Raw genomic sequence first — 57,671 nt, 5'->3', positions numbered from 1 at the left:
TACACGATCCTCTGTACAAATGCGTTTTAAGCTTAAAGGGACTTGCAATCCTTTCTCCGAAGTACCAGATGTTATCGGTACAACTACTGAAGATGGTGTTTCCGCCTTATTATAGTGTTTAAGCAAACCTTCAGAAACATCCTGGTGTTCACTGTTAGAATAGTATCTCATTTATTCACCTCCTTTGCATCGTTAACTCTAAATGAAACTGGGTACTACTCTTGTTCGACTACTTGCAATGGAAATTAAATCATCCATAATTTTAAGAACTTCAATAATGGAATAAAGGCAAAAGGAGAGCCGCAAAAATCTCTACGGAATCTCACTGGGGGAGCATTGAAAAAAGTAAAACTGTTTAAGGAGTATCTCGGCTCCACCCCTATAATGAAAACTCCTAAGGGTGGGCTTCAGAATTTAAAGAAGGAGCAATTTAGTAATTAACTTTGTGCTTCTTTACGTTCTGCTATTTATAGGGAAAATCGAACCTTACTCTTATGCAAATTCATCTCTACAATGACCTTCACATCCATCAATTACTTTTCCAGAAAAAGTAGCGGAAGTCACAGCAGCAAGTGATGATGTAGAAATACCTGAAGCTGTAATTATTGGAATTAACGGAATTTCTGTGGACGTTGTACTTAGAACAGTTGTAGATGAAGTAAGTGAAAATAGACTAATTTGAGCAGTAATAGTATATACATGATCTCCTTTTGGAACATTTGAATCGATGCATTGAAAGGTTGTTGTAGCTGCAGGCGAGGCTCCTGTTGTGGAAGATAAAGGACGTAGAGCTATGTTGTAAAGTCTGGTAACGCTGGTAGTAGAGGTTACAGTACTTGGAATAGAGGCCGAGTATAGAAATGATTTAACATCCGTTGAAGTGCAAATTAATTCCCCATCGCGATATACGTTAAATGTAATGGGTACTTCCAGTACATAATTTATTGTCGCTTCGTTGGTAGTAACTACTTCCTCAGTGATTGGAATAATTGCCTCAATAACAGAAATTCCTCCTAAAGAAGTTATCCATTTGATGGTTGAAATTAATTCTACACGGTCCTCTGAACCTATACCTTTTAAATTTAAAGGAATTTGTAATCCTGTTTCCGAAGTTCCCCGGGGGATCGATATGACTACGGAAGATGGTGTTTCTGCCGTATTATAATATTTAAGCAAACCTTCACATTCCCTTTGGTAATGATTGTTAGAATGATGTCTCATTTATTCACCTCCTTTTCCATTGTGAACGATGTAAAGTGAACTACCTATTTTCCGTGTTTAATAGCTCAGGATCTAAATCATCTAAGATAGTCGTAATATCGATTAATGGTATAAATGCTACTGCCGCAAATATCCCCTGTCCCTGAACCCTCGTAATTGAAGCAGCTAATGCAAGAATATCTTCTTTAACGCTGGCTACATAGCCGCTGGTGAAGGTTCCTCCTGTTTTTAGAATGCCTATTGGATCCCCAATTTTTGATTCTAGTATTTCTTTTAATTTCAAAACACTTCTATATTCTGAACTTGAATGCAATTTTATTCACCCTTTGTATTAGTGTTTGCCCTGTATTCCTGTGAGAAGACACGTTCCGTTTCATTGAGAAGCGTAACCACTTCTCGCAGTGGAATGAAGGCTAATGGCAAAACAATAGTATACTCCTCAAATATAGAAACGGTCCTCGTCAATGTGAGAATATCATCATCTATTCCCGCTACTACACCACTAGTCGCACTTGCGCCTGTGGTAACTACCATCACTCTTGATCCTATTTGAGTTTTAAGAATATCCTCTAATTCCTTCACAGCTTTATGCCTTTCATTCACAACATCCACCTACCTTGTTTTTAAATTTGTAATTGTTCTATCCCTGTTTTATGCAGGGGGGAAACGATTAGGTTTCATCTGGCGCTGCCTCTACAGATTGTTTAAGGTGCCGGCATGGCCGGCACCTTAAGAGAAGTTGAGACTAGATAAGTTCCACATAGTCAATGTTTAAAATGTTGTAAATCTTTAGCGAGCCAGTGTTGACTCCTTTAACGTTAATTGCCTTAACGAAACTCTCATCAGCATCTAAAATAGTAACCGTTTCTACTGAACCATTGGCAAAGATTCTTACTGTTTTGTCTCTCAGAGCATCCAACTGATCTGAAAAACTAACTCCAACGCTACCATAAGCACCCATAAAAACACCTCCTTAATAGTATTTGTTACTATTCTATTAAAATGTAGGATTAATGAGTCGGCTATTGACTATTTTTGGTAATATTTCAATAAGTTAGAAATATATTTATTGATGAGCTGGTATATATGACCCGAATTATGTGTTATAAAATACATCCTATCAGTTTATATGTGCCGCTAGGATATTAAGTAGTAGACACTTAGACTCGCTAAACCGAAAACGTAATTGAAATACATTTCTAATTAAGGATATTAGACCTCTACTACACGAATAGTTACATATTTTTTATTTTGTAGATGAGTCACTCAATGAGCTGTTTCTATTTTGAAAACGGATTTATATAGTAGGGTGAAGTGCAAGGAAGATTGAGGTATTTCTGCTAGGTAATGACGTGAGAGAGATACATGAGGAGCAGGTTTTCACAGCTACTTACACTTTCAGTAGTAATAATATCTCCGAAAGGTGCCCAAAAAGCACGGCAAATAATAGTTATCACCATGCGCATTTCTCATGTATAGTGAAAGTATAAAGCAGGAATAGTGAACGCGGTCTAAATATATCAAGGGGGAGATAGAATGCGAAGGATCATCTTATCGACCGAAAGCGGAGCCGACTTACCAGGTGATTTAGAGGAACAATACGAGGTGCAAGTCGTTCCCATGCACATTGTTATGGATGGAAAGGATTATTTGGATGGTTCTTTGCCGGTCCAGGATATCTATGATTATTACAAACGTACGAAGAAAATACCCTCTACGACCTCCACGAATGCTCATGAGTATCAGGAATTCTTTGCAGCGATAAGAGAGAATTTCCCGGATTGCATCATTATCCATATTGGTTATACATCAAAAGCGTCTTCTTCTTTTCAAAATGCGGTCATTGCTGCGGAAGAATTTGAAGACATTTTTCTCATTGATGCTCTAAACGTTACTGGAGGATTAGCTGCGATTGTACTCTATGCTGCTGATTTATTAGAAAAAGAACCCGATATTGAACCGGAACGCTTAGTAGAAAAAATAGAGGGGATTGTTCCTAAATCAAGACTTGCTTTTATCCCAGGCAGCCTGGAATTCCTTAAAGCGGGTGGACGGGTAAGCAATACGGCTTCTCTGATTGGAACTCTGTTGAAAGTAAAGCCTTGCATCGAGTTGAAGGATGGAAAGCTGATGTCTACAAAGAAGTACCGCGGGAAAATGAGCAGGGCTACTGAAAAACTCTTGAGGGATCACTTCAATGAATTCAACCTCGATAAAGAACAGCTTTATTTTATCTACTCCATCGGGCTCGATGAAAGAATTAAGCAGCGGATGGAGGAGGTTGCCAAAGAAAACGGTTTTCAAAATATAAGATGGATCCAGGCGGGCGGAATGATATCGACGCATTCTGGACCCGGAGGCTTCGGGGTAGCAGGATTAGAACAATAGCACCGGCAGGGCCAATAGTGGATTCAGAAAAATTTGAAGCAGCTTGTAACGACATTACTCAGGGCTTCCCACCTTAGTTAAGAAAGTAGATAACTATTAAACTCTTCGTAATTCACCTCTTGTAAAGGTGGAACTTCTAAACACAGTTACCTCTTCCTTCAGTCATTATTCTGACTCCAAAGAATACACATGAGGGGAGAAGGAGTGACTGTTATGATTCTTAAAATGATAGACTTAAGTTTAATGGCTGGACACCTGCCTGTCCATAAAGCGGAAATGGATAAATTAGCATCGTATATTTGCAGCATTCAACACTCAGACATCAAGCAGGTAGCTACAGAGCAATACATGATCATGAAAAACCATGTGAAAGTTATGGTTGCGCTAATGAATCCTGAACAAAATGAAACCATTGGAATCAATGACTTACATAAATGGGAGCCTGTCCAGATAAACTGTCAAAAAAGATCCATTGGCATGAGTCAGGAGAATATCCTTAGAGAACTTGCTACGTCTGCCGAAACGATGGCTAATAAAAATTTCAATTCTGGATTAAGAATGAAAGCTGAAAATGTCAGGAATATTCATGTTCATATGGCTCTGCAGCAAATAATGATCCTCAATCGTTACATCGCCTTGATGGATAAATTCATGAAAGATACTGCCCCGGTGAGTTCACGAAAAGAGCAGGAAGAAACATACCAGACATTTAAAAACATGTTTAACCTGTGACAAGTAAGAACTTTCTTGTTTCAACTTAGTTTGGGATGACTGGATCTAGCAAAAAAAATTTACATAATAAAAAAGTCTCCATTACGAATTTTCGATATTAATGGAAGACTTTTTTGTTTGTTATTTTTAGTCTAACGGTTCTTAAATACATAGAACTTTATTTAGCTGTAAAGAAATAACGTGCTACAGCTCATGGTCGAAGCGCATTATTTATATTATCTCAGTTATCATTATAGGGCTTCAAACTTTTAATTCTTCCTTCAAATCACCTATCCTCATCTAGTTAAATGGATTTATTTTCCTCAAAGTGAAAGGAATTCCATTGACCAAAATTAAATTGGTTTAGACAACAAAATTTGGAGGAGGATGATGAATGATGAAGAAAAAAGTCTTAACGGTGGTGAGTACTCTAGCCCTTTGTACAAGTATAGCGTTGCCTACATACGCGGCAGGGAACCATCCAGGGACGCCCGAGCAGCAAACTTACAACAGCTCTGGTTTTACGGACTATGAACAGCTTGGAAAAAAACTAGAGAAGATTGAACATTCAAGCCAAGGTCGTGTAGAAGTAGAAGTAGTAGGACAATCCAACCAAGGTCGAGATATTTACCAAGCACGTGTCGGTAACGGTGATCGTGTCATTTTAATCGAAAGTGAAATTCACGGAAATGAGAAAACCGGCACGGAAGCGATTTTAAATCTACTTAAGCATTTAGGGTCCAGCAACTCCCCTGATGTGAAAGCCTTGCTCGAAGAGGTTACACTCGTCACGCTTCCTAAAATGAACCCAGATGCTTCAGAACTCGATCGCCGTGGGAATGTCATGTCGTGGGAGGAAGTATTACAGGACTTCCCTCAACTAGAGGAAGCTGATGGTCCGACGTGGAACCACTACTATTCGGAAAATAGAGCCACTATCCAAGGTGATGACTATGCATCTCAACCTGGATTTGATGTGAATCGCGATTTCAATCCAGATTTAGACTACACTCCTGAACCAGAAGATGTGCCAGGTTCTTCTTCAGAGCCTGGATGGTATATCACACCTGAAGCTCAAACGGTTCGTGATGTATATAAAGGATTAGAAGATGAATTTGGTAAAGTCGATGTGTTTGTAGACTTACATCACCAGGGACTTTACTACGTGGAAGGAACGTCGGACCCCGTCACACTGTCGCTGTCTGGACAATTTGTTCCTGACCCATCAAGCGAAGCAGGTGCTGAATATGCAGAGTACGAAGACACCTATAACTACGACTTCTCTCGTCAGCTGAATTTGGCTGCTTATGATGCGCTGCAATCTATGGGAAATTCTCCATTTGACAACATTACTCTGTACAGTCAAGGTCTGGACTTGCCGGGTACGGCACTTGGTTCTTTTGCTTTAAACGGAAGTGGAACCGTTCTTTTTGAAGTTACGGGACAAACACAAAGCATGGGACAAAAGAAAAAAGGAATGCTTGTTAAGGCCGTAGAAACAGGGTTACAAGCCATTATTGAGGGCGTAGCAGACGGCTCAGTAAATGAGCTTGATCCAGAACGCTACGAAGATATTCCAGAAACATCTTATCAACCAGGAATTTAATAGTAAAAAAGGGGCTGGGATAAACCCCCAGTAAAATAAACTGAAAGTGGTCCGCATTGAAATGATGCGGACCACTTTTTATTATGCTATTATATTTTGCCTCTCTTTAGGTTTATTAATGATTCCTTTCTGAAATTGAAGTTTGCCAGGTAGAAGAATGGTATTTAATTTAAAAACGTGTCAAAGCGTAAGCCCTGACACGTTAATTTATGTGTATCCATATTCTCTTTTGATCTAAGTCGAATAATCACTCATTAATTTGTGTTAAACGAGTGTGGTTTTCACCGCATTTTGTGCATTGAGTCCATAAGGTGTTTACCACTTTTTCAGAAAACTCTTTGGGAGATACCTTAATGATTACTTGTTCATGATTATAGCAATTCTTGCAATAATTTTTTATTAAGGATCCCACTTCATATAGTTTCAATTTATTCCTCCTCTCTAAGGTTAAAGAAGCAACAATAGGAATTTAATGGTAATATATTAGAATAATAATATCAAGTTCTAACGTGTAGCACAAGTCATTTAGCCATTCATTTAAGAGGAACCTGGGGAAGAAAGATGTTTTTCTATACGAAAAGGGAAAATATTTTATGTAAGAGGGAGCAACCAAGGATGACTTGAATGCTGGGGAGGACAGGTTGAAACTTACAGACGATCAGTTGTTTTGCTCTTTTAGATGGTCTCTAAGCTAGGGGAGCTTGCGAGTAGTTTAATACGTATACTTTGCTTTTCTTCGATGAAGACTAAACTAGGTTCAGCATCGTAGGGGAAATATTGGGCTAATTCAGGTTTTATATGAAGAGCACTAAAGAGATCAGACTCACTTTTAAACTTAGTTAAAGGGTGAGTAGTAATTTCTCCTTTGTCATTTAAAAAAGTAATAGCTTGATACTTATTATTTTTCAGGAAAACTATTAAATCCATTTTCACCATCCTAAATTGATTATTATATTACCCTAACATAATAATCGGAGCAGGTATCGTGTTTATAAGGATTGGGATTAATTACTAGCTAAACATCGTGATAAGTACACAATTAATCTAAAAAGCCTTTCAAAGGTTCAATGAACTTTTGAGAAGCTTTTTCTTCATCTTTTTAGGATTTGCATGTAAACATTATAGTTGTATCTATGCTTCTAATAGCCATTGAATTTCATCTACTCTTACACCAGGTGCAGTTAGGAAAGAGATGTAAGGTGTCGTTCTCCTGCAAGGTTGTGAAAAGAATTGACAGAGCCAGCCCCTTATCGTACGATACTTCCAAAGAGAAAACGTTTACTTATAAATAGGGGGCAAAAGGTTATGAATCCAACTATAAAGGATGTAGCCAAACATGCGAATGTATCCATTGCAACGGTTTCCAGAATATTAAATAGCACATCTGCCGGGTATTCGGAAAAGACAAAAAAGCTGGTAATAGAAGCGGTTGAGGAGCTTGGGTACAAACCCAATGCTATAGCTAGAGGATTGAAAAATACAAAAACACAAACCATTGGGGTGTTGTTCCCTGATATATCTGGAATGGTGTCTTCCGAATTATTACATGGAATTGAGAAAGTTACTCATAGCCTGGGGCACAGTGTGATCGTGTGTAATACCGCCTCTCAGGGAGAGAAAACGCTCGATTATTTAAAACTGTTAAGTGAAAAAAGGGTGGAAGGAATCGTATTTGCCAGTGAAGAAATTAAGGAAGAGTATTATGAAGCTATTAAAGGAATGAATATTCCTGCTGTTTTGGTTTCTACAAAATCTCCCAAACATCCGCTTCCCTATGTAAAAGTGGATGACCATGATGCTTCCTATACAGCTGCTTCCTACTTGATTGAAAAAGGGCACAAAAAGATAGGCATGATCAGCGGAATTAAGGAAGATCCAATTGCCGGTTACCCTCGAATAGAAGGGTTTAAAGCGGCGATGAAAGGCCAGCTAGGAAATGAAAACCCTCCAGTTGTTTCAGCTCAAGGATTTTCTTATGAAGATGGACTAATCATGTTTAGAAAGTTAATGGAGGCTGCTCCTGATACGACCGCGATATTCGCAGCAAGTGATGAAATGGCCATTGGCGCAATGGCAGCAGCCTATCGAATGAATATTAAAGTTCCTGAGGATATTTCCATTATAGGGTATGATAATTTAAAGATTGCTGAGATGGCGATCCCTCCTCTTACTACTTTATCCCAGCCTCTGAGGGAAATGGGTGAAAAAGCAACTGAATTACTATTCGAAGCCCTCGAAACAAGTAAACCAACCCAAAGCATTATTATGCCTCACCAAATTATCGAACGTGAATCCGTAAAAGTATTGCAGTAAGCAGCAATCACTTTTACGGATTATTTTTTCATTTAAAAGTAAACGTTTACTTTTTATTTCATATTTCTACTTCATAAATATTATGAATACTAGGATACTAGTAGCAGGAAGTTATCATTATCTTCCATAAATTGTTTAAAATATTCAAAATAATACTAGACAGATAATTATGTAAGCGCTTATACTGACAGTTAATAAGTAAACGTTTACTCAATTGAAAACAACCATCTGCCCGTCCGTTTGGTTTAGTTTTAGTTGTCAGTCTTTGAAGGTTAAAAATTTTAGAGGAGAGATTAAATGATAAAACGTTCCAAAAAGCGTAAAAAGGGCTTAGTAAGTAAAAAAGGGATTTTTTGTGTGCTTTCTACTTTTGCCTTATCTTCGGTATTTACTACAGCTGTGGGTGCCCAGGATAGTGAGTTTACTAGGCAAGGTTCAGGTCCGATGTATTTCTCTACCTATGAACATCAGCATGACAAAAATACATACATGCCTGAAGATCGGTTTAAGGATAATATTGATTGGATGGCCGAAAACTTTAAGCCTTATGGTTACGATATGATCGCAACCGATGGATGGATTGAGGGAGCGACATTACTCAATAAAAACGGATATGTGGTCAGTCATAATGATAACTGGATGAAAAGACCATTAAATATGGATGGCAGTGGAGAAGAGACTGCAGATGGACTATTGGTGAATGGAGATTTTGAGGCTGGGAATACAGAAGGATGGAATATAGAAACAGAGGCTTCTACGGGCGTGGATGCCAACGATGCCTATGAAGGGTTAAAGCTGTATGTTTATGATCCTGAGCCACATACCGCGAGAATATCTCAAACGATAGAAGGACTGGAAAATGGGAATTATACGGTAGAGGCACGAGTGAAGTTTCCTAATGACGTAGAAAATTACTTAGATGGTACAAGTTCAGCGGACATGAAATTAACGGGGTATAATGGTTCAACTGATGAACAAGTAATACAACTTAATGATGGATTAGCCAATGAATATGGAGAACCCCGTTACGGGCTTTTTGAATTACAGGCTACTGTAAATAATAATCAGCTGACAATTGAATTTAATATAGACGCTCAAGGACAGCACAGTTCCTTCCAATTAGATAACGTCCAATTGTATAAGACAGGGGAAAAGCCTGAAGAGGATGAGAGTGAAGAAGAGTTCCAGTATCCTCAAGAAAAGTATCCAGAAGGACATACTTGGGATTTTTGGGGCGACTATATTAAAGAAAAGGGTATGGATTTCGGAATCTATTACAATCCTCTTTGGGTTAGTCCAGAAGTTGTGAAAAATCCGGAGAAATATATTGTGAAAGGAACGGAGGATAATCCTGATGGGCCTACATATGTAGCAGAACTGATTGATCAGGGAGATCCAGATGATCCGACAGACGGTGACCGTTTTAATGGCGGACAGGGCAATGAGCGGGCTCTTTACTGGCTAGATGTCGAACACCCGGATGCCGAGAAATATGTAAAAGGATATATCGACTTTTTCAAAGAGCAGGGTGCGGACTTTTTAAGAGTTGATTTTATTTCATGGTATGAAGACGGCATGGACCCAAATCTTGGAAAAGTAGGAGAACCTCATGGACGCGAGAATTATGAGACCCATTTAAAGTGGATGTCTGAAGCTGCTGAAGAAAATGATATGTTTTTAAGTTTAGTCATGCCTCACCTCTATAATCATGGCGAATTGGAAAGAAAATATGGGGATATGATTCGGATCAATGAAGACTCGTTTGGCGGCGGGTGGAACCATATTAGCGAAAGAAGACAGGAGTGGCAGGAAGGCTGGTCTCAATGGGCCAACTCATTCCAGGGATTTACAGGATTTTCTGATATTAGCGGAAGATCCAACATGATTCTTGATGGGGACTTCTTAAAGTTAAATACATTTGAAGGGGCAAATGCAGAAAATGAGAAGAAAACAACCTTATCTCTCTATACTTTAGCAGGATCTCCTATAGCAATCGCTGATCAGTATGACACTATTAAAGATAATTATAAGTACTATCAAAACACCGAGCTTATTGAGTTTAATAAAATGGGTCTGGCTGGCAAACCGATCTACCATAGTGCAGAGCATTATGGCGAATCCAATGACAGTCGCGACAGCGAGCGATGGGTAGGACAGCTTCCTGATGGTTCATGGGCGGTCGGTTTATTTAACCGACAGGAAGAACAACAGACTTTTGACTTTAATTTTGAAAAAGAGCTTGGAATTAAAGCAGGGCATGTACGTGATGTATGGACGCATAAAGACCTTGGGATTCAGTCTGACTACTCTGTAACACTCGCTCCACATGACAGCGTATTTTTAAAAGTTATTCCTAATCAGGAAGACAAAGCTTTTGAAGCGGAAGCAGCTTCTTATACGTATGGTGTAGAATTTGCTAAGGAGAAAAGCGGCCATGCCGGGTTCGGGTACCTTAGCGGCTTCAATGAAGAGGAAGAAAGTGTGACCTATGCCGTTAGTGTTCCTGAAACAGGAACCTATAACCTGAACTTGAACTATTCAGCTGAAGAAGATAGTGAAGCAGCTGTTCAGGTTAGAGAAGAAAAGAGCGGAAATACTACAGATAGTCAGAGTGTGACATTACAAGGAACGAACGAGAACTGGAAGGAGAAAGGAACAGAGGTTCAACTTCAAGAAGGTACTAATCTTATAGAAGTAGACTATAATTCCGGTAGTTTTGATTTAGATTCCTTAACGTTAGGTGCGCCAACAGATAAAAATGCTCCAACTTTAAGAAATGGTACATTTAATCATGGTTTTGATCATTGGAGCCGAAGCAATATGGTGAATACTTCTATTAAGGATGGAGCTCTTGAAATTGCTGGCGATAAGGATTTCTCCTCCGACGTTTGGCAGTATGCTGTTCCAAAACCAGGGACCTATACGCTGACTGCCGATGTACAGAGAAACAGCAGCTTCGATGAGGCTATTCTCTATGTGAAGAATGGAGAAGAGACTCGTAAAGCTGATATTTCAGAAACAAATAGCATGTCTAAAGTTACGATTTCCAATATTAATGTCGCTAAAGGTGATGTTCTTAAAATTGGAAACCTGGTCAGTGGTCAGGCGGGTGGTTCATTGACGCTGGATGATGTTCAGCTTACACCGGTGGAAGACCATAATTCATATGTTACTATCGTAGATAAAAATAAAAATAAGGTGGAAATCCATAATAAGCACTTGGAGTCAGAGGTTCCTTCTTATTACGTTCGACTAGAAGAGAAGTCAACACCTAGAAAAGTGCATGCGGCCGGTCGAAAGTATAAAGAGGTCAGCAGCTTAGAAGAACTGAAAACTAAAGAAGAAACTTATTTTTATGACGAAGAGACCAAAGAGCTGTGGGTAAATATTCCGAGTAGTGAACGAAAGAAAGTACAAGTGAAATTTTAGGATGGGCATTCGTACCCTGGTCTACAGATGACGCTGTGCGGTCCAGATTAAATAGGACATTGCGTTACAAGACGGATTAGAATAAGAAGTACAAGGCGGATCGCTGTGCCTTGTACTTCTTATTTAATATTCCGACTTTACCTGTCTTGTTCATTAGTCATTTAAGTTATATAATGAGAGCATATTCTTATACATAAAGGAGGGAAAGTCATGCATACGTTCACGTTAGACATCAAAAGTGAGAGTAAATATCTTCTTTATATGATGTCTATTATTGGAATTTCAGCCGTCCTCGGGACAAGTGTGTCCTTTTTTAGCTGAAATTTCATAGAAGTGAACGTACGTATGAACTCCTAAAAATAGCGAAGACAGCCGCACGGGAGTATTTCCGTGTGGCTTTTTATGTATAAGAGAGGACGAATTTCAATGTTTAAAACAAAACGTAATATTTACATGCTGTATGGTTATATATTTTTTGCGCAGTTATTTTTTGACCGTGCCTTATGGGTTATTTATCTAGGCGACAGAGGAATGACGTTCGGTCAAATTGGTTTATTAGAAGCATTTCTTCACTTAGCGATTGTTCTATTTGAAGTGCCTACAGGGATGATTGCAGATTTGTACGGGAGAAAAGCAAGTCTCTTGATCGGAAATTTGTTTAGTATTTTTTATGGACTGTTTATGTTAATTAGCGGAACGTTTTCGATGTTTACGCTGGGCTTTTTATCCATGGGACTTATGATCACTTTCCATTCAGGTGCTGAGCAGGCGTTTGCTTACGACACCTTGAAAAATGAAAATCGTGAGAAGGAATACACGAAGGTGATCGGTACGATGACAGCTCTTGCTCTGTTGTCGCTCAGCTTTGCCAAATTTCTCGGCGGTTTTATGGCGGAGATCAGCTGGGAATGGGTATATGGCTCAACCATCTTCACACACATTCTTGCGTTAATTCCTCTTTTTTTATTGAAGGAACCGGAACGTGAAAAAACGGAAGACGTCGCTGGGCGCTGGTATAACCAGTGGATTCATCAGTTTAAATTGGGTGTGAGAGTATGGAGAAATAATCCGGTCATTCATCATCCAGTAGTGTTATTTATCCTGGCAAGCGCGGTAATGGTGATTATCGTTTTTTATGGTCAGGAATACTTCATTCAGTTAGGTTACTCTTCCGTTGTCGTAGGAGCCGTATTTACGGTGGAAGGACTGCTCGGGGTCGTGATGGCGAAGATTGCTTATAAGGTCGAAGAACGATTTAAATTCTTCAATATCCTGTACTACGGTTTAGGACTTTTCCTTTTATTTTTCGTCCTATTCATTTTTGCCACAGACTGGGCAATCCTATTATCGTTTCTTTTCCTTGCCCAGCTGCTGAGTCTGTTCGAACCGATCTTCAGCTCATTTGTGCAAAACTTCTTGAAAAGTAACGTCAGATCCACGTTCTTTTCGTTAATTGGGTTAGTGGAGAGCTTTATTATCATGATCAGCTTTCCGCTATTCGGATTTGTGATTGAGCGGACTGGGCTTACCGATGGTTTCGCTGGTTTGTTTCTTATATTCTTTGCGATGGCCGGGGGATATCTTTTAGTTCAAAGGTTTTTAAAGAGGTGATTTATGGAGCTTCTCATTCAGTGAGGAGCTCCTTTTTTGGTATGCAAGACGCGGGTACAATCTTTACGCAAGTCCGGACGTCTAAGGTAGTTGTAGACTTAGTCAAAGGGAAGAGTGTGGATGATTAAGTTTTATTATGGATTATTGTATGATCAATCTTGATAATTTATAAAATATTCAAAATAGTGTTGAAAATAAGAAATAAATCGTTTACACTAATTTGTAATCGATTACATTGAAGAAAGACAGAACAGGATGATTACGATAATGACAAAGATGAGTGATGTGGCTAAACTAGCTGGGGTTTCTACTGCAACAGTTTCTAGAGTATTAAGAAATCCTGAGACTGTTACAAAAACTACTAAGGAAAAAGTGCTTGAAGCAATTGAGGAGTTAAAATATCAGCCTAATATGCTTGCGCGCCATTTCCGGCGAAGTGAAACTAATACTATTTTAGTAGTGGTTCCTAACATAATAAATACGGTATTTGCAGAAATTGTGGGAGGAATTGAAGAAGAAGCTGCTAAAAATGGATATAGGGTGCTGCTCCGTAATTCAAATAATGAGATTGATAGTGAATATGGTTCAATTGAACACATGAAACAAAGACAAGTAGACGGCATGATTATGCTTTCACCTAAGTTAGATGAAGATACATTATTAGATATAAGTGAAAAATATCCAATTGTGTTAGCAACAGCTCATTTGGATGGAACAAAAATACCTGTAGTATCCATTGATAATGTCAGCAGTAGTAAGAAGGCTACAAAACATTTACTTAATCTAGGTCATAAAAGAATTGCTCATATCTCTGGTCCGCTATATTCTTTAATTTCAAAATACAGATTTAAAGGGTATAGGGAGGCAATGAAGGAAAATGGTATAGAGTTTGATACCAACCTTATTCGAGAAGGAGAATTTACGTTTGAATCTGGATATGAACAAACGCTAAAGCTTCTCGACCAAAAATTCCCTCCCACTGCTGTATTTGCAGCAAGTGATGAAATGGCTATGGGTGTTATAAATGCAGCAAAACATCGTGGAATCAAGGTCCCGGAGGAATTAGCTGTAGTTGGCTTTGATAATATAAAATTTTCTGCAATATTTGATCCGCCACTTACTACGATAGCTCAACCAAAGTTTGGGATGGGAAAAAGAGCAATGGAAATGCTCATTAAAAGATTTAATGGTGAGTCATTGGATCAAATGGAGCATACTCTACCTGACGAGTTAATTATTAGAGAGTCTTGTGGTGCGAAACTTAGAGAAGAATTATTGCATAACTAAAAAAAGTTTTGCAATTCAATAAATGTAATCGATTACATTTATTTAAAGGAGGTGAACTTTAGGTTAGGAAAGTATCTTTAATTATTTTTGTAATCGATTACATTAATATTCGAAAGGAGTTAATAAATTGTCATATATTCCAGTTGCAGTTCAGATGTTTACTTTACGAGAGGAAAGTAAGAAAAATTTTAAAGGCACATTAGAAAGGGTAGCAGAAATCGGGTTTGAAGGGGTAGAATTTGCTGGATATGGAGGTCTGGATCCAAATGAATTAAGAAAAACGATAGACTATTTAGGCTTAAAAGCTGCTTCCAGTCATGTTCCAATTTCCACTATTGAGAATGAATTAGACGAAGTTATTCAAACCCAGCACCAATTGGGGAGCAAGCACATTGTTTGCCCGTTTTTGCCTCCTGAAAGAAGAAAGAGAGAGGATTATCTGGAGTTAGTCGATATATTAAATAATGCCGGGCGTAAGTGTTATGAGGAAGGAATATCTTTATCCTACCATAATCATGATTTTGAATTAATTGAACTGGAGGATGGAAGAAAACCGCTTGAACTTTTACTGACAGAAACAAATCCTGAATGGGTAAAGGCTGAATTTGATATATATTGGTTAACTAAGGCTGGAGAGTCTCCAAGTGTCTGGTTAAATCAATATTTAGATCGTACTCCTCTTATTCACTTGAAAGATATGACTACAGATGAAGAACAGTTTTTTGCGGAATTAGGCACTGGCGGGGTTCGTGTAAAAGATGTTTTAGGTAAAGGTGAAAGTAATAAAGTGGAGTGGTGGATTGTAGAGCAAGATCAGTCGAAGAAATCCCCGTTTGAGAGTATTCAGGATAGTTTTAATTATTTGAAAAAGCAAAATATAGTGGCCACTTAAGAATAAGAAAGGAGAAGATCAATTTGAAGAAATTAACTAGCATCATCATCTTCTGTTCTATAATTTTTCTGGCAGCCTGCGGCGGTGCATCAACTAGTTCAGGAGGAGGAGATAAAAAAGAGATTGAATTTTGGCATATTGATCCTGGGGAAAAAGAAGCAGTCTACAAAGATGCGGTGGCACGGTTTGAAGAAGAGCATCCCGACGTGAAAGTGAAAATGCGTCGTATTCCTAATGATTCCTATAAGCAAAAGCTTTCCGTAGCTATGTCAGGAGGAAATCCACCTGATGTATTCCATAGTTGGGGTGGAGGTTGGTTAAATCAATTTGTAGAGCAGGATAAGGTCATGGATATTACAGAAGAAATTGATGAATCTCATTTTAATAAACTTGCCCTAGAGAACGGGACTTTTAATGAAAAAGTCTATGGTGTACCTCTTGGTCTTTCCATTGACGTGGTGTTTTATAACAAAGAAATATTTGAGAAATATAATCTGCAAGAACCAAAGACATACGAAGAGTGGTTAGATATTATAGACACTCTCAACGAAAACGGTGTTACACCTATAGCTTTAGCAAATAAGACTAAATGGCCTGGAGCCTACTATTTGATGAATTTTGCTAGTCGTATTGCAGGTCCGGAACTTTTTGACAGCGCTTTCAATCGTGAAGGTAAAGGGTTCGATGATGAAGCGTATGTACAAGCTGGACAGTACATACAAGAAATGGTTAAAAAAGATGCATTCAATGAAGGGTTTAATGGCATTCCTTATGATGAAGGTAGAGGTCGACAATTACTATATTCAGGTGAAGCTGCCATGATGGATATGACCATTTCATTCTTAAACAACGTACGATCAGAAGCACCGGACTTTGAAGAAAAGTTAGATTTCTTCCTATTCCCGACTGTAGAAGGTGGAGAAGGAAAGCAAAGTGAAGTAGGTGCAGCTACAGGGCCGGTATGGTCAGTATCAAAGAGTACTGAAAATCCTGAGCTAGCTGTCGAGCTTGTTAAAGCCTTAACTAGTGAGAAAACGGCACAAGATTACTCGGACCGTACAGGATCACTTAACGGAATTAAAGGTGTGGAGCCTTCTGATGAATTTACTAAACGTTTCTATGAAATTACTCAAAATGCTACTCATATGCAAATGCCGTACGACCAGACTCTTCCACCAGAATTAGCAGAGCTTCATAAAGATACTACTCAAGCTATCTTCAGTTTAGAAATGACACCTGAGGAAGCGGCAGAAAAGATGGAACAAAAAGCAGAGGAGACTTTAGAATAATTTGCTTGAAGAGAGGGCTTCCTCTCTTCAGCAAATAAGGAGGATTCATTTGGAAACACATATAAAGGTTGCACGTTCGAGAACTAAAAGCCAAGCCATTTCCAAAAGAAGTAGCACGTTTAAAAATAATCTCACAATTTTTCTCTTCATTGCTCCAGCATTTATTATTTATGCGGTGTATGTTTTATATCCTATTTACTCAACTTTCAATTATAGCTTGTATGAATGGGATGGTATGAGCGAAAAAACATTTATTGGACTTCAGAACTATGTGAATTTATTCAACGACGCTATTTTTTGGACATCGTTAACTAATAATACATGGGTCGTGTTAACTTCGATATTTGTCCAAATACCTTTAGGTTTAATAATGGCGCTTATGTTATTTGCACCTATAAGAGGGATAAGACTTATGAATAGTGTGTATTTCTTTCCCTTTCTTATGTCTACTGTAGCTATTGGGCTATTATGGGTCCTTATGTACGATCCAATTAATGGAGTTATTAACCAGCTTATTAATCTGTTAGGTTTTGAGAATATAGCATGGTTGAGTGGTGCTAATACCGCGATGATTGCAGTGTTACTGGTAGTGGTATGGCAATTTTCACCCTTTTATATGATTCTATTTAAAGCCGCAATTGTTGGGGTCCCTGAAGAATTATATGAAGCTGCAGAAATCGATGGAGCTAATGCTTTTACTAAATTCATTCACATTACTTTCCCTATGTTGATGCCTACCATCGTAAGTTCTTCCATCCTTGCTATCGTGGGATCTTTAAAGGCTTTTGACATCTTTTACATTATGACTGGAGGAGGACCTAATCATAGTACGGAAATTATGGGAACATACATGTTCAAGCAAGCATTTGTGAACTTTAATATGGGGTATGCCAGTGCTATTGCATTCCTTATGTTCTTTATCGCTTTAATTGTCACAATCATTATTCAGTTGCTGGATTATTTCCGGAAGAAGAAAGGGGCTATTTCATGATTAATTTTATGAAAAAATTTTCTTTGTACATCATTGCTATTTTATTGCTTATTTTCACCGGATATCCTTTTCTGTATATGATCTCAACCGCCCTTAAAGATCAAAGTGGTTTTTTCGAGAAACCTTTTGCCATATTCTCATCATTTAACTTAGAAAACTTTGTCTCAGTTTTTGAAATGGGATTAACTCGTTACTTTTTTAACAGCATTTTGATTACCGTGGTTGCTGTAGGAGTGGTTATGTTTATTGGTGCGCTGGCTAGCTATCCTTTAAGTAGAATGAATTTTAAATTAAATAGAGTAGTATTTTTACTGTTCATTTCAGGAATGATGCTTCCAATCCACGCTACCCTTATTCCTATATTTAAACTCACCGAGAATATAGGGCTTTACGACACTCTGTGGGCTTTGTTAGGTCCTTATATTGCTTTCAGTTTACCTATTTCTATTTTCATTTTAACCCAATTTATGAGGGAAATTCCAAAAGCATTGGAAGAAGCCGCTAAAATGGATGGATGCACCCACTTCGGTATTTTTTGGAGAGTGATCCTCCCAATGCTAACCCCCGCTTTAATGACAGTATTAATCTACAACTTTATTCATTTATTTAATGAGTTTATTTTTGCCCTTGTATTGATCTCCAGCCCATCCAGTATGACGTTACCTCTTGGTTTACAAGACTTCAAAGGTGAATTTTCCGTGAACGTCCCTGGTTTAATGGCAGCCTTAACCTTAGCTAGTCTACCTATCCTTGTAGTCTATCTATTCTCGCAGGAGAAAGTAGTAAAAGGCTTAGGGGGCGGTGCAGTCAAATAATTAATAATCGGAAAATAAAGGAGAGCTATATGTGAGAAAAGTAAAAGCAGGAGTCATAGGCTGTGGAAATATCAGTGACATTTATTTCAAAAACTTATCTTCTTTCGATACAGTCGAAATAATCGCGTGTGCTGACCTGAACATAAAGTTAGCGGAGAAAAAAGCAATGGAGCATCACATTCCGGAGGCATTACATGTAAATGAGTTGTTTTCACACTCGGAGATTCAACTTGTAATTAATTTAACTCCTCCTAAAGTACACGCAGAAATTTCGTTAGAAGCTTTAGAGAATGGAAAACATGTGTATAGTGAAAAACCGTTAGCTGTTACAAAAGAAGAGGGAGCCCGAATTATCCAGCGTGCTAAAGAAAAAGGCCTGCTTGTTGGGTCTGCTCCTGATACATTCCTTGGCGGAGGGATTCAGACATGTATGGATCTAATTCAAACTGGAGAAATTGGGCGGCCAATAGCTGCTACTGCTTTTTTGATGAATTCAGGTCCAGAACGATGGCATCCTAACCCTGAGTTCTTTTATGAGAATGGGGCGGGACCGTTATTTGATATGGGACCATATTATTTAACGGCATTGATTCAACTGCTTGGTCCGATTAACTCTGTATTTGGTTCAACATCTACCCATTTCCCAGAACGTATGATTCATACTGGGGAGAAGAAGGGGAAAACCTTCAAAGTTAATACACCTACCCATTTTTCAGGGAACATCGAGTTTAAATGCGGTCTTGTAGCTACGATGATTATGAGCTTTGATATACCTGCTCCCAATTCGCCATCACTAGAAATATATGGAAGTGAAGGAGCAATACGAGTTCCTGATCCTAATCAATTTGGAGGACCTGTGTTAATGAAGAAAAAGGGAGAAGAGGAGTGGAAAGAAATTAAACTCCGCTATCCTTACACTGTCAATAGTCGGGGGATAGGTGTATTGGACATGGTGTCTTCAATCCAGCGCCAGACTCCATTTAGAGCTAATAGTGAATTAGCTTATCACGTTCTTGAAACGATGCAAGCTTTCTTTGAATCTTCGGATTCAGGAGAAAGAAAGGTATTAGAAAGTACGTGGAATCCAACACCATTATTCGCAGAAAAATCCTTGTTAAAATCAAATAAGTGAGAGGATGAACAAATAATGAAGAAAGTTAAAGTCGCCGTTATTGGTTGTGGGAGCATCGCCAGGAAACGCCATCTGCCAGAATACAATGCAAACACTCAAGTGGAAATTGTTGCAGTATGTGACATTGTAGAAAATAGAGCTGTTCAAATGGCAGAGGAGTATGGAGCAATTGCATTTACTGATTATAAAAAAATGCTAGAACTAGAGGAAGTAGATGCCGTAAGTGTATGTTTACCTAACTATCTGCATGCTCCTGTTACCATTACTACTTTAAATGCTCAAAAACATGTATTATGTGAAAAGCCGATGGCAACTTCTATAGAAGAAGCGGAAGCAATGAATGAAGCAGCTGAAACTAATCAGAAAAAGTTAATGATCGCGCATAATCAAAGATTTGTATCCTCTCATCAGAAAGCGAAGCAATTGATTGACTCTGGAAGTATGGGAAAGATATATAGTTTCCGTACGACATTTGGACATGGTGGTCCAGAGAACTGGAGTATAGATGGGAGTACAAGCTGGTTCTTTAATAAAAAAGAAGCTTTTGTAGGAGCCATGGGAGATCTCGGGGTACATAAAGCAGACTTAATCCGATATCTATTAGGGGAAGTTGCAGAGGTGGGAGCTTTTGTAGAGACGTCCGCAAAAGAGGATACAAGTGTTGATGATAATGCTGTCTGCATATTAAAAATGAATTCAGGTATCATAGGCACACTAGCTGCCAGTTGGTCATATGTTTCTAACGGAGATAATTCTACAGTGATTTATTGTGAAAAGGGTGTCCTCCAATTAGAAAACGACCCTGACTATTCTCTTAAGGTAGATTATAAGAACGGAGAGAGTGTGCACCATAAATTAGATAAAATTCAAACAAATGAAGCTCAAGGTCAGACTAACACACATGTAATCGACCATTTTATTGAATCTATCATTTCCGATCAGATTCCTTTAATAACAGGTGTGGAAGGTCTGAAATCTTTAGAAGTTATACTTTCTGCTTTAGAAGCTAATGAAAGAAATACGATTAGTAAGATCGGCAACAGTCCTTCTAGTGTACATTAACATATTGTAGCAAAGGCTGATTAAGGAACTTTTTCTGTATAGCATTATACTATTAAAGGGTGCCTCTATTTTGTCCTCAAGGTAATTCAATCTATATTTAGATGTATAAAAAGACTATATCCTTATTATAAGGTTGTAGTCTTTTTATGCTTCAGAATATCCTTATACAATAGGAGTAAAACATGATCCTTAATACATTAATGAGCCGGGTAGATCCATTGCGTTTATATAAATAATTAATCACCTTCTTAAGAAGGTGATAGAGTTGGGTTTCTATCTTTGGATTTTTATGGCGCAAAAGTAAATACCATAAAGCCACACTTACCGAGTCTAATTGATATACCCTTTTCCGTATAATGGTATATTCTCTCCTTGGATCGATTGAAACGAAGTGGAGGAAGAACTATGGCTCGATGAAACTCCAACAGATGACGCGAATAGAGAAATGATACCTGTTACATAGACCAGCCAGGTTATTTGCCTTTTGAACTTCATTTTCCCACCTCCTAAATACCTTCTCACTTATGTTATGTCATGGGGGGAGGTGTATGATAGTTACGTTAATGACTATATTGTGAATTAATTCACATGTATTAAATAGTATGAATAATTATTGAATAGTTGGTAAGAAGTGAAAGAGGCGGATTTACCAACACTGTTCGTTTACCTGATAATAGCGAGGTTCTCAGGTAATATTTCGACTGATTAAGTTTGCTTAGCTGTATCTTGTGCAGGTTCCAAAATATAATAGTTTACACATTCCTTTTAATTACCCTTTAGGTTATTCCGTGCTGGAAAACCTAAGGGGTGTTTTGTACTTTCTTCAAAAAGATAAAATAAGTTTTCGATAAGATTAGACAAATCTTTCATATCGCAGGAAATGACAAAAGCCTGTCAATAAAAGAATCAGGAGTGATAGGCTGGTAACGTTTTAATACGATAACGTAGTTGAACTTTAAACGGCGTTCTTGATGGAAAATTTAGATAATTCTAAAATAAATGGTGTTGATATCAAATTTCCTTAAAATGGATAATAGGAAGGAGAACACTTTATGGTAAAAACACGTCCGCAAATCGACCAGATTGCGATGTATTCTCCGGGGAAACCTGTGGAAGAATTGAAGCGTGAAAAAGGACTCTCAAAAATAGTGAAGATGGCATCAAACGAGAATCCTTTTGGTTATTCTCCGCTTGCAGCAGAAGCTATACGCAATGAAATGAAGGAAATTCCGTTATACCCGGAGGTTACTTCACCACTGCTGGCAGAAAAATTAGCTAACAAACTCGCTGTGTCATCTGATCAAGTCGTATTTGGAAATGGTTCAGATGAAATTATCCGATTACTAACCAGAACATACATAAACGAAGGTGATGAGGTCGTGATGGCAGGGGTGACATTTCCACGGTACAAAACAAATGTCATCATCGAAGGCGGCGTTCCCATTGAGGTTGAAATGGAGGAGGGCGGCGTGCACGATCTGGAGAAAATGGCTGAAGCCTTGAACGAGAAAACAAAAATGGTGTTCGTCTGTAACCCGAATAACCCCACTGGCACGATCGTACATAAAGAACGCTTAAAGGCCTTTATTGAAAAAGTTCCATCCCACGTCATGCTTGTTATGGATGAAGCTTATTATGAATACGCGGATTCCCCTCAATATTTAGAAACAATCCCTTTACTCGATCAGTATAAGAATATGGTGATTTTACGGACTTTTTCAAAAGTCTACGGTCTAGCCGCGTTACGGATCGGCTACGGGCTCTTGGCAGCTGAAATGGTAAACGATCTCCATAAAGTTAAAGAACCATTTAATATCAATCGACTAGCTCAAGCAGCGGCCTCCGCTTCTTTGGATGATGATGAATTTCTTTATGAAAGCATTCGATTGAACAAAGAGGGGCGCGAGTTATTAACGAAACAATTCGAGGCTATGAATCTATCTTACTTTCCAACTCAAACCAACTTCATCATGGTTGATGTCGGTGCTCCCGCTAAAGAGGTTTATGAGTACCTATTAAATCTTGGAGTGATTATCCGACCTGGCCACTTAATGGGATATCCAACAATGATTCGTGTGACCATTGGTGAGCAGAAAGACAATCAATATTTTATGGACTGTCTCGAAGCCTATTTAATAGAACATCAAAAAGGTGAAAAAGGGGTGTTGAAGCGATGAACATGCTTGAGAAATTTCCATTAACGCAGTACGTCAGTGAAGAAGGGGAAGCGGTTAATTCCGAAGTAACGGACATGCTGACCGCTGATCAGTTCAAACTTTTTTATGAAAAGATGTTGAGAGCGCGCATGATGGACAAAAAGTGCGTTAACCTGCAACGCCAGGGTAGAATCGGAACGTATGTGCCTTATGAAGGGCAGGAAGCGGCCCAGGTGGGCAGTGCTTTAGCGGTTGAGGAAGGTGACTGGATGTTCCCAACCTACCGGGATCATGCGGCAACGATGACGTTCGGCCACTCGCTTCGCAATTTATTGTTGTATTGGGTAGGACGTATAGAAGGCGGTATTCCTCCTGAAGGAAAGAATATCTTTCCACCAGCGGTGCCGATTGCCTCGCAGCTGCTTCACGCTACTGGTGTCGCCTGGGCAGAGAAAAAGAAAAAGACCGATCGGGTATCCCTGGTGTACTTTGGCGATGGGGCAACATCGGAAGGGGATTTTCATGAAGGGCTCAATTTTGCAAGCGTTTTCAAAGCTCCGGTCGTTTTCTTTAATCAGAATAACGGTTATGCCATCAGCGTTCCAATGGAGAAGCAAATGAATTCTAAAACGATTGCTCAAAAAGGATTAGGCTATGAAATTCCAAGTATTCGAATCGATGGGAATGATATTGCGGCTGTTTATCTAGAAACAAAAAAGGCGGTAGAACGAGCTCGTAATGGTGAAGGACCAACTCTGATTGAAGCGGTCACATGGAGATACGGCGCACACACGACAGCGGATGATCCATCTAAATACCGTGATCAAGCAGAGAGCGACCAGAGAAGAACAACAGGCGACCCTTTACTCAGACTCGAAAAATATATGAAAAATGAAGGGCTATGGGACGAGGACTGGTTATCGAATACAGAGAATGAAATCATCAGTGAAATCAATACGGCTTTAGATGAGATGCAAAATTATCCTGAGCCAAAAATTGAGGATGTATTTGAAAACGTATTTGAAAAACCAACTTGGACTCTGGATGAACAGTTTGAACATCATAGGAGCATAAAGAGGGGGCAAATGTCATGACGACAGCTATTCAAGTGAGAAAATTAACGATGGTTCAGGCAGTGACAGATGCATTGAAAATCATGCTTCAAGAGGATGAATCCGTGATCGTTCTTGGGGAAGATGTAGGAAAAAACGGAGGCGTTTTCCGCGCTACGGAAGGATTATTTGATCAGTTCGGAGAAGAGCGCGTCATCGATACGCCGCTTGCCGAATCAGGAATCATCGGAACATCGATTGGTCTTGCGATTAACGGTTTTCGCCCAATTGCTGAGATGCAGTTTTTAGGCTTTATCTATCCAGCCTTCAATCAACTAATGACCCATGCTACTCGTATGCGGCAGCGTACAATGGGACGTTATACGGTGCCGATGGTTATTAGAGCTCCTTATGGGGCAGGGGTAAAAGCACCGGAAATTCATTCAGATAGTGTGGAAGCTTTGTTTACCCAAATTCCTGGATTGAAGGTTGTAATTCCATCCAACGCTTATGATGCAAAAGGTTTGCTGATCTCAAGTATTGAAGATCCAGACCCGGTGCTTTTTCTAGAGCCGATGAGAAGTTATCGCTCGTTCCGTACAGAGGTTCCTGAAGAAAAGTATACAGTCGAGCTCGGAAAAGCTTCCTATCAGAAGAAAGGAAATGACGTTACATTGCTGACATGGGGAGCGATGGTTCCGGATACCATGAAAGCCGTCGAACATTTCGAAAAGCAGCAAAACGCTACATGTGAGGTTATTGATTTAAGAACGTTATACCCATTAGATAAAAAAACCATCCAGGAGTCTGTAGAGAAGACAGGTCGCGTCGTCATTGTGCATGAAGCGCCAGCGACGGGGGGAATGAATGCGGAAATCATATCTGTTATTAATGATTCTGCCTTTTTCTACTTAAAAGCTCCCGTTCAAAAGGTTACCGGTTTTGACACACCAGTGCCTGTGTATTCTCTCGAAAAAGAATACCTGCCAAGCAGTGAAAAAATAATTCATGCCATTAATCAGGCATTATCATACTAGGAGGTCCGGAGCATGGATGTGAAATTGCATGATATTGGGGAAGGAATGCATGAAGCTGAAATTCTTTATTATTTTGTGAAAAAAGGGGATTTTGTGAAAAATGACGCTCCACTTGTTGAAGTTCAGACAGACAAAATGACGGCTGAACTGACCGCGCCAGCAGAAGGAGTTATTGAGGAAATTAAGTATGACGTGGGCGATGTGATTGAAGTGGGGACGACCATTTTAACGATGAGGTCAGAACAAAAGCAGTCCTCTAAGGAACCCGTACTTGCCGGGCAGGCGGCTGGTACAGAGACGAACCAAAGCTCCGGGCCAAGAAACTTTAATTGGGAGCTTCCATCTACTCGAGTGAAGGCTTCCCCTCATACGAGGAGGATTGCCAGAGAACAAGGCATCAAGATTGAAGACGTTAAGGGTACAGGAAAAGGAGGACGTATCCTCGATGAAGATATCTTCGCATTTATGGAAGCCCAATCGAACCCTTCTCCTGTAAAAGAAGAAGAGGAAGTGAAAAAACAGCCGCCAGTCGAACGAGCAGGACAGCAGCAAACCATTCCATTCAGAGGCCGGCGAAAGCAAATTGCCAAGAAAATGACCCAATCGCTTTATACGGCTCCCCATGTCACTCATTTTGATGAAGTGGATATGACGGAAGTATTAAAGCTAAAAGATCAGCTGAAAAAAGGCACAGATCGTCGTCCAGGCGTCCAGGTATCTGTTGCGGCTTTTTTTATCAAAGCACTCCAGCTATCCCTTAAAGAATTTCCGATCTTCAATTCTAAGTTAGACGAAGAGAAAGGAGAAATCCTTTTAGAATCGTCTTATAATATCGGACTCGCCACCGGAACTGACGAAGGGTTAATCGTACCTGTCTTAAAAAATGTAGAAAATCTATCATTAATAGACATCCATAAACAGATGAAAGATTTAACGAAAAAGGCGGTAGATAATAAGCTATCTGGACATGATTTACGGGGAGGAACCTTTACCATTAGTAACGTTGGACCGATGGGAAGCACCGGGGCGACACCGATATTAAATTATCCAGAAACGGGTTTGATGGCCTTTCATAAAACGAAAAAAATGCCAGTGGTTATTGATGATGAAATTGTCATCAGACAGATGATGAATGTGACGCTGACTTTTGATCACCGGGTGGCTGATGGTTCGCAATCAGTTGCCTTTACAAACCGGTTCATTGACTATATTGAAAATCCATATGAGATGCTAATCGAATTAATATAGAAAGAGCCGAGAGCGGTGACCGTGCGGGTCCGCTCCAATGGTTTCAGAAATGAAGTTGGTCAAAAAGGTTACATGGTAGAATTTTTTCAATAATCCTGGAGAGGGGAATTACATGGAAAAAAGAAAGCCTTCGTTTCTCGTTTCGAGTCTTGTTATTCTTTTGATTATTGCCATCCTTGGAGTCAGCATCTTAGTATATGGAACTGCGCCTCATATCCCAATTGTCATTGCTGCGGTGATCGTTACATTGTATGGACTAAAGTTAGGGTACAAGTGGAAAGAGTTAGAAAAAGCTATGACAAAAGGAGTCTCCTATGGTGTTCCTGCCATCATTATCTTAAGCTTGATCGGAATAACCGTCGGCGTCTGGGTATTGAATGGTACCGTTCAAACCATTACATACTACGGTCTGCAAGTATTATCTCCATCCCTGTTTTTAGTTAGTGCTGTCATTATTACAGCCGTAGTAGCTACGATGACGGGAAGTTCCTGGAGTGCCATCAGTACAATCGGAATAGCCTTGATGGGCGTGGCTTATGGGATGTCAATTTCTCCAACTGTAACGGCCGGGGCTATTGTATGCGGCGCATTGTTTGGAGACAAATTGTCCCCGCTATCAGATACTACGAACTTGGCTGCAGCTACAGCTAAAGTCGATATTTTCCAGCATATCCGCCATATGCTTTGGACCACCATTCCAAGCTTAATTATTACGCTCGGAATCTTTGCAGCCATTGGGATATTTTCCAGTCGAGAGGCAGCCGATATAGGAAAAGTAGAATCGATGATGACGACGTTGAATAATGAGTTTATGCTTACACCCGTGACGCTTATTTCTCCTCTGCTTATTATCATTCTGGCTTTTAGAAAAGTCAGTCCGATTCCATCTTTGATTATCGGGCTGGTAGCAGCGGTCATCACTACTTTTTATACGGTTCCAGGAGTCTCTCTTGGTACCATTATGAACACAGCACATTTCGGATACACGGCGGATACAGGAGTAGAAGCGATTGATAACTTATTGTCACTAGGCGGATTAGATAGTATGCTGTTTGGTGTATCGTTAATTTTGATAGCGCTTTCATTCGGCGGTATCATACGGGAAATCGGCTTAGCTCAAGCCATTATTGAAGGTTTGAAGAGGTTTTTGCGAAGCAGGGGCAATGTTATTACGTCAACCGTTTTATCTTGTTTAGGAATCAATGTGGTTGTTGGAGAACAATATTTATCGATCATTCTTCCAGGGCAAATGCTTGAGGAGAGTTATGAGCAGACGAATCTTCATCCTAAAAACATGTCCAGGACGCTTGAAGATGCCGGAACGCTTATCCACCCTTTAATTCCATGGGGAGTGACGGGAGCGTTCATTATGACCACATTGAACGTAGGAATCGGCTATATTCCGTTTTCGTTTATCTGTTTCATCTCTCCGATTATTGCCATCATTTACGGCTACACGGGCTTTACACTAACTCCGCTGGCGACGGAAGATGTGGTGGATTTTGAAAAGCAACGAGTTTCATCAGGAACAGGAAGTCATTAATATAAAGAGAAAAGGAAGATCAGCTTGGAAGTTTTCGGACCAGTAACCATGACATTTGAAGAACGAGAGCGAACCTTTTATTACAGCGTACCTGAACATATGGAGCAGGCTGTGCCCGCTGTATTCTGCTTTCACGGGGCTGGCAGCAGTGCAAAGCACCATATGAAAATCACTGAATTCCACAAACTCTCAGAAGAGCATCAGATCATAACCGTCTTTCCTGATGCGGTTCATTTCAATCCTGCAGACCGAATGACAAAGCAATGGAATGAAGGAAGAGAAAAAAATACGGCCTTTCAGCAGGAAGTCAATGATGTCGGGTTTGTATTGGAATTGATGGATTGGCTCAAACATAGGTATCCCATGGATGAAAGCAGAATTTACGCCACAGGGTTCTCCAACGGTTCGGCCTTCAGTTTGAGACTTGGCCTTGAATGTCAGGATGTTTTTGCCGGAGTGGGAGGAGTTTCGGGTCCCCTGGTCAAAGATTTAGCCGAAAAGTTTCAATGGAGCAAACCTATGCCGATGCTTTTCATCATGGGAACGGATGATAAGCTTGTCCCTTATGATGGGCATTATGATTCGACCTACATGATTGATCAGCTGCTCTCCGCAGAAAAAACAGTTGAGTTTTTTGCAAAGTCATGGGGAGTTCATGAAACCACTCATCAGGAGCGGGTTATGGAAAACGAAGAGTTCTCCATTATGAAAAGCGCTTACCCGCAAGAAGAAGAGAAAGTTGTTTTTTATTCCATTGAAGGTGGAGGACACACGTGGCCTGGAGGACCTTTGTCGCAAGCATCATCCTTAACCGGAAAAGTAGCCGGTCAGTTGGACGCGACGAAAAAACTCTTTGATCACTTAACTAAATTTCAAAGATAAGCAAGGAGCCGATTTTCGGCTCTTTTTTTGTGTGGAATACAGGGTGGGAAAGTCAGAGCAGAGCTCGGAGGTCTTTAGGCTAGAGGAAGTTTATCTTCTGGCTGAATAGAAATCGAGTTGTATTTCAGTTGATCTTCCTATCATGGAGTGAACGCTTAGAATATAGAAGAAAAATGAATGAACATGATCAGTTAAAGTAGGCTTTTAACCTAACAAAGCAGAGCTATATTTTTTTTATATACAAAACGAACTTAATCAATATTTTATATATGAAAGATCGAGTGTTACTTTGTAATTACATGATAATTGTGAATATTTTACAAAATGACATGATTCTTACTAGAAGGAGTGAATGGAATGCCCAAAGCGAAAGCAAAATTCAGCGGTAGATTGCAGATGCAGAAGATTGATGTTTACCCGAATGAAGGCACTATGCAATGGAATGGAAGTGTCAATTCATCCGAGCATACCTGGGATTCCCCGGTATCGGGTACAATTTACGGTACATTACTAAACTATCAAGGTGCACTGGATCAAATGGAAGACGTCTTACATCAGGAACCCTACAAATCCCCTCCAAAAGCTCCGATTCTCTATATCAAACCTAAAAACACCATTACGGGTCATCAAACTATGATTCCCATGCCGGTAGATGCACCAGAACTTGAAGTGGGAGCCTGTCTTGGCCTGGTTATCGGGGAAAAAGCTTCGCGTATCAGTGAGGAAGAAGCGATGAGCTATATTGCGGGTTATACGATTGTAAATGATATGAGTATTCCGCATGAAAGCGTGTTCAGACCGGCGGTTAAGTACAAAGCACGCGATGGGTTCTGTCCTGCAGGACCGTGGATTGTAGAGCGTGATGACGTACCGGCCCCTGACAACCTGACTATTCGCGTCTATGTGAATGGGGAGTGTAAGCAGGAAAATCATACTGGGAATCTCGTTCGCTCGGTTGCGCAGCTGCTTTCAGATGTTACCGAATTTATGACCCTTGAAAAAGGGGATACGCTGCTGGTCGGTATTCCAGAAAATCCTCCTCGGGTAAAAGATGGGGACCAGATCCGTATTGAAATAGAACAGGTAGGCGTACTTGAAAATAAGGTTAAAAAAGAAGCATCTGTAGGAGGGGTTAAATCATGAAAACGGCACGGGTAGCCTTTGAAGGCGGAATTTATAAGGCAACGGAGCTTTCTGAAGGGATTCACCTGGATAATGGCAGGCAGGTGGCAGAGGAAGAGGTGGTCTGGCTGCCGCCGATTGAGCCGCAGACCAGCTTTGCGCTTGGATTGAATTATAGTGATCATGCGAGCGAGCTTTCTTTCAAAGCTCCCGAAGAGCCGCTTGTATTCTTGAAAGGACCCAACACTTTTGTCGGTCACCGGGGCAAAACCTATCGTCCTTCTGATGTGACTCATATGCATTATGAGTGTGAACTGGCTGTCGTCATCGGGCGGGAAGCGAAAGATGTTAAAAAAGAAGAGGCGTACAGCTATATATCCGGCTATACGATTGCCAATGATTATGCGATCCGCGATTACCTGGAAAATTACTACCGCCCGAATTTGCGAGTGAAAAACCGTGATCACTGCACACCGATCGGTCCCTGGCTGGTCGATGCCGCAGAAGTTGAAGATCCTATGAATCTGGCTTTGCGCACGTATGTTAATGGTGAACTGGTTCAGGAAGGCTCAACGAAGGATATGATTTTTGATATTCCTGATCTTATCGAATACTTAAGCAGCTTTATGACACTAAGTCCAGGGAATCTTATTTTGACAGGGACTCCAAAAGGGACAGTGGATACAAAAGTAGGAGATGAGGTCATTACAGAGATTGAAGGCCTGGGCCGTCTGGTCAATACGATTACCGGGGAGCCAAGCTGAGACGAAGGAGGAAGAATCATGCCGCATGTGATTGTAGAATACACGGATAATCTGAGCCCTCATACGGATATTCAAAGTCTGCTCCATAAGATGGGCCAGGTCTTAGTAGGACTCGGGGACACGTATCCGGTCGGTGGAATCCGCGTAAGAGCCCATAAAGTCACAGAGTATCGCATAGCCGATGGGAAAGCAGATGATGCGTTCGTTCATACAACGTTGAAAATAGGCAAAGGAAGAAGTGAAGAAGCGAAGCAGGTCACCTGTGAAAAACTATTTAATGTGATGAAGGAACACTTTGCTTCCATTTACGAAGAAAAATACTTAGCTTTATCTCTCGAACTAGTAGAATTTCAGCATAAAACCTATAAACATAACAATATCCATAGCCGTTTTAGATAAGAATGATAAAGGACCTGAATAAGGTCTTCTTCTTTTTAGATTAATGTAAGCGTTTTCTCTAATGGGAGACTCTTAGCACCCCAATATAAAAGGAGGGCGAATATGTTAGGTATTGAAGATGTTTCTATTGCATTTGTGTGGGTCGCTACCGTGTTGTCCGCACTTGGCTGTGTCATTTACGGGGCCGTCATGTGGAATCGGGGCGGAGGTGAGCGAGAGTGAATCTAGCTGTATTAATTCCTTTATGTATTGCCTATATTGGTGTTATGTCGCTGCTAGCGTATTATGGCTATAAAAAGACAACGTCTGAAGCTGACTATCTAGTTGGAGGTCGAAATATTAACCCCGTCGTTATGGCTTTGTCCTACGGAGCTACGTTTATTAGTACGTCCGCCATGGTGGGCTTTGGCGGAGTTGCTTCTATTTATGGATTAGGTCTATTGTGGCTTGCTTTCTTAAATATTGTCCTGGGAATTTTCGTAGCTTTTGCTGTATTTGGCAAAAAGATTCGCAGGCTCTCACTGAAGCTAGACGCTACGACCTTCCCTTCATTATTAGGAAAACATTATGATTCGAAGTTCATCACGGTATTCTCAGGGGCGGTCATTTTCATCTTTATGCCTGCCTACACAAGTATTGTGTTAATAGGTGGCGGACGCTTCCTGCAGGAAACCCTGTCGATGAACTTTAATGCAGCATTATTGATTCTTGCCGTGATTATCGCACTTTACGTAATTGGGGGAGGCATTAAAGCCGTCATGTACACGGATGCCTTCGCTGCTGTGATCATGCTACTCGGGATGGCCATCTTCTTATTTGCCAGTTATCAAGCGGTAGGGGGCATTGTGGACGGCCACCAGGCACTGGCCTCACTGAAATCGATGGTTCCTGACTCGCTCGCATCCCAGGGACATCAAGGGTGGACAAGTATGCCGGAGCTGGGTTCACCTATGTGGTGGACGCTTGTCAGCACGATTATTATGGGCGTTGGTATCGGGGTGCTTGCACAGCCACAGTTAGCGATGCGTTGTATGACCGTAAATAACGACCGCGCTCTTTACCGTTCTGTTCTTGTGGGTGGAATCTTTATCTTTTTCATGACGGGAGCGGCTTACATGATCGGCCCGCTAAGCAATGTTTATTTTATGGAAACGGCTGGACAACTTTCGATTAGTGTAGCGGGTGGAAATCCTGACCTTGTTATTCCAAAGTTCATTAATACACTTATGCCCGGTTGGTTTATCTATGTATTTACGCTCACTCTTCTTTCAGCGACGATTTCTACCGTAAGCTCTCTCATTCACGTACAGGCAAGTGCGTTTGGTGAAGATATCTTGAAAACGTTAGGCATCCGATCCGTGTTAGGAAATGTGATCAGCCCGGCGCGCCTTGGGGTCATCGTTGGTGTCATTTTGTCTGTGATTCTTGCTTACCTTTTACCAGGAGGTGTTATCGCTCAGGCCACCGCTTTTTGGTTCGGGATTTGCGCTGCCGGATTCCTGCCTGCGTTAGTTGGAGCGTTTTATTGGAAGAAAGCTTCCCGTGCAGGAGCGGTTTACAGTATTGTGACCGGGTTTGGAGTCAGCATGTTCGGTTTCTTATTTTTGCATGAAAAGCAGTCAGTAGCCTTTGGTCTTTCGGAGGCTCTTTTTGGAAAAGGTTACCTTCTTGCCTATCCCTGGACCCATGTGGATCCTTTGTTCTACGCGCTTCCTCTATCGACAATAGTGTTTATAACGGTAAGTTTGTTTACTTCACAGAGGCAGGCTCACCAGGAAGAGGTACGAACGGAAAAAGTACACGTACGATAATATGTTGTAATAAAAGAACTTCCCTACAGCTAGGAAGTTCTTTTTCATGTTCTACGCTATTTTAGTCCATAACTTGGAGGATTGCACTGCAGGGACATTAATCATGCTTTGGATTATTAATAAATGGGGTCACACAGATCTACCTGATCTTCATTTTCTGTCCACTTCGAATAGATCTCCAGCGTCCATTTTTCTGGTGAACGTTTATACCCTTTTTCCTCTATCCACTGATGTAAATGGTCATAACCACCGAAAATCTCCGATGAGTGGCCCCTAAAATGAAGGACAGCATATTTTTCTTCTGGCACAGTAAGGCTGACCATTCCATCAGGGATATCTTCTAAACTCTCCACTTCATAACAAACCCAGTAGCCATCGTCTTCGTTAGAGGTTTCAGCCGCTTTAAAAGCACCGACAAGCTTTACGGGATCCACAAGATTGTTGATCTCACCTATGCGACGATCTAACATCATAGAAGCTTTAGGGATTTCCTTGGCATAACCTTTCATACCTTTACAAACGACGCGAAAGCCTACTAACTTCTTTTTTCCGATTTCCTTTACTCCAGTTATCGTGATGGGATTAGCTTTTTCCATCTATCCAGCCTCCTCATTAGTTTTCTATAAGCTTTCTTCCATGAAGAGCCTTTATTATCCTTTTAGATTTCCTGCAATCGAAGCTTTCAAGAATGGGTATAGGAAGTTTCTAAAGTTGCACAAGTTTTTCTAAATCAGTATTTACTTCGAAAAATCGCAGCAGCCTCCGGGAAGCCTTCGTTAAATACCGGTCTTTATGCCAGATAATCGCAGCTTCCGCTTGGATATCAGCATTTCTAAACTCATAGCTCCTGATATTCGAAAAAGAAAACGCTTCCAAAGTTGAACGCGGAACAATGGATGCTCCCATTTCATTAGCCACAAGCGATAAAAGCATAGTTGGATCCGGGCATTCACAGATCACATTAGGGTCAAACCCATGCTTCCTGCACTCGTCCACGATCAATTCAAATTGTCCCATACCGCTGATGCGGTGTAATAGCATTAACGGAATACCTTTTAAGTCCTCGACTTCCACTTCTGCACTATCTGCCTGAAACACGTCCCAGGAGGCAGGGGTTACTAATACATAAGGTTCAGGGGAGAGGGGGATCATTTCAAATTCATCCCGTTCAATGGGAAGGCGGACCACGGCCATTTCAATTTCCCGTTTTCGAATACACTCCGCCAGAAAGTAGGTATCTCCTTCTCTAAGTTGATAGGTCAGTTGGGGATATTGGTGTCGCAATTGATGTAACGGACCCGTTAAGGATGCAAAGCATGATTTGTTGGAACCTATTTGAAGAGTGCCTGTAATTCCTTCGTTCGTCTCTTTAACTTCTACAATCGTTTCCTCTAACTCGTTAAGAATCTGACCTGCTTTTTGATAAAGTACTTGTCCTGCGCTTGTTAATTCGAGTTTACGGCCATGACGGTCAAACAGCTTCAGGTCAAGTTCTTCCTCTATCAATTTAATTTGCTGGCTAAGAGGAGGCTGAGCCATATGAAGTTTCTTGGCTGCTTTGGTTACTTGTCCTTCCTCCGCTACCATACGAAAGTAGCGTAATTGCTTAATATCCATTGTTTTCCCCCGTTCATTATGTATATGAAAATCATATGGAAAATAAATATTATAGATATTTTTAATATAGAAAAGCCTGTGTGATAATTTGAATATACAAACTTTAGCAAATATTTGCAAATTTAGTCTAAGGAAGGAAATTATTTTTTTAAGCAATTAAGAAAGCGCTATCATTGAGGAGGATAAGCATGAACGAACTTACTTTATCTGATATCAATCAGGCAGGAAAACGTGTGATTAAAGAAGTGAAAGATATTCAGCTTTACATTGATGGAGCTTTTGTAGATGCCGAAACCCAGGATCAATTTGATAATTATAACCCGTTTACGAATGAAAAGATCAACAAGGTCGCTTCTGGAGCGGAAGCGGATATAGACAAAGCGGTAAAAGCCGCGAGGAAAGCTTTCAAGGGAGAGTGGGGAAGCCTTTCTCAAAACGAACGGTTAAGCTACATTTACAAAATTGCAGACTTAATAGATGAGCATATCGAGGAAATTGCTCCGCTTGAATCCTACGATACAGGACTACCAATCAGCCAGACGAAGAAAATGGTGGCGCGCGCTGCCCAAAATTTCAGATTCTACGCAGAGATGGTAAAAAGTCGTCTGGTCGGAGATGCCTACCAGGTGGATCATGACTTTCTCAACTATACGATTCATAAACCTGTTGGAGTAGCCGGGTTAATCACTCCCTGGAACGCCCCATTCATGCTTGAGACGTGGAAGATCGCGCCAGCACTCGCTACCGGAAATACAGTCGTGTTAAAACCGGCTGAATGGTCCCCGCTTACGGCGAATCGCTTAGCGGAAATCATTGATAAGGCCGGGCTTCCAGACGGTGTCTTCAACGTCGTGCATGGCTATGGAGAAACGGCCGGGGCATCGTTAGTTGCTCATGAAGATGTGGAGCTGATTTCGTTTACAGGAGAAACGACGACAGGGTCTGAGATTATGAAAAATGGCGCAGACACGCTGAAGCGTTTTTCGGTGGAGTTAGGCGGTAAATCCCCAATCATTGTGTTTGATGATGCAGACTTTGAGCGGGCGATCGATGCCTGCACGTGGGGGATCTTCTCCTTTAACGGCGAACGCTGCACGGCAAATTCAAGATTATATGTCCACGAAGACATCGCTTCTGATTTTATCGCAGCACTGAAAGATCGAGTTGAGAACATTGTGGTCGGTGATCCAATGAAAGAAGACACGCAGGTCGGTCCGTTAATTCATACGAAACACTATGAAAGTGTGAAAAGTTATCTGGAACTGGCGCAAGAAGAAGGGTGTCAGGTGATCAGCGGATCGGTTCCGAAAGAACACAGCCGCGGTAATTTTGTAGCGCCAACGCTGCTTCTTAATGCAGACACATCGATGAGAGTGGTACAGGAAGAGATTTTTGGCCCAGTCATTGCTGTGATGACCTTCAAAGATGAAGCGGAAGCGGTTGATCTAGCAAATAATGTTCGTTACGGACTGGCGGGCTATGTGTGGACCAAAGATCTTCAGCGCGGTCACCGGGTTGCGCAGGCGGTGGACGCTGGAATGTTGTGGATCAACTCTCAGAATGTGCGGGATTTGAGGACTCCTTTCGGTGGATCCAAGCACAGTGGAATTGGGCGCGAAGGCGGACATTATGCTTTTGAATTTTATACAGAAGTGCAAATCATCCATGTAGCGCTGGGAGATCACCGCATCCCTCAATTTGGAAAAAAATAATCTAGGAGGAGTTTATTTATGCCAGCAAAAACAGGTGCTCAATATAAAGAGAAGTTAAAAAATGCTAAGAATAACATCTATATTCACGGAGAGCGCGTCGAGGATCCGACGACTCATCCTGCTTTTAAAAATGTCGTCCAGTCGATGGCCGATTTATATGACCTTCAATATGAGAAACCTGAAAAGATGCTCTACACCTCTCCTCAAACAGGGGACAAAGTAGGGATGACTTTTTACCGCCCGGAAACCATCGATGATTTGATCAAGCGTCGGGAAGCGATTCAGGAATGGGCACGCCTTTCCGGAGGATTGATGGGACGCTCCCCTGACTATTTAAATGCAGAAGTGATGGCAATGGGAGTAGCCAATGACTTGTTTGGCGAAGATGATCCGATGTTCGCTGAGAATGCTAAAAATTATTATGACTATGCGCGGGAAAACGATATCAGCTTGACGCACACCTTGATTCACCCGCAAGTGAACCGTCAAAAAGCCCAGCACGAGCAAAAGGATGCCAACGTAGCGCTTCACCTCGTTGAGAAACGATCGGACGGAATCATTGTCGATGGTGCACGTTTACTTGCCACGCAGGGCGGCATTACAGATGAGATCCTCGTCTTCCCTTCAACCGTTAAAAAGGCTGGCGAGCTCGATGATCCGTATTCTCTTGCCTTTGTGGTACCAAACAATACACCAGGACTTAAGTTCATCAGCCGTGAATCCTTTGATAACGGTAAAAACACTTGGGATCACCCATTAAGCAGCCGTTTTGAAGAGGGCGATGCCATTGTTTACTGTGATCATGTGTTCGTTCCATGGGAAAAGGTTTTTGTTTGCGGCAATTCCTCCATTTGTAACCGTACTTTCATAGAGACCAACGCTGTGGTGCATATGTCTCACCAGGTCGTAGCTAAGAACGTGGTCAAAACGGAATTCCTGTTAGGGGTTGTTTTGAATCTGATGGAATCCATCGGTATCGACAAGTTCCAGCATGTCCAGGACAAAGGTACCGAAATTATGCTAACGCTTGAAACGATGAAGTCTCACCTCTTCAGGGCCGAGCACAATGCCAAGCTTGATAAATGGGGCACGATGACCCCTGACTTTGATGCTTTGAACGCGGCTAGAAACTGGTATCCAAGAATATATCCACGTCTTGTAGAAATCCTTCGAATACTAGGAGCTTCCGGATTGATGGGCATTCCAACCGAAGAGGATTTCCATCACGAAGAAATCGGACCGATTGTCAATCGTGCGCTGCAGTCTAAGAATATGGAAGGCTATGAACGTGTGAAACTCTTCCGTCTAGCCTGGGATCTTACGATGAGTGCCTTTGGCAGCAGGCAGACTCACTATGAGTATTACTTCTTCGGCGATCCTGTGAAAATGGGGATGACTTACTTTGAACAGTTCAACAAAGAACCATATAAGGATTACGTACAGGATTTCCTGGAGCAAGTAAAAACGTCCAAACCAAACTATACAAATGTATAAGGAGTGAAGACCATGGATTTTGATATCATCCGTGCGGGCCGCGCCGTTTTACATGTCACAGACTTAGAGAAATCAAGAGCTTTCTATGAAGCTCTTGGTTTCATAGAAACAGCGTCAGATGATGAACAAATTTTTTTCCGGGGGCTTGAAGAGCATAATCATCATAGTCTTGTTCTGAAGAAAAGAGAGAGTCCTGCCGTAGAAGTGATCAGCTATAAAGTGAAATCTGAGAAAGACATCGATCAATTGGCTGCTTTTTATGAAAAGCAGGGCACCGAATTGAGATGGATGGAAGCGGGTTCTCAGGAAGCAGTAGGGAGGGCTCTGAGAATTCAGGATCCCTCTGGTTTACCTGTAGAGTACTATGCGGGAATGGATCAGGCTGAACGAATGATTCAGAAGTATCACCATCATAAAGGGGCAAAAGTGCAGCGGATTGACCATTTTAACTGCATGGTTACCGATGTAGAAAAAGCATACGCTCATTATAGCAATGATTTAGGCTTTGCCTGTTCGGAATATACCGAAGGGGAAGAAAAGAAAATATGGGCAGCCTGGCTGCACCGTAAACCAAGTGTCCACGATGTTGCTTATATGAATGGGCTGGGACCAAGGCTCCATCATATCGGTTTCTGGCTAAAAGACCCAATGAATCTGATCGATGGCTGTGATGTGCTTGCATCGATGGGTTACGGTCCAGCGATTGAACGTGGTCCTGGACGACACGGCTTATCTAATGCGTTGTTCCTTTACTTAAGGGATCCGGATGGACATCGTATTGAGCTCTATAACGGAGATTATTTAACTAGTGACCCGGACTTTAAACCGGTCCGCTGGGATCTCGATGACCCAATGCGTCAGACGTTTTGGGGACATGAAGCTCCTGATAGCTGGTTTAATGAAGCATCAGAAGTTCTCAATGTTCATTCCAATAAAAAAGTAACGCTGACAGAGCCGAAATTGAAGAAGCGCAAACCGACGTTTGTAACTTGAACAAGAAAAATTAACTAGAGGTGATGAGGATGGACAATCGAATGTTCCGAACAGCAATGGGGAAGTTTACGACAGGAGTAACGGTGATTGTATCTGAAATGGAAGGGCAAGTGCATGGAATGACCGCCAACGCATTTATGTCGGTTTCCCTTGATCCCAAGCTAATTCTTGTTTCGATTGATAAAAAAGCGAAAATGAATGAAGTGATTCAAAAGTCTAATCAATTCACCGTGAATATTCTCTCTGGCGATCAAAAAGAAATGTCGATGATTTTTGCAGGTCAAATTAAAGAAGATAAACAGGTTGAATTTGAAACGGTAGAAGGTCTTCCGGTCATTAAAGACTCCCTTGTCAGTCTGGTGTGTAATGTCTATCAGGACCATGAGGCAGGGGACCACACCCTTTATATAGGCGAAGTGATCAATTTAAATATTCAGGATGGGGACCCGCTTGCGTTTTACGAAGGAAAATATATGCAAATGACGTAACGAAGGAGGAGGGCAAGGATGATAACCATCCCTATCAAACACCCGATTGCACCATCCATTCAAGAGAACAGTCAGTCCTGTGTCCTGGCTTTAGGATTCTTTGACGGTGTGCACTTAGGACATCAGAAGATTATTAGTACAGCGAAAAAAATCGCTAAAGATAAGGGTTTAAAACTTGCAGCTATGACCTTTGCCCAACACCCCTCTTCGGTTATTCCAAAAGGACCGACTATTACTAGATTTATAACACCGCTTTCTGCAAAAGTGAAAATCTTTGAGCAGCTCGGCGTTGATATCCTTTATGTTGTTGATTTTACCAAGGAGCTCGCCCAAGTTCCTCATCAGGAGTTTGTAGATCAATATCTATGCGGACTCAACAGTAAGCACGTCGTTGCTGGGTTTGATTATAAATATGGATTCAAAGGCAAAGGAGATATGAATCAACTGTCTGTAGATAGTAAGGACCGATTTGGAGTCACGACGGTTTCAAAATTTGAGAAGCATGAGCAAAAAGTAAGCTCTACTCTTTTGAGGACGCTCATTTCTACGGGCAGGGTTGAGGAAATTCCCCACTATCTAGGAAAAAGCTATGAAATGGCGGGCAAAGCGGAAGGCAAAGGAAAAACCTGTACATTTTCTTTTGACCCTACCTACTTTATGCCGATCCCTGGGCATTACGAAGTGACCGTGAAGAGTAATCTGTTTCAAGCGAAAGGAATGTGTGAGGTCCCATTGCTCCACTGTCCTGGAGAGCTTACCACCACCTTCTTTGAAGAAACTCTACATGGAGATCTTGAGAATGCTGCATTGCAGTGGAACAATTTCATTGCTGACTTTGAAATGGACATCCTGCATGCCCAGGGAGATTTACGAGAATTAGAGATGAGTATGTAAATAGCAAGAAGGAGGAGATAGGATGAGAGATTATCAAGAGATAAAATCAAAATTAAGAGGTTCGATGACACCTGTCATTACGCCCTTTAAAGCAAATCATGACATTGATTTTGAGACCTTTTCTAGTCTAATTGAATTTCAATTGGAGAATGGGACGCATGCGATTTCGGTGACAGGTACATCGGGGGAACCTAGCTCTTTAACAGAAGAAGAACGTGTGCAGGTCATGCGCACGGCCCATCAGACCATTAATGGCAGAGTTCCGTTTGTACCTGGAACAGGCTCCACCAATCACGATGAGACGATGCGTCTGACGAAAAAAGCAGAAGAGATCGGAGCGGACGCAGCGTTAGTTATCGTGCCTTACTACAACAAGCCAAATCAGCAAGCACTATACAAGCACTTCAAAACGGTTGCTGACTCTGTGGAGATCCCGATTATTGTGTACAATATTCCGGGACGTACTGCACAGAATCTCCATGTGGACACATTAGCTCAGTTGAGCAAAGACTGTCCGAATATCATCGGGGTCAAAGAATCAAACAAAGATTTCGAACACGTCAATCGTGTACTCCTAAAATGTGGTCGTGATTTTCTGCTGTTCTCGGGTATCGAACTGCTTTGCTATCCGATGCTTGCAATTGGCGGAGTGGGCTCTGTCAGTGCCACAGCAAACGTCCTTCCAGGAAAAGTAGCCCAGATGCATGATGCCTGGTTCGACGGGGATGTCGTCACCGCCCAAAAACTCCATTATGAATTGATGGAGTTGAATGATGTCCTGTTTAAAGATACAAATCCAGCGCCTGTGAAAGCAGCCCTTGGGATGATGGGCAAAATTGAACCTCATTTAAGACTGCCGATGGATCTCCCGTCCGAAGGACTGCAGAATGAAATCCGTGAGACTTTGAATAAGTATGGGGTAAGCCTTCAATATGTATAAGTGAGTGAGAAAAAGCGGTTTCTTTCCTATGACTAAATGGAAAGAGCCGTTTTATTTTTTGGTAGAGATAATCCATTCGTAAACAAATAATAAGCTTCTTACCTTACTAATGTGATGATCCTGTAGGAAATAGCGCTGAACGTGAAGAAATTGTTCAAGGAGAGGGAGGTGAACCAATGGCTGACATTCACTTCGATGCCATGAAAAGTAAAGGCGTAACCAAAAGCTCAGAAGGGCATGAAATTCACTATCAGGTTTTTGATGTGAGTGGGTTAGACGATGGACAGGATTTTCAAGTGGAATATGAAACTAGTGATGACTTCACTCCCAAACAGGAGCAGTTAACCTTTAAACAAGGGACAGAGACGATAGAGTTCAAGGGGCATACTTTTTACCTGGATAATGTTAAGTAGGTATTAGAAGCATAATGAGCAGGAAGCTGTTTTTTTAAAAGCCGCGCTCCCGCCTGATAGGGAGCATGGCTTTTATAACTATTGCATCTAAGTTTCGCATTCCTATTAGCTTAGCCGAGTTAGGTTTAGGAAAAAATCGAAGCCAAGCGCCTTACAGACTCACGTACCTTATCATCTTCCATATTCGCAAAACCAATCACCAGTTTTTTCTTTCCTTTCTCCGTCATCTCGTAATCCTGTAAGAAAAAGCGGCGAATCGTATATAATATGATTTGATTTTCTTCGGCTCTTTCCTCAATCTCACTATAGGAAAGAGAAGTCTCAATATCTACTAGAAAATGAAGGCCGGCTGGAATATTGTGTATGGTTATCCTGTCTTGAAAGGTCTGGCGCAGCTCGCGAATAAGCGTAGCCCGCTTTGCTTTGTAGTAGGCATTCATCCGCTTAACGTGTCGCCCGTATTCCCCTTCATCAATGAAATACTTCAAGGTCCACAGGTTGAGTCCTGAAGGTCCGTCGATCCAATCACCAAAAGCATTCCGGTAGCTTTTTAACAAATCCGGAGGAAGAACCATATAGCTGATCCGCAGGCTCGGCAGCAGCGTTTTTGAAAATGTTCCGGTGTAGATGACCTGCTGGTTCTGGTCAAGACTTTGCAGGGAAGGGATATGGTCGGTTCCGTACTTAAATTCACTGTCATAGTCGTCTTCCACAATGTAACGACCAGGAGACCCGGCTGCCCAGTTTAGAAGCTCTATTCTTCTATTGATCGGCATAATTGTGCCAGTGGGAAACTGGTGTGAGGGCGTTACAAACACCCATTGAGGGTCACTTTGTCGAAGGGCCTGGATTGAAATTCCTTGTTGGTCCAAAGCCACTGGACTTACCGGGAAACCCATGTATTTCAGTAGATGATAAAACCGCTGATACCCCGGGTTTTCGACAGCTACTTGTGTATCTTTTGCCTGTAAGGACATGAGTTTATGAATCAGTGGCTGGGTTCCGGATCCGATGACAATCTGTTCGGGCCGGCAGCGGACGCCTCTGGTGAGAGCAATCATAGTTGCGATCGATTCGCGAAGTTCATAAGGCCCTTGGGGATGTGGAAGGAGAGCGAGCTGGGTGCGATGATGTTCCATGACTTTCTGCTGGTACTTTCTCCATTTCTTAAATGGAAAGTGCTCCGCATCCGTAGCAATATGAGAAAAGGTAACCTCGGGCTGATATCTATCATTCCTATCCTCCTCTATCAATTCCTCCGGGAACGGAACGTCTTCTTCGTCTCTTTTAATATAACTTGTAATATCCTCGACAAAATATCCTTTACGTTCTGCGCTGTATATATAACCTTCCGCCAGTAATTGTTCATAGGCGTGGGCTACAGAATTGAGACTTACCTCCAAATCCTGAGCCAGTTTCCGTTTGGAAGGGAGTTTCTTTTTGCTGAGCTGGTCATCGAGGATTAGATCTCTCAAATGAATATAAATCTGTTTGTAGATGGCCGGTTGTTCGGCTCCTTTTTCAATATGGAAAAACAAACATAGCTCCTCCTCGTATGTATCTGGCCCCATTATTATTTAAAATCTGGTACTTTTAATTGTATCAGAAAATTGTCATAATAATCTATAAAATTCAGGGAGGGATCAGCAGTGACCAATAAAACAGTGAACAAAGATGACTTGCAAAGAAAAAGAAAGAAATACATACCAAAAGGGATAGGGAATGGTAATACCAATATAGCCGACTATGCAAGAGGAGCAAGAGTATTCGATAATGAAGGTCGTGAATGGATTGATTTTGCTGGAGCCATCGGTACGCTTAATGTAGGGCACACACATCCAAAGGTGACGGAAGCCGTCAAGAATCAGGCGGACCGCTACCTTCATCCAGGCTTTAACGTGATTATGTATGACAGCTACATCAATCTGGCGGAAAAGTTGTGCACGATTACGCCTGGTTCATTCGATAAAATGGCGATGCTGTTTAATTCCGGAGCCGAGGCTGTAGAAAATGCGGTCAAAGTGGCGAGAAAATATACCAATCGCCAGGCTGTTGTTTCCTTTGAACGTGCATTCCACGGACGTACGAATCTGACGATGGGAATGACGAGTAAAGTAAAGCCATATAAATATAATTTCGGTCCTTATACTCCGGAAATTTATCAGGCTCCCTATCCTTATATGTCCAATAAACCTGAGCAGATGACGGATGAGGAATATATTGACTACAGTATCATGCGCTTTAAGGAGTATTTTGTCACTGCGGTCGCACCGGAAACGGTAGCCTGTATCGTGATGGAGCCGGTCCAAGGTGAAGGCGGTTTCATTATTCCTCCGAAACGCTTTGTACAGGAAGTAAGAGACTTCTGCAGCGAGCACGGCATTGTTTTTGTGGCTGATGAAATCCAGACTGGTTTCGCCCGTACAGGAAGGTTATTCGCAAGTGAACATTTCGATATCGCGCCGGATGTGATGACGTTGTCGAAATCCCTCGCAGCAGGCATGCCGTTAAGTGCTGTCGTCGGAAAAGCAGAAATCATGGATGCTTCCTCTCCAGGGGAACTCGGCGGAACTTATGCCGGGAATCCGGTAGCCTGCGAAGCGGCTCTTGCTGTCATTGATGTTATGGAAGAGGAAAATCTAAGCGATAAAGCGGAACAGATTGGTGCTACACTGGAAGATAAATTAGTGGAACTAAAATCTCGCCACGATTACCTTGGGGATATCCGTCGGCTTGGCGCAATGGTCGCGGTAGAAACTATCGATGCGGAAGGTAACCCGGACAAAGCCAAAACGGGTGCGATCACTTCCTATGCCAACAATAATGGACTGCTGCTGCTTTCCGCTGGTGTAAAAGGAAATGTGGTTCGTTTTCTTACACCACTTGTGATCACGGATGAGGAATTGAATGAAGGACTGACGATTTTAGAACAGGCTTTTGACGAAGCGGCAGACTAATACAAGAAAGGAAGAGGATTTATGGGGAATACAATCCAAGTGAAAAACCCGGCAACCGGGAATATTTTGAAAGAGGTAGATGTGACCTCAGCTGCAGATATTGAAACAGCCTTAAGGCAGGGAGATGAGGCATTCAAATCGTGGTCAAAAGTGAATGCTCATGAGCGGTCTAATCTACTTAAAAAATGGTCTGCCAAAATTAAAGAAGAAACGGAACAGCTGGCGGAAGTGATGACGCTTGAAAGCGGAAAGCCGCTTAAAGAATCACGTGGAGAAGTCGCCTATGCGGCAAGCTATATCGATTGGTATGCGGAAGAAGCGAAACGAATCTACGGCCGAACGATTCCTTCTCACTCAGAAACCAAACGCATTGTTGTAACCAAAGAGCCTGTCGGGCTCGTTGCCGCTATCACACCGTGGAACTTCCCGGCTGCGATGATGACGAGAAAAGCTGCTCCTGCGTTAGCTGCCGGCTGCACGTTCGTGGTGAAACCTGCTGAAGAAACGCCGCTCACGACGATCAGACTTGTGCAATTGGCACATGAAGTTGGAATCCCAGAAGATGTGGTTCAATACGTGAATGGCTATGGGGCAGAGGTGGGGCCGATTTTTACAGATAGTCCACTGGTCCGTAAGATTACTTTTACCGGCTCCACGCCCGTCGGTAAATTATTAATGAAAAACAGTGCGGCAACGATGAAGCACGTATCCATGGAACTAGGAGGACATGCTCCGCTTATCGTAGCCAAAGACGCCGATATCGATTTCGCTGTCGACCAGACGCTTGCTTCAAAGTTCCGAAACGCCGGGCAGACGTGTATCTGCGCGAATCGCGTGCTCGTCCATGAATCAATTGCTGATGAATTTTCAGAGAAGCTTACTGGACGCGTCAAAGAGCTGAAGGTCGGAAATGGGCTGGTTGAGCAGACAGATGTTGGTCCTGTGATTAATGCAGCTGGTTATGAAAAAATCCATACGCAAATTGAAGATGCCGTGGATAAGGGTGCAAAGGTTCTCTACGGTCACCAATACGATAAAGACGATGAAAAAGGGTATTATTTTGTTCATCCTACTGTACTCGAAAACGTTGGGGAAGGCATGGACATCATGCAGGAGGAAACGTTCGGTCCGGTTATTCCATTGACGACTTTCCGCGAGAATGAAGAAGCGGTGGACATTGCCAACAATACCCCGTTCGGGCTGGCCGCTTACTTTTTCACCAATGATTATCGAACGGGTATCTACTACCAAGAGCATCTGAAGTTCGGGATTCTCGGCTGGAATGATGGTGCACCGTCTGCCGCACATGCGCCGTTCGGTGGTATGAAAGAGAGCGGCATTGGACGTGGAGGTGGTTCTGAGGGGATCGAGCCTTACATTGAAACGAAGTATCTTTCCATCGGTGGCATTGAATAGTTTTCTTAAGTCGTGGAAAGAGTTATTTCTTGTTCAAAACCAACTAGTTTGAAACTTTTAGTATTCATGGTTGGTGGGGCAAGTGCAATTCTACTAGTGCTTGTCCACTTCACAAAGGTACAAGGTATTTAAGACGTTATTTGCAACGAATACTATAAATTTTTAGCTTTAATTTACTGAATATTAAAACAACGAAGATAATACATAGATTTCCATTAAATCGTAGTAATTTATGCGTTATATACAATAAGTGATTGGAATGTAACTATCAGATAGTTACTTGTTAAGTAAAGAAAAATTTTTAGCACAAACCAAGGAGGACATTTCAATGAAAGAACAAAAATTAAAGAAAGTCCTGTCAAACTTTGATTTATTATTCCTGGCCCTCGGAGCCATGCTTGGCTGGGGATGGGTGGTGCTCTCTGGTACGTGGATTACGGAAGCAGGCTCAATGGGAGCGGTTATAGCTTTTGTCATTGGTGGATTTCTTGTCATCTGTGTGGGGTTAAACTATGCAGAACTCGCCTCAGCAATGCCCAAAGTTGGGGGAGAACATGAATATGTTCATAAGGCATTAGGAGCAAAGTACTCTTTTGTAGCGTCCTGGGCGATCACCCTTGGGTATGTATCCGTAGCAACTTTTGAGGCCGTGGCTCTCCCAACAGTCATTGACTACTTACTGCCTGATTATCAGGCTGGTTACCTTTGGACCATTGCTGGCTGGGATGTTCACTTAAATTGGGTGTTGATTGGTTCAGTTGGCGCCTTAATTATTACGTTCATTAATTACATCGGTTTAAAGCAAGCAGCCGTTCTGCAAACGGTTTTTACTTTAATGATTATTGCCGTAGGACTCATATTAATTTTTGGTTCGGCCTTCCTTGGAGACCCAGGTAATCTGTCTCCATTCTTTGTTGGAGGTGCAAGCGGTATCATGACCGTGTTAGTCATGGTCCCCTTTTTATTTGTAGGATTCGATGTCATTCCACAGGTGGCGGAAGAAGCTAATCTTCCTCGAAGGAAAATTGGTACACTATTGATTGTATCTGTAAGCAGTGCCGTCTTATTTTACCTTGCCATTGCTTTAGGCGTGGGATTAGGTTTAAATCCGGCCCAGCTGGCGAATTCACAACTCGCTTCTGCAGATGCGATGGGAGCGCTTTTTAATTCAAATACCTTTGCACAAATTCTGATTCTTGGCGGTGTAGCTGGTATTATTACAAGTTGGAACTCTTTCATTATTGGAGGTAGCCGCGTCCTTTATGCGATGGCGAAATCCGGAATGCTACCCGCATGGTTCGGTTACTTGCATCCGAAGTACCACACACCATCGAATTCCATCTTATTTATCGGCATCCTTTCTATGCTAGCACCACTATTAGGGCGGTCAGCACTTGTATGGATTGTAGACGCTGGCGGCTTAGGAATTGTCATCGCCTATTTCTTCGTAGCACTTTCTTTTATTGTATTAAGGAAAAAGAAGCCTGAGATGGAGCGACCATTTCGTGCAGCAAAATCACCAATCTTTGGCTACTTAGCTCTAGTATTAAGTTTAGGGTTCATTATTTTATATTTCCCTGGTATGCCGGCAAGTCTTATCTGGCCGTATGAATGGATTATGGTAGCAGGGTGGACTTTACTGGGTGCTTATTTCTTCATTCAGATGTTGCGTGGAACGTATCAGAAGGAAATGAGTTCTTCTGAGGAGAAGGCTTTATAAAGGATAGAAAGGTAGATTTTCTGCTGACAGGAGTCTCTCGATCTTAAATTGGATCTATTAACTGCGTTCAAAAGAATACAATAAGATCTAAAACTCCCTCATTCGCTTCAAATAACAATGAGGGAGTTATTTTTATGTTGAGGAAAAGCTGTTAGTTCTACTCTTTACTTTAATATTTCTTAGTGTGCTGAGTTTTAGATGGGTCAGCCCATGGATTCATGGTTACCAACATTAACAGTTGTGATTACCTAAGAACTATAATTATACCGATATCCATCACTTTAATACAATAACGTATTGGGGGTCAGACCCCAAAACTAACGAGAAGTTGAAAGAGTTAGTAAACCTAATATATAGAGCTAATGGCTTCCAATAAAATAATTCATTGAACAAAATAAAAATGTAATAATCAGGCATCCTTTGGGCTGTTTTTTTATTTAATCCACCAATATAGTGTAATATATGGTTTGGTAGGGGATAATTTGGTAAGCAAATTACATTTAATTTATGGTCTTGTAATTTCTACTTTAATAATTGTATTTTTATCTGTTCTATTCTTTTCTAGTGAAGAACTAAACACAGATTTGGCTTTTGGTGCAACATTGTTATCTATAATTATTGGGGCATTAGCTATTTTTATGACAGCCTATCAAGGAATTACTCAATCAACAATGATGTCTAAATTGAAAGATTCAGCGGAGAGGGTGGATGTCTCCACAAAAGAATTACAATCTATAGATATAAATAAAATAGCTGCTAATGTGACTGACGTAAAAGTAAATCAAGAAAATTTACTTCCACAAATGGAGCTAATGCTATCAGGTATTCAGAGCAATAATGATAAAACTTTAAAAGTTGAAAATGTTATGAATATAGTGGAGGGGAATATAATCTTAGAAAACTTTGTGGGGGCTCTTTTGCATGCTTATGAAAATGGAAAGAAATTCAATGAGTATGAGTACATCATATTTTTAAAGAATAAACTTTGGAAAAATAGATCTGGTCCTGTATCAGATCAAAAGAATGTGCTTTTGGGAAGTTTGGTGGTGTTTTTTAGGGTTCTATACTCAACAAAAGATGTTGAAATTGAATTAATTAAGAACACAGAAATTCAAGAATTTCCTTCCGCTCTTTATATAATAAAGAATATGCCTAGTGATTATAAGTATTTAAAGCAGGTTGCTCATAGAGATTCACTCAACAATGAATATTATGAGGATCGTTACGACAAAGTCTTTGTAAACTTGCAATAACTCATAAGGGTTTCTTTATCATTTCATAAAATAGTAGATGGTAAGGTTAAGAGAAAGGTAATCGAAGACAATATGGGTAGCGATGACTTGCAGTTCATCATTTGAAGATACCGCAACTTATATAAACTTGCAGGAAAATCCCTCCTTCCGTCGAATTATTTTGTATAAAAGGGGAAGGTGAGATTGTTCGATATGTTTTGTTAAAAGGACCCATATAGAAAGAGGTATGAAGATTCTATTATGATTACTTTAGTAAGCGGTAGATACACTTCGATGCACTTAGATACTTACAAAATTATCTTGTAATTGTTAACTATATGTTATGATAAAGATAGATTTAATATAATATTTTAGGAGGGCGACATTATGAGAGTAAAATTGAGGGAAAAACCAAAAGTTACTGGAAGAGACGCCCAACGATTTATTAAAAAAACAAACAATAATAATAAGTTTATCAGGCAGCATACATTAAGAAAGACCGAAGAGTATTTACAAAACTTAGAGGATGCTAATTATGAAAGTGATAAATCCAGAGGAACTTATAGTAAGATCTATTAAAATTGAAGACGTTAGGCTCTTGAAAGAATTTGATTGTAACAATCCTTCTATGAATTCTTTTCTGAAGAGAGAAGCCTATTTTGCCGATATTTCTAGAGAAGCTAGTACTAGTTTAGTATTCTTAAATGACGAATTAGTTGGTTATTATACGTTAACTAGAGAAAAACTTAATATTGAAGGTTTATCTGAAGATGAAGTAGGTCATAACACTACTTTAGAAATAGCCAGGTTAGCAATTGCAAAAGATAAACAAGGACTGGGTATAGGTTCTTATATTATTAAAAGTATCATAGATAATGCTTATGCATTTAATGATCGTTTCATAACTATTGAATCCATCTATGAATACTGGGAATGGTATTATCGTATAGGGTTTGATTACTTGATTGAGGAGGAAATAAACGAAAGTAATCCCTCTACCGTAGTATCAATGTTATTAGATTTGTTTGACGAGGAAGTAGTTAACGAATATTTGGAAGTCTCTTAAGAAAACAGTTCTAATAGAGTTTGTCATCTCATAGGTTTCAATGAGGTGATAATAATAGGACATTTAAAGAGAAATAAACCTAAAGTAAAAGGTAAGGATGCTGAGAAGTTTCGAAAAAAAGCTAAAAATAATAAGTTAAAAAAAGAATGCAGAAAGAGATAGAGCCCGCCTCCTTAGAAGGGGCTTTTTTGTTCATACTAATAACTTAAATTTGGAACACCGATTGTATAAGGGTTTTTACGTCTTATCTTCTATTATTTATTTTATATAGTGAATGTGCGCCAAAATGTAAGGATTTCCTTACAAAGCCCCTTACATAACTTACAGGTAAGATGAAAATGAGACTAACTGAAAAACGCATGCTGACAGCTTATTTTAACAAATAAATTAAATTTAAGATGAAAAAACAGATTACATTATTCCCGCGATTGAGGACTCATTTAACAAATACCTTGTAGTTAAGATGAACATCTATCTCATTTTTTGATGAGTGTAGGAATTATCTAAAACCGCACAACCCCTCCTTAGCTGCCGTTTACAACGGTGCCTGACCCCTAGGGCGTTAATACATTAACACTGGGGGTCAGGCACCATCTTAATAGTTTATGATTACCAGTGTTAACAGTTGTGTTTAACTAAGAACTGGTTGTTTTTTGTTCTATAATTACAACGATATCTATTACTTTAATGCGTAAATGTACTGGGGATCAGATCTCAAAACTTGAGCATCACCATAATATATATAGTACATACTAGGGGTATAAATCAAAATTTAATTTTATGAGCTTTTACTTGCTCTTTGGCATTTACAAGATATCAAAATTTATAATATTCTTTGGCTTTTTTAATGACTTCTTCCTTATATTCATCTGGACAATCTTCATTAATAAGTGCTACCAATTTATCAGTGAATTCTTCTTTAGTAACTCCAACTTTATTGATTAATATGGCAGTCAAAGTGTTAATTCTCACATCTTTAAAGTGCTCTTCTATTGCGTCAGTAGAGCTTATATTGTAATTGGTACTTGATGTACTTGAATAAAGAAAACTAAGTTGAAATACATTTATACAAGTCCCTAAAAGAGAAACTGCAAAGAATATTGTAAAAAATAAGCAATAGGTTAATAACCAAGATAGTACAAGATAAGAGACTAAATGAAATTCGAAAGGTAATACTATTACAAAATATGTGAAAATATAAAAGCAGATAGTAACCCCAATAAATCTTCCCAAAAAGTAAAAACTAAATAATATTGAAAGTAGAGGTCTAAATGCGTCAACTTTAATCATCTCTGAAGTAACCTTATTACTAATAGTTCCAGAAATAATAGCTAATCCACTTATAATAAATCCTAACAGCCCAAGTAATCCAAAAGTAGTATTAAGTATTATTCCCTGTGACTTATTTAGTAAGTTAATTAGCTGGGCATGGTTTGAGAAAACAACTATAATGTATAGGAGTAAACTCAAAATAGTGGCTATGATTGTAGAAAAATAAACCTCGAACTTTTTGTAATCAAACACATAGTTTTTAGCTTGAACTTCTTTTTTTAACGCGTTGTAATTAAAGTTTTTGATAAATGGAGATCCCATTATAATTTACCAACTTTCAAAATCAACTCATATTAACTTATTGTTTATTATGAGGTTGATCTTTAGATTGATTTTCACTTTCCCTTTTCACTCTATCTACAGTTTGCTTCCCTAAGAGGTTGGATATACCTTTTTTTGCCTTGTCCACAAAATCTTCTAAGTTATTTTTTTGTTTTTCTGATATAGTGGTTTGAAATGGGGAGTCCTTGTCAGAATCGTAACTTACTTCTAACCCCTTACTATTTTCCCCTTCGACTTGGAGTTTACCATACCCTCTTTCGCTAAAAGCCTCACTCAGATCTATAGTGTTTGATATTTCCTCTGAGTCAACATCTATACCCCTCTCACTTCTTTTATTCGATTCGAACACATTAGTAGACTTAGTCACATTTGCTCTAGCCATCTTATCTGATTGCTTATCAAATAGCTCTTGGAGCGGTTCTTCGTTCGCATTAGGGGGAATAATAGTAGAGCTAATTTTTCGAACCTTCTTAATCATCTTGATACGCTCACGTATAGAGAGTTTATCCTTTTCTAAAAAGATCTCAAATCCTATATCCGTTATATGCTCATTAAGCAAACCATTAAAACCTTCCATGAATTGGTTGTACCCTAGTTTACTTCTTTCAAAAAAGACAACTATTTCAGACCTCATATCAAAAAGAAAATTTGTGCTAACAGAATTGTTCTCATAAACTACCGATTTTGAAATTCTTGATTCGTCATCGAATCGCTCTGCCCTCATAGGGAATCTACGCACTAATTCTCCGGTTATGTAAAAATCATTTACCTCATTCACTTTATTCAACAAAGAAAAGTTGTATGTTTCACTTTTAACAATTTCACGTTCATCACCAGAATCATCTAAGAAGTTCTTGGTATCATTAATAGTGAATTCAGTTTCGTCATTGAGTTCGTCGAACACTCGCTTCATTATTTTGGGAATGCCTTCTTTGGTTTGTGATACTTCATGAATATTTGAATTCACGTTCACTTTTGCATAGTACAAATAAGCCATAACTACCTCCGATTTCTAGTATGGTTAGACTAGTTTTTCTCATTACTATTATACTAGATAAAGTTTGCATTTTCTACATAATATTCCTTATCTAAATTGAAGCTATAAAGACCTAGCTCGTTTTACTATGGTATATAAAAGTCCTAACTCTTCTTACCAAGCGCCATGAAGTTGCACTCGGCTTCATTTTTACTTTTGAGTACACGGAAAAATTGCTTAGTTAAAGCTCATCTATGCTCTATTTTTGACATAACTCACAAACAAAGATTAAAAATATCGGAAAGTCGGTCGATATAAGTAATGTAAAACATTACATAAGTCGGCCGACTTTGTTTTGTACCTATAGGATGCCACAAGGATGTGGGATTACTTAATTTCAAGGAGGAAATTTTAAAATGAGAATAAATCACAATATCGCAGCGCTTAACACATATCGTCAATTAGGTAATGCAAACCAAGCTAACTCTGATTCGATGCAGAAATTATCTTCAGGTCTACGAATTAACAACGCTTCTGATGATGCAGCTGGTCTTGCAATTTCCGAAAAAATGCGTGGACAGATTCGTGGTTTGGAACAAGCGCAGAGTAATGCCCAGGATGGTATCTCAATGATTCAAACTGCTGAAGGCGCATTGAATGAAACACATAGTATCCTGCAACGTATGCGTGAATTATCAGTTCAATCTGCTAACGATACAGCTACTGAAGATGATAGAATGAAAATTCAATCTGAGGTAGATGAATTAGCTAAAGAAGTAACAAGAATTTCGAACAATAGTGAATTCAATACTCAAAATCTACTTGCAGGTGGCTTAAAAAATACTTTTCAAATTGGTGCCAACGAAGGGCAAAGTATTGAATTTAGTTTGAATGCGATGGATGCTAACACACTTGGTATAAGTAGAGATGCAAATGTTTCCTCTATGGATTCAAACTCCTATGGTTTGAGTAGTACTTCACTTGACTCAACTAGTAGTATCCCGACAGGGGCAGGTAAGGTTACTGCTACAGATGTATCAAGTGATACTAGTGCCTCAGTAGCCGGAACTGCTCAAGCTACAGATTTTTCTGCTGCAGGATCATTGGAGCTCAAAATTGATGGTACCAATGTAGTAGTTGCACTAGATGGAAATGAAGCCGATGCAGCAGCGGTGGCAACTAAAATTAATGCAGCTGCTAATACTGAATTAGGTACCACAGGTCAAACCTACGCTAATCAAACAACAGGAACCTTTACACTTAGTTCAGTAACTAGTGGGAGTAGTTCAAGTATTGAAGTTTTAGCAAGTTCTGATGACTCAGTTACTACAAATTTAAAGCTAACTGAAGGTTCCAAAGATGTGGGTGAAGATGCTGGTACAATTGATGTTACATTTACAGATTCGGCTTCTAATGCTACAACTGTTAATGTTAAAGCAAATGCCTCAAATATTGACTTTGGTAATGGATTAGAAGTTACAAAAGATGTTAGTGCAAACTCTGCTTCATTATTAGCAAATGGTTCTACCGGAGTTGGAGTTACTATACAAAGTGATTCATCCTATGCTGCCACATTAAATAGTGACGGATCAGTAAGTTCAGAAGCATATGTTGCTGGTGGAATTAGCGTTCTATCACAGGATGATGCATCCTCGGCAATTTCTAGGATTGATGATGCTATAAAAACAGTATCTGAAGAAAGATCAAAAATGGGGGCGATTCAAAACCGTCTAGATCATACTATTAATAACCTTGGAACATCCTCCGAAAATCTTACGGCTGCGGAATCTCGTATCAGAGACGTAGACATGGCTAAAGAAATGATGAACCAAACGAAATCTTCTATTCTTGCTCAGGCTTCTCAAGCTATGCTTGCAAAAGCAAATCAACAACCACAGGGTGTTCTACAACTGTTACGTTAATAATAATCTAAAGAAAGCCCACTCAATGAGTGGGCTTTCTTTAGGGTTGATATATGTTGATTAATCACTCTCTCTTCTTTAAAGTGTCTATTATTCGAATGTAATAGATTAAGATAGAGGTACAATAGCACTCTTTAAAACACCTCGTTTATTGGGGGAAAACCCAATAAACTTGAGGGCTATCGCTAATAGACTAAAAAGAAGTTTCTGTTCCATTAATTTCCCACCACCTTATTATTAGTGATGCATTCTACCAATTGCCCCGCTGAACGGCAATAAGATAGTAAAAGAGAGGCTTACCAACATGCTAGTTGGCTAAGCCTCTCTTTTTAATTACATAAAAAACACCACAAACAACTGCAGATAAATCTGCACCATCGCATAAAACGCAATCGCATACTTATAGTTAAACAGCAATCCATTCTTAATAATGCTAAGCTTATTCACCGAACTCAAAATAATCGACGGCAAAATCAGCGGCGATAACATAATCGAAATCACACTGCCGGATGTAATCCCAAGCACAACAATCTCAGGTGGATAGGGTAGCTCGACACCTTGCAGGATACCGGAGACGAGTACGATGACTGTGAGCGGACCGAGTCCAATAAACCCCAGAATGATCACAACAAACGGCAGTACCCATAGGAAGTTTAAGAACGGAACCGCATCTGTAATATAAAACAAGCCGTCGATAATATACTCGCCGTAACCCGACTGATTGACGGCGTTAATGAGAAAGCCAGCTGCCAGGAGTATTGAGAACTGCTGAGCTTTGTTGGGAATGCTTTTTCCGACATACGTTTTTCCATTCTCTGCAATCGCGCTGCTTCTGCGGCGGACGATAAAGTAGAGAAGGACCCAGGCGACGATAACGATTGGGATAATCAGCAAGAGATCCACGGGCCAAACGGCATTTAATAGAAAGATAGAGCCGAATAACGTGACGAATAAGAGACCGAATTCGAGCGCATCGCGATTTCCGTTTGGATCTTCTTTCTTTTCTTCTTCAATCTTTGCGAGTTCCTCCTGGATCCCTGCTGTAAGATCGACGCCATAATGACGTTCTTGAAAATGGGAGAAGAGAACGGACAACAGGGTACCGGCAACGGCGATGACAAATCCCTGCAGGATAGATAAACCGAGGGACGCTCCAAGCGCCTGTACGGCGAAGATAAAGCTTGGAATGCTGACGACCCACATGGTGGTCAGGGAAAACGCGCGCAGCAGGGCGGTTCCTTTATAATTCTCCCATACTTCTCCTTTTTGATTTTCCAAAAAATCGTCGATCATTCCGTAGACCATCGGGATGGAACCGAATAATAGGAAGTAAGAGATGATCTGCGTGATAACCATCATGCCGAAATAGAACTTGCGGCTCGTATTCAGCAGGTTCTGCGCGAAGTTAATAACCGCTTCAATGTAGGGCTTTTCTTCTAATACCCAGCTGATCGTCGGGACGATCAGTAAGAGAGCGATCAGTCCGCTCATCACCGTAAAGCCGGACACGGTCGCTTCGATTAAGGAAGTCCCTGCTGTCAGGTGAATGATCAAGGCGATCACAAGTAGTAACAGCGATATGGCTGCCTGTTTCATCGGCAGGAAAAAGTAGCCGAGTAGGAAGGCGGTAAGCCCGAATAAGGAAAGCACCGGGGAAAGCGTTTCTCCGCCTGTGAAATAGACAACAAAATGCATCAGGACATATAAAGTTATAAATAAGGTATAACCTCGTTTGGCTAGTTGTACCATTATAAATGCTCCAATCGTGGTTCAATATGTACGTAACACATCTTATCACAGGAGACTTCAATTAGCTGAGATTGTGCTCTACGTACAGCACGCGCGGAAACAGCTTCCTTTTTACATAAAAAAATAAAGCTGTCCGGATCGTCTAAGAATAGACTTCCGGGCAGCTTTACACATGCTCGCGCGCGAACTTATTGGATAGGTAGACCAGATTTCTACCGGATTGTTTCGCTTCATAAAGTGCCTGATCGGCTTCTACAATGAGTAATTGCGGCGTGTTCGTTGTTTCGTCATAACAGGCAATACCAATGGATACGGTAATAGTTATGGACTCGCCCGTAGCCAATCGAAAGGAATGATTTTGAACCTTTTTCCGGATCCGTTCACTGATTTCTTCGGCCCGCTGTGCAGGGCAGTCGAGGAGAATCACGGTGAATTCTTCGCCGCCATTTCGGCTGACGTGATCAAAGGTGCGGACGGTGCTGGTTAGAATATGACTCAATTCGACCAGGACCTGATCACCTTCGATGTGTCCGTAAGTATCGTTCACTTTCTTAAAGTGGTCGATATCAATATACAGTAAAGAAACTTTTTCATCTCTATCCTGCGCCTCGGTGCAGACATTGTTAAATAATTGGTCAAATTTGCGGACATTGTTCAGACCTGTTAGCCCGTCGGTTACGGACTCCGACTTATATTTATTTAAGATTCTCTGATTTCTGCGTACATACTCAACGACATAGAAAGATAGAAAGCCGGCGAGATACGATATGCTCCAATAGGAAAGAACAAAGGAAATCAGTGTATCTATACGAAGTGAAAGAAAGGTTAACATGATAGTAAAAATAAGATTGGACAAAGTCAGCGCCAGGAAAACCTTCTTCATTTTAGATAATTCGAGTCTTGTAATGAAAAGGGTCAGAAGCGTCGTCCCGCCAATAAAAATGATGGCCAATACCGCCTGGGTAGTGAACCCGAATAAAAATCGGCCGATAATGATCATCACCATAGTGATCAGGGCGGGGATGCTGCCGCCGTAATAGGACATTAAGACCACCGGAATGTGCCGTAAATCGATGATGACGCTGTCCATAGGCATGCTGTACAGCATCAAAACGTTACTCAATATACCTGCGAGGATGCCGGCAGTGATTTTCTGCCGTCTTGATGAAGTTCGTCTCAGAGGGGAAGAGTTGGTTAACTGGGTATATACAAATAAGATAGCCACCAGGATGGCTAAATTAGAAATCAGTTCTTTCAGGATCATATAAGGTTCTCCCCTGTGAAAAAATATTTATTTTTGCATGTGAATAATAACCTATATCAAATGTTTGTATAGGTATTATATACCCAATTTATAAGGTGTTTAAATAGGTCAATGTGCTATTATTTTCTGTTTTTCTGCACGGAACGACAATTTTTATCATTCATCGGCAGAAGGCTCCCTCTTCAAGCGCCGTGTCGAAGACCGGTGGTAAGGGGGAGATGAATGCCGTCGCCGTAAGGCGAATGCCTTTGAATATTCTCCCCTCCGTGATATCCTAAAAAGAGAACATACGTTCCTGATTAGGAGGTGGAAAGGTTGAGGCATAAAGCGTATAACTTTCGTATCTATCCAAATAAAACCCAAGAATCGCTCATCGCTAAGACAATCGGTTGCGCTCGTTTTGTCTTCAATCATTTCCTCTCTGAATGGAGCAGTGCCTACAA

Annotated in this window: 53 protein-coding genes (1 of these 53 running past the window's edge); 39 read left to right on the top strand and 14 right to left on the bottom strand. The window is 40.6% G+C overall.

Annotation, left to right across the window (positions count from 1 at the left end):
• From ACTWPM_RS13535 to ACTWPM_RS13515, 5 genes are all read right to left on the bottom strand, one after another.
• Nucleotides 1-171, bottom strand: partial view of a hypothetical protein gene (locus tag ACTWPM_RS13535; protein WP_443133558.1) — the 5' end (the start) only. Its footprint begins 558 nt before the window's first position; 171 of the gene's 729 nt are visible here — the first part of the coding sequence; the start codon lies at nt 169-171; its stop codon lies off the left edge, out of view.
• Nucleotides 172-492: 321 nt separating this feature from the next.
• Nucleotides 493-1,221 (bottom strand): hypothetical protein, encoded by a 729-nt coding sequence (locus ACTWPM_RS13530; RefSeq protein WP_443133557.1) that lies wholly within the window; start codon nt 1,219-1,221, stop codon nt 493-495.
• A 40-nt stretch (nt 1,222-1,261) separates the two neighbouring features.
• A complete protein-coding gene (locus ACTWPM_RS13525) occupies nt 1,262-1,534 on the bottom strand; it encodes a hypothetical protein (RefSeq protein ID WP_443133556.1) in 273 nt (90 codons plus the stop codon).
• A gap of 2 nt (nt 1,535-1,536) precedes the next feature.
• Complete coding sequence (locus ACTWPM_RS13520) at nt 1,537-1,824, bottom strand: hypothetical protein (RefSeq protein ID WP_443133555.1); 288 nt, start codon at nt 1,822-1,824, stop codon at nt 1,537-1,539.
• Between the two features lie 142 nt (nt 1,825-1,966).
• Complete coding sequence (locus ACTWPM_RS13515) at nt 1,967-2,182, bottom strand: hypothetical protein (protein WP_443133554.1); 216 nt, start codon at nt 2,180-2,182, stop codon at nt 1,967-1,969.
• A 575-nt stretch (nt 2,183-2,757) separates the two neighbouring features.
• Here ACTWPM_RS13515 and ACTWPM_RS13510 point away from each other — a divergent pair.
• From ACTWPM_RS13510 to ACTWPM_RS13500, 3 genes are all read left to right on the top strand, one after another.
• The gene (locus ACTWPM_RS13510; RefSeq protein WP_443133553.1) at nt 2,758-3,609 is read left to right on the top strand and encodes a DegV family protein; all 852 of its coding nucleotides are present in this window, start codon (nt 2,758-2,760) and stop codon (nt 3,607-3,609) included.
• A gap of 213 nt (nt 3,610-3,822) precedes the next feature.
• Nucleotides 3,823-4,341: a hypothetical protein gene (locus ACTWPM_RS13505; RefSeq protein ID WP_443133552.1), complete on the top strand. Its 519-nt coding sequence runs from the start codon at nt 3,823-3,825 to the stop codon at nt 4,339-4,341.
• 376 nt (nt 4,342-4,717) lie between these two features.
• A complete protein-coding gene (locus ACTWPM_RS13500; protein WP_443133597.1) occupies nt 4,718-5,926 on the top strand; it encodes a M14 family zinc carboxypeptidase in 1,209 nt (402 codons plus the stop codon).
• Nucleotides 5,927-6,601: 675 nt separating this feature from the next.
• Here ACTWPM_RS13500 and ACTWPM_RS13495 read toward each other — a convergent pair.
• A complete protein-coding gene (locus ACTWPM_RS13495) occupies nt 6,602-6,853 on the bottom strand; it encodes a hypothetical protein (protein ID WP_443133551.1) in 252 nt (83 codons plus the stop codon).
• 378 nt (nt 6,854-7,231) lie between these two features.
• Here ACTWPM_RS13495 and ACTWPM_RS13490 point away from each other — a divergent pair, with 378 nt between their 5' ends.
• The 10 genes from ACTWPM_RS13490 to ACTWPM_RS13445 all read left to right on the top strand — a co-directional run bounded on the left by ACTWPM_RS13490 (nt 7,232) and on the right by ACTWPM_RS13445 (nt 20,747).
• Nucleotides 7,232-8,239 carry a LacI family DNA-binding transcriptional regulator gene (locus ACTWPM_RS13490; RefSeq protein ID WP_443133550.1) on the top strand — a complete coding sequence of 336 codons (1,008 nt, stop codon included), beginning with the start codon at nt 7,232-7,234 and terminating at the stop codon, nt 8,237-8,239.
• Between the two features lie 297 nt (nt 8,240-8,536).
• On the top strand, nt 8,537-11,668 hold the full coding sequence (locus ACTWPM_RS13485; RefSeq protein ID WP_443133549.1) for a CBM35 domain-containing protein: 3,132 nt from the start codon (nt 8,537-8,539) through the stop codon (nt 11,666-11,668).
• A 426-nt stretch (nt 11,669-12,094) separates the two neighbouring features.
• The gene (locus ACTWPM_RS13480; RefSeq protein ID WP_443133548.1) at nt 12,095-13,279 is read left to right on the top strand and encodes an MFS transporter; all 1,185 of its coding nucleotides are present in this window, start codon (nt 12,095-12,097) and stop codon (nt 13,277-13,279) included.
• A 267-nt stretch (nt 13,280-13,546) separates the two neighbouring features.
• Entirely contained in the window at nt 13,547-14,566 is a 1,020-nt protein-coding gene (locus ACTWPM_RS13475; RefSeq protein WP_443133547.1) for a LacI family DNA-binding transcriptional regulator, read from the top strand.
• A 127-nt stretch (nt 14,567-14,693) separates the two neighbouring features.
• Nucleotides 14,694-15,458 carry a sugar phosphate isomerase/epimerase family protein gene (locus ACTWPM_RS13470; RefSeq protein ID WP_443133546.1) on the top strand — a complete coding sequence of 255 codons (765 nt, stop codon included), beginning with the start codon at nt 14,694-14,696 and terminating at the stop codon, nt 15,456-15,458.
• Nucleotides 15,459-15,481: 23 nt separating this feature from the next.
• Nucleotides 15,482-16,747 (top strand): ABC transporter substrate-binding protein, encoded by a 1,266-nt coding sequence (locus tag ACTWPM_RS13465; RefSeq protein WP_443133545.1) that lies wholly within the window; start codon nt 15,482-15,484, stop codon nt 16,745-16,747.
• A 235-nt stretch (nt 16,748-16,982) separates the two neighbouring features.
• A complete protein-coding gene (locus ACTWPM_RS13460; protein WP_443133596.1) occupies nt 16,983-17,738 on the top strand; it encodes a carbohydrate ABC transporter permease in 756 nt (251 codons plus the stop codon).
• Entirely contained in the window at nt 17,735-18,553 is an 819-nt protein-coding gene (locus ACTWPM_RS13455) for a carbohydrate ABC transporter permease (RefSeq protein WP_443133544.1), read from the top strand. The genes ACTWPM_RS13460 and ACTWPM_RS13455 overlap by 4 nt, the downstream gene beginning before the upstream one ends.
• 31 nt (nt 18,554-18,584) lie before the next feature.
• Nucleotides 18,585-19,685 (top strand): Gfo/Idh/MocA family protein, encoded by a 1,101-nt coding sequence (locus ACTWPM_RS13450; RefSeq protein WP_443133543.1) that lies wholly within the window; start codon nt 18,585-18,587, stop codon nt 19,683-19,685.
• Nucleotides 19,686-19,700: 15 nt separating this feature from the next.
• On the top strand, nt 19,701-20,747 hold the full coding sequence (locus tag ACTWPM_RS13445; protein ID WP_443133542.1) for a Gfo/Idh/MocA family protein: 1,047 nt from the start codon (nt 19,701-19,703) through the stop codon (nt 20,745-20,747).
• Nucleotides 20,748-21,077: 330 nt separating this feature from the next.
• Here ACTWPM_RS13445 and ACTWPM_RS13440 read toward each other — a convergent pair whose 3' ends face one another.
• Nucleotides 21,078-21,242 carry a hypothetical protein gene (locus tag ACTWPM_RS13440; RefSeq protein ID WP_443133541.1) on the bottom strand — a complete coding sequence of 55 codons (165 nt, stop codon included), beginning with the start codon at nt 21,240-21,242 and terminating at the stop codon, nt 21,078-21,080.
• A gap of 557 nt (nt 21,243-21,799) precedes the next feature.
• Between ACTWPM_RS13440 and hisC the strand changes: the two genes are divergently transcribed.
• From hisC to ACTWPM_RS13385, 11 genes are all read left to right on the top strand, one after another.
• Nucleotides 21,800-22,924 carry a histidinol-phosphate transaminase gene (gene hisC / locus ACTWPM_RS13435; RefSeq protein WP_443133540.1) on the top strand — a complete coding sequence of 375 codons (1,125 nt, stop codon included), beginning with the start codon at nt 21,800-21,802 and terminating at the stop codon, nt 22,922-22,924.
• Between the two features lie 2 nt (nt 22,925-22,926).
• Nucleotides 22,927-23,997 (top strand): pyruvate dehydrogenase (acetyl-transferring) E1 component subunit alpha, encoded by a 1,071-nt coding sequence (pdhA, locus tag ACTWPM_RS13430; RefSeq protein WP_443133595.1) that lies wholly within the window; start codon nt 22,927-22,929, stop codon nt 23,995-23,997.
• Nucleotides 23,994-24,992, top strand: coding sequence for an alpha-ketoacid dehydrogenase subunit beta (locus tag ACTWPM_RS13425; RefSeq protein ID WP_443133539.1), 999 nt, complete (start codon nt 23,994-23,996; stop codon nt 24,990-24,992). The genes pdhA and ACTWPM_RS13425 overlap by 4 nt, the downstream gene beginning before the upstream one ends.
• A gap of 12 nt (nt 24,993-25,004) precedes the next feature.
• Nucleotides 25,005-26,240, top strand: coding sequence for a dihydrolipoamide acetyltransferase family protein (locus ACTWPM_RS13420; protein WP_443133538.1), 1,236 nt, complete (start codon nt 25,005-25,007; stop codon nt 26,238-26,240).
• A gap of 112 nt (nt 26,241-26,352) precedes the next feature.
• Nucleotides 26,353-27,783: a Na+/H+ antiporter NhaC gene (nhaC, locus tag ACTWPM_RS13415; RefSeq protein ID WP_443133537.1), complete on the top strand. Its 1,431-nt coding sequence runs from the start codon at nt 26,353-26,355 to the stop codon at nt 27,781-27,783.
• A gap of 24 nt (nt 27,784-27,807) precedes the next feature.
• Nucleotides 27,808-28,665: an alpha/beta hydrolase family esterase gene (locus ACTWPM_RS13410; RefSeq protein ID WP_443133536.1), complete on the top strand. Its 858-nt coding sequence runs from the start codon at nt 27,808-27,810 to the stop codon at nt 28,663-28,665.
• Between the two features lie 357 nt (nt 28,666-29,022).
• The gene (locus ACTWPM_RS13405) at nt 29,023-29,808 is read left to right on the top strand and encodes a fumarylacetoacetate hydrolase family protein (protein WP_443133535.1); all 786 of its coding nucleotides are present in this window, start codon (nt 29,023-29,025) and stop codon (nt 29,806-29,808) included.
• Nucleotides 29,805-30,551, top strand: coding sequence for a fumarylacetoacetate hydrolase family protein (locus tag ACTWPM_RS13400; RefSeq protein ID WP_443133534.1), 747 nt, complete (start codon nt 29,805-29,807; stop codon nt 30,549-30,551). Before ACTWPM_RS13405 ends, ACTWPM_RS13400 begins: the two co-directional genes overlap by 4 nt.
• A gap of 18 nt (nt 30,552-30,569) precedes the next feature.
• On the top strand, nt 30,570-30,950 hold the full coding sequence (locus tag ACTWPM_RS13395) for a 5-carboxymethyl-2-hydroxymuconate Delta-isomerase (protein ID WP_443133533.1): 381 nt from the start codon (nt 30,570-30,572) through the stop codon (nt 30,948-30,950).
• Nucleotides 30,951-31,052: 102 nt separating this feature from the next.
• Complete coding sequence (locus tag ACTWPM_RS13390; protein ID WP_443133532.1) at nt 31,053-31,172, top strand: symporter small accessory protein; 120 nt, start codon at nt 31,053-31,055, stop codon at nt 31,170-31,172.
• Nucleotides 31,169-32,761, top strand: coding sequence for a sodium:solute symporter family protein (locus ACTWPM_RS13385; RefSeq protein WP_443133531.1), 1,593 nt, complete (start codon nt 31,169-31,171; stop codon nt 32,759-32,761). The genes ACTWPM_RS13390 and ACTWPM_RS13385 overlap by 4 nt, the downstream gene beginning before the upstream one ends.
• Before the next feature lie 116 nt (nt 32,762-32,877).
• Here the strand turns inward: ACTWPM_RS13385 and ACTWPM_RS13380 are convergent, their stop codons facing one another.
• Both ACTWPM_RS13380 and ACTWPM_RS13375 read right to left on the bottom strand, forming a co-directional pair.
• Nucleotides 32,878-33,357 (bottom strand): GyrI-like domain-containing protein, encoded by a 480-nt coding sequence (locus ACTWPM_RS13380; RefSeq protein ID WP_443133530.1) that lies wholly within the window; start codon nt 33,355-33,357, stop codon nt 32,878-32,880.
• A 109-nt stretch (nt 33,358-33,466) separates the two neighbouring features.
• Nucleotides 33,467-34,378, bottom strand: coding sequence for a LysR family transcriptional regulator (locus tag ACTWPM_RS13375; RefSeq protein ID WP_443133529.1), 912 nt, complete (start codon nt 34,376-34,378; stop codon nt 33,467-33,469).
• A 188-nt stretch (nt 34,379-34,566) separates the two neighbouring features.
• Here ACTWPM_RS13375 and hpaE point away from each other — a divergent pair, with 188 nt between their 5' ends.
• The 7 genes from hpaE (at nt 34,567) to ACTWPM_RS13340 (ending at nt 41,312) form a co-directional block, all read left to right on the top strand.
• Complete coding sequence (hpaE, locus tag ACTWPM_RS13370) at nt 34,567-36,090, top strand: 5-carboxymethyl-2-hydroxymuconate semialdehyde dehydrogenase (protein WP_443133528.1); 1,524 nt, start codon at nt 34,567-34,569, stop codon at nt 36,088-36,090.
• Between the two features lie 18 nt (nt 36,091-36,108).
• A complete protein-coding gene (gene hpaB / locus ACTWPM_RS13365; RefSeq protein ID WP_443133527.1) occupies nt 36,109-37,584 on the top strand; it encodes a 4-hydroxyphenylacetate 3-monooxygenase, oxygenase component in 1,476 nt (491 codons plus the stop codon).
• Between the two features lie 12 nt (nt 37,585-37,596).
• Complete coding sequence (gene hpaD / locus ACTWPM_RS13360; RefSeq protein WP_443133526.1) at nt 37,597-38,577, top strand: 3,4-dihydroxyphenylacetate 2,3-dioxygenase; 981 nt, start codon at nt 37,597-37,599, stop codon at nt 38,575-38,577.
• A gap of 29 nt (nt 38,578-38,606) precedes the next feature.
• The gene (locus ACTWPM_RS13355) at nt 38,607-39,065 is read left to right on the top strand and encodes a flavin reductase family protein (RefSeq protein WP_443133525.1); all 459 of its coding nucleotides are present in this window, start codon (nt 38,607-38,609) and stop codon (nt 39,063-39,065) included.
• 18 nt (nt 39,066-39,083) lie between these two features.
• Nucleotides 39,084-39,959 (top strand): cytidyltransferase, encoded by an 876-nt coding sequence (locus ACTWPM_RS13350; protein WP_443133524.1) that lies wholly within the window; start codon nt 39,084-39,086, stop codon nt 39,957-39,959.
• Nucleotides 39,960-39,981: 22 nt separating this feature from the next.
• Nucleotides 39,982-40,899, top strand: coding sequence for a 2,4-dihydroxyhept-2-ene-1,7-dioic acid aldolase (hpaI, locus tag ACTWPM_RS13345; protein WP_443133523.1), 918 nt, complete (start codon nt 39,982-39,984; stop codon nt 40,897-40,899).
• Nucleotides 40,900-41,075: 176 nt separating this feature from the next.
• Nucleotides 41,076-41,312: a hypothetical protein gene (locus ACTWPM_RS13340; RefSeq protein ID WP_443133522.1), complete on the top strand. Its 237-nt coding sequence runs from the start codon at nt 41,076-41,078 to the stop codon at nt 41,310-41,312.
• A gap of 125 nt (nt 41,313-41,437) precedes the next feature.
• Here the strand turns inward: ACTWPM_RS13340 and gabR are convergent, their stop codons facing one another.
• On the bottom strand, nt 41,438-42,850 hold the full coding sequence (gabR, locus tag ACTWPM_RS13335; protein ID WP_443133521.1) for a MocR-like transcriptional regulator GabR: 1,413 nt from the start codon (nt 42,848-42,850) through the stop codon (nt 41,438-41,440).
• Between the two features lie 111 nt (nt 42,851-42,961).
• On the opposite strand from gabR, the gene gabT reads away from it, so the two are divergent.
• From gabT to ACTWPM_RS13305, 6 genes are all read left to right on the top strand, one after another.
• Nucleotides 42,962-44,269, top strand: coding sequence for a 4-aminobutyrate--2-oxoglutarate transaminase (gabT, locus tag ACTWPM_RS13330; protein WP_443133520.1), 1,308 nt, complete (start codon nt 42,962-42,964; stop codon nt 44,267-44,269).
• A gap of 21 nt (nt 44,270-44,290) precedes the next feature.
• On the top strand, nt 44,291-45,685 hold the full coding sequence (locus ACTWPM_RS13325) for an NAD-dependent succinate-semialdehyde dehydrogenase (RefSeq protein WP_443133519.1): 1,395 nt from the start codon (nt 44,291-44,293) through the stop codon (nt 45,683-45,685).
• Between the two features lie 328 nt (nt 45,686-46,013).
• A complete protein-coding gene (locus tag ACTWPM_RS13320; RefSeq protein ID WP_443133518.1) occupies nt 46,014-47,405 on the top strand; it encodes an APC family permease in 1,392 nt (463 codons plus the stop codon).
• Nucleotides 47,406-47,887: 482 nt separating this feature from the next.
• Nucleotides 47,888-48,658 (top strand): hypothetical protein, encoded by a 771-nt coding sequence (locus ACTWPM_RS13315; protein ID WP_443133517.1) that lies wholly within the window; start codon nt 47,888-47,890, stop codon nt 48,656-48,658.
• Between the two features lie 366 nt (nt 48,659-49,024).
• Complete coding sequence (locus tag ACTWPM_RS13310) at nt 49,025-49,216, top strand: hypothetical protein (RefSeq protein WP_443133516.1); 192 nt, start codon at nt 49,025-49,027, stop codon at nt 49,214-49,216.
• Nucleotides 49,173-49,703, top strand: coding sequence for a GNAT family N-acetyltransferase (locus ACTWPM_RS13305; RefSeq protein WP_443133515.1), 531 nt, complete (start codon nt 49,173-49,175; stop codon nt 49,701-49,703). Before ACTWPM_RS13310 ends, ACTWPM_RS13305 begins: the two co-directional genes overlap by 44 nt.
• Nucleotides 49,704-50,519: 816 nt before the next feature.
• On the opposite strand, the gene ACTWPM_RS13300 is transcribed toward ACTWPM_RS13305, so the two are convergent.
• Nucleotides 50,520-51,296, bottom strand: coding sequence for a hypothetical protein (locus tag ACTWPM_RS13300; RefSeq protein ID WP_443133514.1), 777 nt, complete (start codon nt 51,294-51,296; stop codon nt 50,520-50,522).
• A gap of 37 nt (nt 51,297-51,333) precedes the next feature.
• Nucleotides 51,334-52,314, bottom strand: a complete 981-nt coding sequence (locus tag ACTWPM_RS13295) for a hypothetical protein (RefSeq protein WP_443133513.1) — start codon at nt 52,312-52,314, stop codon at nt 51,334-51,336.
• 395 nt (nt 52,315-52,709) lie between these two features.
• On the opposite strand from ACTWPM_RS13295, the gene ACTWPM_RS13290 reads away from it, so the two are divergent.
• Nucleotides 52,710-54,215 carry a flagellin N-terminal helical domain-containing protein gene (locus ACTWPM_RS13290; protein ID WP_443133512.1) on the top strand — a complete coding sequence of 502 codons (1,506 nt, stop codon included), beginning with the start codon at nt 52,710-52,712 and terminating at the stop codon, nt 54,213-54,215.
• 333 nt (nt 54,216-54,548) lie between these two features.
• Here the strand turns inward: ACTWPM_RS13290 and ACTWPM_RS13285 are convergent, their stop codons facing one another.
• Both ACTWPM_RS13285 and ACTWPM_RS13280 read right to left on the bottom strand, forming a co-directional pair.
• On the bottom strand, nt 54,549-55,964 hold the full coding sequence (locus ACTWPM_RS13285; RefSeq protein WP_443133511.1) for a hypothetical protein: 1,416 nt from the start codon (nt 55,962-55,964) through the stop codon (nt 54,549-54,551).
• A 166-nt stretch (nt 55,965-56,130) separates the two neighbouring features.
• Nucleotides 56,131-57,228, bottom strand: coding sequence for a GGDEF domain-containing protein (locus ACTWPM_RS13280; RefSeq protein ID WP_443133510.1), 1,098 nt, complete (start codon nt 57,226-57,228; stop codon nt 56,131-56,133).
• Nucleotides 57,229-57,534: 306 nt separating this feature from the next.
• Between ACTWPM_RS13280 and ACTWPM_RS13275 the strand changes: the two genes are divergently transcribed.
• A partial coding sequence (locus tag ACTWPM_RS13275) for a helix-turn-helix domain-containing protein (RefSeq protein WP_443133594.1) occupies nt 57,535-57,671 on the top strand: 137 nt, incomplete at its 3' end.

It is taken from the genome of Halobacillus sp. K22, from assembly GCF_052246795.1.
Taxonomy (GTDB): Bacteria; Bacillota; Bacilli; order Bacillales; family Halobacillaceae; genus Halobacillus.
Note: the sequence above shows the minus strand (reverse complement) of the source record. Positions and strands in the feature narration are given on the sequence as shown.

Bases quoted from the DNA above. Each gene is read 5' to 3' on its own strand.
- ACTWPM_RS13530 (WP_443133557.1), bottom strand. From the start codon at position 1,221: ATGAGACATCATTCTAACAATCATTACCAAAGGGAATGTGAAGGTTTG.
- ACTWPM_RS13515 (WP_443133554.1), bottom strand. From the start codon at position 2,182: ATGGGTGCTTATGGTAGCGTTGGAGTTAGTTTTTCAGATCAGTTGGAT.
- ACTWPM_RS13510 (WP_443133553.1), top strand. From the start codon at position 2,758: ATGCGAAGGATCATCTTATCGACCGAAAGCGGAGCCGACTTACCAGGT.
- ACTWPM_RS13505 (WP_443133552.1), top strand. From the start codon at position 3,823: ATGATTCTTAAAATGATAGACTTAAGTTTAATGGCTGGACACCTGCCT.
- ACTWPM_RS13500 (WP_443133597.1), top strand. From the start codon at position 4,718: ATGAAGAAAAAAGTCTTAACGGTGGTGAGTACTCTAGCCCTTTGTACA.
- ACTWPM_RS13495 (WP_443133551.1), bottom strand. From the start codon at position 6,853: ATGGATTTAATAGTTTTCCTGAAAAATAATAAGTATCAAGCTATTACT.
- ACTWPM_RS13490 (WP_443133550.1), top strand. From the start codon at position 7,232: ATGAATCCAACTATAAAGGATGTAGCCAAACATGCGAATGTATCCATT.
- ACTWPM_RS13485 (WP_443133549.1), top strand. From the start codon at position 8,537: ATGATAAAACGTTCCAAAAAGCGTAAAAAGGGCTTAGTAAGTAAAAAA.
- ACTWPM_RS13480 (WP_443133548.1), top strand. From the start codon at position 12,095: ATGTTTAAAACAAAACGTAATATTTACATGCTGTATGGTTATATATTT.
- ACTWPM_RS13475 (WP_443133547.1), top strand. From the start codon at position 13,547: ATGACAAAGATGAGTGATGTGGCTAAACTAGCTGGGGTTTCTACTGCA.
- ACTWPM_RS13460 (WP_443133596.1), top strand. From the start codon at position 16,983: ATGAGCGAAAAAACATTTATTGGACTTCAGAACTATGTGAATTTATTC.
- ACTWPM_RS13455 (WP_443133544.1), top strand. From the start codon at position 17,735: ATGATTAATTTTATGAAAAAATTTTCTTTGTACATCATTGCTATTTTA.
- ACTWPM_RS13445 (WP_443133542.1), top strand. From the start codon at position 19,701: ATGAAGAAAGTTAAAGTCGCCGTTATTGGTTGTGGGAGCATCGCCAGG.
- ACTWPM_RS13440 (WP_443133541.1), bottom strand. From the start codon at position 21,242: ATGAAGTTCAAAAGGCAAATAACCTGGCTGGTCTATGTAACAGGTATC.
- hisC (WP_443133540.1), top strand. From the start codon at position 21,800: ATGGTAAAAACACGTCCGCAAATCGACCAGATTGCGATGTATTCTCCG.
- pdhA (WP_443133595.1), top strand. From the start codon at position 22,927: ATGCTTGAGAAATTTCCATTAACGCAGTACGTCAGTGAAGAAGGGGAA.
- ACTWPM_RS13425 (WP_443133539.1), top strand. From the start codon at position 23,994: ATGACGACAGCTATTCAAGTGAGAAAATTAACGATGGTTCAGGCAGTG.
- ACTWPM_RS13420 (WP_443133538.1), top strand. From the start codon at position 25,005: ATGGATGTGAAATTGCATGATATTGGGGAAGGAATGCATGAAGCTGAA.
- nhaC (WP_443133537.1), top strand. From the start codon at position 26,353: ATGGAAAAAAGAAAGCCTTCGTTTCTCGTTTCGAGTCTTGTTATTCTT.
- ACTWPM_RS13405 (WP_443133535.1), top strand. From the start codon at position 29,023: ATGCCCAAAGCGAAAGCAAAATTCAGCGGTAGATTGCAGATGCAGAAG.
- ACTWPM_RS13400 (WP_443133534.1), top strand. From the start codon at position 29,805: ATGAAAACGGCACGGGTAGCCTTTGAAGGCGGAATTTATAAGGCAACG.
- ACTWPM_RS13395 (WP_443133533.1), top strand. From the start codon at position 30,570: ATGCCGCATGTGATTGTAGAATACACGGATAATCTGAGCCCTCATACG.
- ACTWPM_RS13390 (WP_443133532.1), top strand. From the start codon at position 31,053: ATGTTAGGTATTGAAGATGTTTCTATTGCATTTGTGTGGGTCGCTACC.
- ACTWPM_RS13380 (WP_443133530.1), bottom strand. From the start codon at position 33,357: ATGGAAAAAGCTAATCCCATCACGATAACTGGAGTAAAGGAAATCGGA.
- ACTWPM_RS13375 (WP_443133529.1), bottom strand. From the start codon at position 34,378: ATGGATATTAAGCAATTACGCTACTTTCGTATGGTAGCGGAGGAAGGA.
- hpaE (WP_443133528.1), top strand. From the start codon at position 34,567: ATGAACGAACTTACTTTATCTGATATCAATCAGGCAGGAAAACGTGTG.
- hpaB (WP_443133527.1), top strand. From the start codon at position 36,109: ATGCCAGCAAAAACAGGTGCTCAATATAAAGAGAAGTTAAAAAATGCT.
- hpaD (WP_443133526.1), top strand. From the start codon at position 37,597: ATGGATTTTGATATCATCCGTGCGGGCCGCGCCGTTTTACATGTCACA.
- ACTWPM_RS13355 (WP_443133525.1), top strand. From the start codon at position 38,607: ATGGACAATCGAATGTTCCGAACAGCAATGGGGAAGTTTACGACAGGA.
- ACTWPM_RS13350 (WP_443133524.1), top strand. From the start codon at position 39,084: ATGATAACCATCCCTATCAAACACCCGATTGCACCATCCATTCAAGAG.
- hpaI (WP_443133523.1), top strand. From the start codon at position 39,982: ATGAGAGATTATCAAGAGATAAAATCAAAATTAAGAGGTTCGATGACA.
- ACTWPM_RS13340 (WP_443133522.1), top strand. From the start codon at position 41,076: ATGGCTGACATTCACTTCGATGCCATGAAAAGTAAAGGCGTAACCAAA.
- ACTWPM_RS13325 (WP_443133519.1), top strand. From the start codon at position 44,291: ATGGGGAATACAATCCAAGTGAAAAACCCGGCAACCGGGAATATTTTG.
- ACTWPM_RS13320 (WP_443133518.1), top strand. From the start codon at position 46,014: ATGAAAGAACAAAAATTAAAGAAAGTCCTGTCAAACTTTGATTTATTA.
- ACTWPM_RS13310 (WP_443133516.1), top strand. From the start codon at position 49,025: ATGAGAGTAAAATTGAGGGAAAAACCAAAAGTTACTGGAAGAGACGCC.
- ACTWPM_RS13305 (WP_443133515.1), top strand. From the start codon at position 49,173: ATGAAAGTGATAAATCCAGAGGAACTTATAGTAAGATCTATTAAAATT.
- ACTWPM_RS13300 (WP_443133514.1), bottom strand. From the start codon at position 51,296: ATGGGATCTCCATTTATCAAAAACTTTAATTACAACGCGTTAAAAAAA.
- ACTWPM_RS13295 (WP_443133513.1), bottom strand. From the start codon at position 52,314: ATGGCTTATTTGTACTATGCAAAAGTGAACGTGAATTCAAATATTCAT.
- ACTWPM_RS13290 (WP_443133512.1), top strand. From the start codon at position 52,710: ATGAGAATAAATCACAATATCGCAGCGCTTAACACATATCGTCAATTA.
- ACTWPM_RS13285 (WP_443133511.1), bottom strand. From the start codon at position 55,964: ATGGTACAACTAGCCAAACGAGGTTATACCTTATTTATAACTTTATAT.
- ACTWPM_RS13280 (WP_443133510.1), bottom strand. From the start codon at position 57,228: ATGATCCTGAAAGAACTGATTTCTAATTTAGCCATCCTGGTGGCTATC.